A 57,671-nucleotide genomic window follows, 5' to 3' on the forward strand; every position below is an offset into this window, starting at 1 on the left:
CATCTGATGGTCACGATCCCTTTAACGGCTGGAGTAGCTAATGCCCACCAGAGGTTCAGCGTTCAGCTTGGCGATAGCCTCATCTCGTTTGAGATCGACTTTGTTTCGTATCTCGACACGCCTGCATGGTCGATGAACCTTGTGCGCGCCGGGGTCAGGCTCGCGGTAGGCGTCATGCTTGAGCCTGGCAGCGATGTTATCCAGAGCTACCGTACCGGCATAGGCCAACTGGTCTTCACCGGTAAAGACGTGACCCTGGACAACCTTGGCATCGACAACTTCCTCGTCTGGATACCTCCCGTGGTGGAAATATGAGATCGAGAGCATGGTCCGTTGACATCAACGACGAGCCTTACATCAGCCTGCAATCCGGCTCTACGCAGTTCCGCATCCAGTTCAACATTGACGTGTCGCCCGGAAGCTCTGTGTCCTATGCCGACATTCGCATCTACAACCTGAAAAAGGAATCGGGTATCGCGAACGGCGCAAGAATCATCCTGAGGGCCGGCTACACGGACAGCATTGATGCTATCTTCAACGGCACCGTAACCAACATCCTGCGTGAGCGTGAGCCTGGCGCCCCGGAAATCATCACTCGTCTGATTTGCAGATCCGGATCGGCGGCGGTTGATCGTGGCTCGGCGCAGACATGCCTAGGCCCCGGCGCAAGAGTCGAAGAGGTCATTCGGGATTTGGCCAGGCAATGGCCTATCCCTGTAGATATGGATGACACGCAGTTCACGAATGACCAGCCTATGACGCGCGGATGCACCATTGATGGTGACATTCCCAAGGCCATGGATAACCTGGCTGTCGACTACGGCTTCGTCTGGCTCCAGCACATGGGCCGCATGTACGTAACCAAGCCGGAAATGAAGCGGAACTCTACGGCGATTAAGATCAATCAGCTTACCGGCATGATCGGAATTCCAGAGATAGGTTTAGGCCCGAGCGGCCTTGGAATCTCCGTCGCTGCGCAACTAAATCCATCGATTATGGTAAGTGGCGTCATCGACCTGACAAGTGAGTTCGCCACATACAACACGGGGAACCTATACCTTCAGGAGGTCCAGCCAGAGGCTAAACCTGTGGGTGAGTACAACGTGTTTGCGCTGAGATATTCGGGCGACTCGCACAGCGACACGTGGAAGATGGACATCGACGGAATCCGCTGGGGAACGAAGCCCAACCTGACATCTGTATCCACTCCAGCGAATGGAAAGCTGATCTGGGGTTCCCGTGTTGACGAGGCTTTCAGGGCGAAGGTGATCGCTATCGCAAGAGGGCTGTCCGTTGACCCTAACTGGCTGATGGCGGTGATGGCCTTCGAGACGAAGGAAAGATTTGAGCCTGGCGTGCTAAACGGAGCTGGAAGCGGAGCTATAGGGTTGATCCAATTTGTCCCATCGACAGCTAGATACCTTGGCACGACCACGCAACGCCTGGCTCGCATGTCAGCAGTGGAGCAGCTTGATTGGGTGGAAAAGTACTACAAGCCTTTCTCGGGAAGAATGCGAAACCTTGGGGACGCATACATGGCTGTTTTCTGGAAGGCAGGTATCGGAAAGCCGGATTCGTATGTGTTATTTACGAGCGCGGACACCCCGTATGACAAGAACAAGAATCTTGATATCGGCAATAAAGGCTACATCACCCGAGGGGATTGTCTCGTATTTGTAAATGCGGCTTTCAAAAAAGGCGGTAATTTCGTCAAGTAAGACGGACAGCCCAAGGAGGATCGGGAATAGGTCAAGGATCAGAGTTCTGATACAGTCTTGGCTACGAAGATTTCTATGCACGGAGCTATAAATGAAACGAATTCTTGCTTTTGTAATTCTTTCTGTCGGCTCATTTGCGGCGAGCGCCAATAATTGGCTTGAGTATGCGCCAGGATTCAACATACTTTCGCCAGCTGAAAAAGTGAAAATTGCAGCGACCGCAGCCATCAAAGATGGAAGGTTGACAGTGGCACTAATGGACTTGACGGGTAGATTCTGCACGAATGGCTCAGATTACGGCCCCGAGTCTGCTGGCGCGTTTAGCGTAAATGGAAAAATGGTTAAGTTTACCGTGACTTGCATTGCAGGAATTCGCGCTCTCAAGCCCGAAACAGAAAATGGGAAAGAGTACTTTACTAGAGAGATAACGACGAAGCCTACGGTGGTTAAAATGAACTATGCGCAAGTTCTGAGCTTTAACAGCGAAAATTTCGAAGCTACCAAGAAGTCCATGATCGACGCCGAATCGGCAATGTAGATACTACGAACAACCCCTAAACCCGCCTCGGCGGGTTTTTTAATGCCCGAGTTTTACCGGTGGCGACTAGGAGGCATCCGAAATCGGTTTCCCTGAGCCGTTGTCGCCACCACCCAATTTCAGGACATCGTAGGGAATGACCATGAACAACGTGATTCCGTTTCACTACCAAGGAAGTGCAGTGCGCTTCAATAGCGATGGCTGGATCAATGCCACGGAGATCGCCAAGCATCACGGAAAGCGTCTCGATGTGTGGCTAAAAACAGCAGAAACTCAGGCCTATCTTGATTCACTGGGCCGTCATTTAAATACCACCAATCGGTGTGAATTAATTCAGACGGAGCGGGGAAGGAAGGGCGGAACGTGGCTGCATCCAAAAATGGCGGTTGTATTTGCCCGTTGGCTGGATGTTGATTTTGGCGTCTGGTGCGACCTGCACATTGACGCCTTGCTGCGTGGCGAGCTGAGCGAAAAGCAGTTGTTCGACCAGGCCTGCAAGCAGCTTGAGGATGGCCGCCAACTGGCCAGCCTACACGGCAAAGGGCTGGCCAACTGGAAGTGCAAGAAGCCCTCGCTGGAGCATCGCGTAGACGAGATGCGTGACCGCTTACAGATGGTCCTCGGTCTCGACGCCGCGTAACCGATCCTCCCCGACGAATAGCCCGCCTAGTGCGGGCTTCGTTGTTTCTGGAGCGCTGAAAATAGCGAGGCAATACTATGATCGAGACAGAAGGCCGGGCGCGCAACGAGAAGCTGATCCGAAATGCTTTTGGCGAGCTGATGAAAGACGTGTGCACCTCTATTCCCGGGCACGTGCTGACGTTCGATCCCTTGACCCAGCGAGCGCAGGTGCAGATTGGAATCCTCAGGGTTGATGTCAATGACGCCACCTTCACGATCCCGCCGATTGTCGAGGTTCCTGTCTACTTCCCTGGCGGTGACTTCGCAATCGAATACCAGATTGATTCGGGCTGCGAAGGTGACATCCTGTTCTCCCAGCGCTGCATTGATGGATGGGTGCAGAGCGGCGGGGTGGCCACCAACCCCAGGGGGCGCTTCCACAATATGCAGGACGCCATGTTCCTGCCTGGATTCCGCTCCCAGCCGAACGTGCTGCCGGCGTTCCAGAACAACGGCGTGAGGATGCGCAACCGTGCCGGCACCCAGTTCGTATGGCTGAAGAGCGATAACAGCATCTCCATGGATAACGGGGTTGCGAAGTTCGATGTTCGGGCCGACGGAACAACCCTGATGCAGAACGGCGCCGGCAGCTTCCAGTTGCAGGCTGACGGAACGTTCCTGATCAACGGGCTGAAGATCACACCAGACGGCAATGTCATCACCGCCATCGGCACAAACCTCAACACGCATCGCCATGGCGGTGTAACCCCGGGCTCCGGGACAAGCGGAGTTCCAGTTCCATGACCGTACGCAGACTGGACGAAGAAACAGGTGACATCGTGACGCGCGGGCAGCAGTTCATCACCGGGCAGTCCGAGGTGGCGCAAACCGTGCTCACCCGGCTGCGCCTGTTTCTGGGCGAGTACTTCCGGGACATCACCGATGGCACGCCGTGGTACGAGCAGATCCTGGGCAAGTTCACCAGCCTATCGACGGCCGAGGCTGCACTAAGGGCGCGAATCGCCAACACCCCCGGCGTGATCCGGCTTACCAGCTTCTCCGCTGACTTCAATATCGAAAACCGCAAATACAGCGTCACCGCTGGGATTCTCACCGAGTTCGGCCTGGAAGAGGTAACACTGAATGGCTAGCCTGACTTCTACCGGCTACGTGCTACAGACCCAAAACGACTGGTTCGCCCAGGAGCGGCAGTTCTACCTGAATATCGACCCGTTGTGGAATCTTGACCCGTCCACGCCCGACGGCCTGAAGATGGCGCACGACTCGGAGATCTTCTACGCGCTCGACGAGACGCTGCAGCAGGCCTACAACTCGAAAGATCCTAACAAAGCCAAGGGTAATGATCTGGATATCGTTTGCTCTCTCACTGGCACCATCCGCTCTGGTGGGTCGCGGTCTAATACCCCGCTAACATTCATCGCCACGCCAGGCACCGTTATTCTGGCTGGCAACCGATTTGAGTCGATCACCACCGGAAGCCGCTGGGCCACGGACCAGACTGTTACAGCTGATTCGCTTGGATCGGCGACCGTCAATGCGACTTGCACAGTCGTAGGCCCTACCCAGGCTGACGCCGGAACTATCACCCGCATCGTGGACGTGGTGGCAGGCCTGGCAAGCGCTACAAACGCTGCGCCGGCAACGCCAGGTACTGACGGCCAGCGCGATGAGCAGCTGCGCGTCACCCGCGCTACAGCAGTGGGCAAGCCTGGAAACAACCAGATCGACTCTACTTACGGTGAACTGTACGCAGTACCTGGCGTGCGCCGCGTCAAGATCTATGAGAACGACACCGGAAGCTCAGCAGTTTCGGCGGATAACCCTCACGGGATGCCAAAAAACTCCTATGCGGTTATCGTCGACGGCGGCACCAATGAAGATATCGCCATGGCGATCTATCTGAAGAAGAACCCAGGTCCTCCGCTGTACCAGGCCGGCACGCCGTTCGAGGTCGAGGTGACGTCGCCGAAATACCCAGCTAACAAGAAGGTGATCCGCGCCAGCCGCCCCATCTACATCGACATGCACCCAGTCATCCATGTCGTCAACGACGGATCACTTCCGCCGAACGCCGATCAGCTTATTAAGGAGGCGATGATGGAGTACGCCGCCGGAGACCTTATCCCAGCAGATGTCGGCTTCAAGATCAATGGCTTCGACATTGGCGAGACGGTGCCCTTCAGCACGATCTTCACGCCGGTCAACAAGGTCATCGGCTCCTACGGTGACAGCTACGTTGACTTACCTTCGTCCAGCCTCAATGGCGGCCAAGCCAACGTCGCCATTGCCTACAACCAGATGTCCAGGTGGACGGAGAGCAATATCACCGTAGTGATCACGTGATGAACATCCCGGACCGCATTTACGCGCAGTATCGCGACAAGCCAAAGGCCGTGGCCTGGTATGCAATCGCCAGGGCACTTGGCGGGAGCATTGAGGCGGCAGCTGAGGCTGTGCGCAAGAGCTACGACATCGACACGGCTGCCGGAGAACAGTTGAGCGTCATCGGCAGGATCGTCGTGGCGCCGCGGAGCTTTGTAGACTCGATGCCGATGAACCCTGGCCTGTTTGATCTAACAGACGGCGATGAGTTTGGCGACGACGAGGCTATGTTCAGTGCTCTAACTATTGATCAAGACGGCCAACTCTCAGACGACCTATATCGATTGGTCATCAAGGCCAAGATCGTCAAGAACAACGGGGACGCGACGATCGAGAACATCCTCGACGGGATGAATTTCCTCCTTCCAAAGGCGCAGGTTCTGCGCGTCACCGACGGCGAGGATATGTCGTTCAGCATCGAGTTCTATGGGCAGATCACCGACCTTGAGCGGTTCGCCCTGCTCAATGCCGGCCTCGTACCAAAGCCGCAAGCAGTGAAATTTAACGGATTCCTTGAAGGGTTCAAAATGGTCGAGTTCGGCGATTTAGAGGACCAATTCGGTGATGAACAATCAGAATTTGCAGGATATATAGGGGCGTAAAATGGCACTTAAACTTAATGAGCGATACCCGGGTCGGTTCAACAGCCCCTCCGCAGGCTACCCTGCAGGGTCGTTCAAGAACCGCACTACGCCAGATTCTAAAGACGGATCTTACTTGGAGCAGGACTGGGCTAACGATAAGGAAGGGTTTTTTCAATCCATCATCTCAGCCTCTGGGGTTGGCCCCAATGGCCTGGTGGACAAGGTAGGAGCATCGCAATTTTTCGACAGCTTGTTGCAACTGTCACAAAACCAGGTCGCGCAGGCATTCACAACCGGCGGCACGGCTACAGCGCTCACCCTGACGCCAGTGCCGGCTATTTCCGCATATGCCGCAAAACTGCGGTTCAATGTAACGTTTAACGTTGGTGGCGGCGCAAACCCAACGATAAACGTATCCGGGCGTGGCGCAATAAACCTCAAGCAATATAACTCGACAGGTGCAAAAGTAGCTGCTGTTTTTTCAGCTGGCCAAAACAGCGATATTCTATACGATGGTGTTGACTTTATTTTACTAAGTCAGTTGCCTACTATTTCGAATGGTCTGCAATACCGATCAATGTTTTACCTGAGTGGTGCGACAACAATTTCCGCAGCCACTCATGCCGGATCCATATTAATAGGCCTTAGCAACACGGCATTCAATGTGCAGCTACCATTGGTGTCGAGCGCACCAGAGTCTTCGACGTTCACATTTTTCAACTACTTCCCTGGAACAATGAAGATTGTTTGTGCTGGATCTGATGACATAGCAACCTCAGGCAATAGCCCGACAATGGATCTGGCGCAGGGGATGTCTGTAACTCTCGTTTCAAACAATGGCACGAGCTGGTTCGCGACTGGAGTGGTGCAGCAGGCCACAGAGCTGGTCCTAGGCGCTGCAAAGTTTGCAACTCAATCACAGACTGATACAGGCACCGATGACACAACGACAGTCACACCAAAGAAACTTAGGTCTGGATTTGTCGCCTCTTTCGGTACTAACGGTTACGTGAAATTTCCATCGTGGCTTGGCGGCCTGACCATTCAGTGGGGGTCAGTGAATGGATCCAACTCAACAAATAGCTTTCCGCTAGCTTTTGCAAACGCATGCACTTATTTGGGGGCTACAGCGCAGATCGATTCAAACAGTCCAGGTGCTGATGGAGAGCGTCAAGTATCTGCATTTGTCGTGTCTAATTCGCAGTACAGACTGCGTAACGGCACAGCCAATGGCCTCTCGATGAAATGGTTAGCCGTAGGCTACTGAGGATTTATCTATGTACTATTTCGACCCCAAGAACTTCGGGTTTTATCTTCAAGGCGGAAAGGGATTGATTAAGCTTTCATATGATGACTATTGTGTGCTGATCGATGGGCAGTCTGAAGGAAACGTGATTACTATCGGTGACGATGGCAAGCCGTGTCTGGTGCCGCTGGAAAAAACCCCCGCAGATATTCTCGCCGCAGCAAATGCCCAGCGCGATTCGCTGTTGGCGGTTGCCGGGCTTCGTATCGCACCTTTGCAGGATGCTGTTGACCTCGAAAGCGCAACCGGGGATGACAAGGATAGTCTCAAGCTTTGGAAACAGTATCGAGTTGCCGTAAACCGGGTGACTGATCAGCCTAAGTATCCCAACAGCATCACCTGGCCAGCGCCGCCAGGCGAATGATGTCGACATGACAGCCAGCCGCCATTGAGCGGTTTTTTTTCGCCTGGAGAAAAGCATGCGCACATCGCAAAAGGGCGTAAGCCTGATCAAATCGTTCGAGGGCCTGCGGCTCAAGTCCTACCAAGACTCCGTGGGGGTGTGGACCATCGGCTACGGCGCGACTCGCGGTGTTACTGCTGGGATGACCATCACCAACGAGCAGGCCGAGCGAATGCTGGTGAACGACATCAGCCGGTTCGAGCCCGAGATTGAGCGCTTGGTGAAGGTGCCGCTGAGCCAGCCTCAGTGGGATGCACTGATGAGCTTCACCTACAACCTGGGCGCGGCCAACCTGGGTTCGTCGACGCTGCTGAAACTGCTCAACGCCGGCGACTATGCTGGCGCTGCGGATCAGTTCCCGCGCTGGAACAAGGCGGGCGGCCAAGTATTGGCAGGACTGACCAAGCGTCGTGCTGCTGAGCGGGCGATGTTCTTGGGGGCAGTATGACGCCCGCGCAAAAGCTGGCGTGCTTGCTGCTGGTCGTGGTCATTGCTTGTTTTTCGACATGGAAGGTGCAGGACTGGCGCTACGGGAAGCAGCTCGCTGAGCAAGCCAGCCTGCACAAGGATGACCTTGCCGCGATTAGCAATGCTGCAGCAGCACAGGTTCTTGCTGAGCAAGATAGGCGCCTGGGCCTAGAGAGCCGTCTTCAATCTTTAGACGAAGCGCATTTCAAGGAATTTAGTGATGCACAGAAAAATACTGCACTCCTTCGCGATCGCCTTGCTACTGCTGATGTCCGGCTGTCAGTCCTCCTTGCCGAGGATCCAGCCATTGGCTGCAACGTGCCTGCCGCCCCCGACGCCGTCGGCGTGGTTCATGCAGCCCGTAGAGCCCAACTTGACCCAGCGCATGCTCAACGAATTATCGCCATCACCGACGACGGGGATAACGCCGTGATCGCACTGCGGGCGTGCCAGGCATACGCGAGAGGTGTTTCAACCTTGAAGTAGCGGCGAGGTCGACCTGATTGGGTCGACCTCCTGACACCATCATGCGACCTTGAATTCGCTTCAAGATTAATTGTATTTAATGTAATATTTGTGAAAAAGTCTAGGTTGTTTGGGGTTAGGGATAAATATGCCGTATAGCAAGCAACTGCCAAAGCACCTTTATTCGCTAGATATAATTCGCGGTTTGGCGGCGCTAATTGTTGTGCTTTGGCACTGGCAACACCTTCTTTATGTTGATGGTGTGACGTCGACATATCGAATTGAAGATCAGCCACTCTATAGTGTATTTTCGATTTTTTATAATTACGGATGGATGGCTGTAGATTTTTTCTTCTCTCTGTCTGGGTTTGTTTTCTATTGGCTTTATTCTGAGGCGGTCGCTAGAAAAAGCGTGAGCGGATGGACGTTTTTTGTTGCTCGTTTTTCCAGATTGTATCCGCTGCACTTTGTGACTTTTATATTTGTGTTGTTAGTGCAGTTTTTCTTATATGCTGATACTGGTAGTTATTTTGTATATCAAAATAATGACGTGTATCGCGCGATAATGAATTTGTTTTTAGCTAGCAGCTGGGGCGCTCTGCCGGGGTACTCATTTAACGGACCAGCATGGTCTGTATCTGTTGAGGTTTTTTTGTATCTCATGTTTTTTTTAGTTTGTCGTGCTTTTAGTAAGAGGTATATGGCTGCCGCCGCATGCGCAATCGCTGGGATGCTTATCAAGGAACTTGCACCAGAGCTAGGGCGTGGGGTGTTCTCTTTTTTCATTGGGGGGTTAACGTTCTGGATTTATTCCAATGTCGCAGTTTGTGTTCGTGCGAAAACATTTTCGGTAATCGTTGCAGTCTTTTCTATATTGCTATGGGTCGGATTTGCCATTGAGTATGAATATTCTTATTTTAGCGCCGGGCTAGATCAGTTGTTAAGAGTTGTAGTTCCTGAAGGATATTGGTTTGTCATTCCAGGGATTATTTATAGGCTTTCACATTTGTCAGTCTTTGGCCTGCTCTTTCCCTGTTCAATGCTGGCACTTGCGCTTGTTGATATGTGGAGCGGCGGTCTTGGTAAACGATTTTCATCAATCGGAAATTTGAGCTACTCATCGTATCTATTGCATTTTCCGCTACAGATTGTGTTCTTTGTGATATTTAAGGCGTTTGGCATTGATCGCGAGCTTTTTTATAGTGGCTATACAATGCTTTTATTTTTTGCGGTTCTTGTGCCGATGTGCCTGGTAAGTTATAACTTTTTTGAGTTGCCGATGCAGCGGATTATCAGAAAAAAATTTGCTGACAAAAGGTTTGCTGTGCCAGGTGCCGCAATCTAATTTCTGATACTTAAAGGAAGAACTCCGCGCGTTGGTGATTTCGCTGGGGCTTAGTTACGGGCTGCTGACTGGCTGGTCGCGGCTCGCCTCAAGTCGCAGCCGCCGACTCTCCCTGAGTAGGTGATCGCGCTGCGGGCGTGCCAGGCTTATGTCAGGGCTGTTGCGCGCTGATAGGCTGGATCAGTGCAGGCCCTTTGTTCCGAACATTTCCAACGGCTGAGTCGACCTTAAACCACTCAAACACCTCGGCAGGCTCGCCCTGTTGTAGCACCATCTGCTCAGCGCGCTCCTTGGGCGTTGCCGGGTCCAACCATTCCATTGCCAACTCCCGCATCAACACCACGGGCCGACGGTCGTGAATGTCCACCATGCCACCGGCGCTGTCGGCGGTGATGATCACAAAGCCATCATGCTCACCAGGGCCTTCGTCGGCGTCAGGCAGTTGGCCGATAGCAGCACACAGCACTGGCGCTCCGTCTCGCCTGCGGATCAGATAGGGTTGCTTCTTCGGGCCGCCTTCATCGACCCACTCAAACCAGCCGTCTACGGGAGTGATCGCCCTGTGTGGCCAGATCGCCCGGAAGAACGGCCCGTGGGCCACTTTTTCCACGCGGGCGTTGATTGGCGCTGCTCTATCCTTGGCCCAGTGCGGCCGCCATCCCCGACTGGGGAATGCGCCGGGAGATGATGAGTCAGAGCTATACGACCAGGCTGGATCAGCTTTGGTCGGTGGCATGCAAATAGGGGGATTGTGTTCGTCGGCAGGACGCCGGGGATGGGTTATGCAGTTTCAGCATGGGCTGAAATTTACCCGCTGGGACCAGTTTTGGAACCAGCGGATGCAATTCGGCGCTATATCACTGATTACTCATGATGACTCTGGCCAGTAAACACTGATCACCAGTAATCACCAGAATGCATTTTATACTGCATGGTGATGTTAGCTGTGGAGATCAATTACTTTACCTATCAATGGGTTGCGAGCGTGGCGGCAGGAGCCTTCAGGCATGCGTCAACAGCGACATCAAGGCGCGAAACCCGGTCGCTGAGCAGAAAATTTTGGATGTGTGTTGGAATTTGGCGCGCATTGTCGCATATGTCAGGCGACAGTTGTAATGCGCGCGAACGATGGTTTCGTCAATGTCTCCGGCATCGCCAGCCATAACAGCGCCAGGGCCGCCGCCGCGACGCCCGCCAGGGTCAGGAACGCCGCGTTGTAGCCCGCTTGCTGCACCACAAAACCAGCCAGGCTGCTGCTCAGTGCCGCGCCCAGGCCAAACACCGTGGACAGTGCGCCCAGGCTGACGTTGAAGCGGCCGGTGCCTTGGGTCAGGTCCTTGACGATCACCGGGAATAGCGCGCCGAAAATCCCCGCGCCGATGCCATCGAGCATCTGCACGGCGACCAGCCAATAAGGGTCGCTGGACAAGGTATACAACACGCCACGCAGCGGCAAAATCATGAACCCGGCCAGCAACAACGGCTTGCGCCCCCACACGTCAGCTTTGCTGCCCACCAGCCAGGCCATCGGCACCATCACCACTTGCGCGGCGACGATGCAGGCCGAGGTCAGCGGCGTGGCCATGTGCAGGTTGATCTGCGCCAGCTTCTGGCTGACCAGCGGCAGCATCGCGGCATTCGCCAGGTGGAACAGCGCGCAGCAGATCGCGAACAGTAGCAACGGGCGATTGGCCAGCAGCACCTTCACGCCGGAGGGCTGTTCGTGTTCGTGGGCGTGAGCGGGGTCAAAGCCCCGCGCGACCTCGTGGTCAATCGCCGACGCTGATACACAACTGACCGCCACGACACTGGCGATCGCCATAAATGCCATCAGGTAAAACACCACCACTGGGCCGAACAGATATGCCAGGCCGCCCGCCAGCAGCGCCGCTACGGCGTTGCCGGCGTGGTTGAAGGTTTCGTTGCGCCCGGTGCGGCGGGTGAAGGCGCGTGGCCCGGTAATTCCCAAGGAAATGGCCGAAATCGCCGGAGCAAACACTGAAGCGGCGATGGCACTGGCCGCCTGGGTCAACGCCACCCAACTGAATGAGCTGACAAACGGCAGTACCAGGCAACTGACGGTGACAAGAACGGCCGCCACCGCGATCACCGCGCGTTTGCTGCGCGTGCGGTCGATCAGCGCCCCCGCCGGGCCTTGGGTGAGCAAGGCGGCGATGCCCGCCAGAGTCATGACCACGCCGATGCTGGCCGGGTCCCATTGGTGCACGGCCAGCAGGTAAATCGCCAAGTAGGGGCCGAGGCCGTCGCGGACATCCGCCAGGAAGAAATTCAAGCTGTCCAAGGACAAGGTATTGCGCAGGTCGGAGTGATTGGCCATAGCGCTGCCTTCGACAAGGGTGCTCAGGGCGAACACTCAATGGGCTAGTGACCTACAGGCTTGGATAGAAGTTTCGCCGCCACAGAGGGTTTCTTCTGACAGGCAATTGGCTTATTTTCCGAAGCCCGCTGTACTGACTCTCTGGAGAAGCAATGGACATGCCCTCAGCCCAACAGGCCATCGCCAGCAACAAAGACGCCTGGGACGCCTCCGCCAAGCTGCACAAAGACACCGCCACCTGGAACGCGCTGCTCGAATCGGTCGCCCAGCCAGGCTTTTCATGCCTTGACCCGACCATCACCGCGTTGCTGCAAGACGTCGGCGTGGCCGGCAAAGACGTGATTCAGCTGTGCTGTAACAATGGGCGTGAAAGCCTATCGTTGTTCGGCCTGGGCGCACGCAGCGTGGTGGGTGTCGACCAATCCCGCGCTTTTCTGCAGCAAGCGCAGGAACTGGCCGAGGTGTCGCCGCATAACCCTGAATTTGTTGAAGCCGATATCCATCATCTGCCTGAACGCTTGCACGGTCGGTTTGATGTCGCGCTGGTGACCATTGGCGTACTGAACTGGATGCCGGATGTGGCGCTGTTTATGCGCCATGTGGCGAGTGTGCTCAAGCCCGGCGGCACGCTGGTGATCTACGAAACTCATCCGTTTTTGGAAGTGTTTGATCCCAAGGCGGCAAACCCATTGTTGCCCGTCAGCTCGTATTTCCAGCGCGACCCCTTCGTGCTGCAGCAGTCGATTGTCTACGAAGGGCAGGCAGATATTGCCGGGCCGACGTCCTATTGGTACGTGCATACCCTGGGCAGCGTGGTGAGCGGGGCGATTGCGGCGCACTTGCAGATTGAGCACCTGCAGGAGTACCCGCATTCCAATCGCGAGGAATTGTACGACCAGTACGAGCATCAGCCGGCGCAACTGCCACTGTGCTTTACCTTGACCGCCACCCAGCGCCGCACCTGAGCGGCTTTCCCGCGCGCAAAAAAAACGCCCGCCAAGAGAGGCGGGCCAAGTGATTCACTGGAGTAGGTAGGCTTTACCCTATAGGCCAAGAAGTGAAGGCCATGTGAAAACCTTGTCGCACGTTCGGAGGGGCGCGGATCAGCCTTTGCGCACAAAGCTGCGCATGGTTTGCCCTGGCCCGGTACTGAACACGGTCGGCCGGGGCATGCCTTCATCGGCGGCAATAAACACGAAATCATCCCCTTCCAGGCGATAGCTGGCGGGCAATTGCTTGCCGGCGTCTTCGCCGATTGAATCCACCCAGGTAATGCTTTTTGGCGTGGTGCTGCTGTCCAGGGAAAAGCGACCGGCCAGCAATACCTCGCCGTTCATCGTGCGCACTTCGAAACAGTCACCGGTGATGGTGGTCAGGGCGCCCGGCGCGCTGTGGGCGTCGATGGGGTTGAGCACGCCACTGTCTTCGAGTGCGGTTTGCTCCCAGGTGCCTTGCAGGGCTTGATGATCGGTGTGTAACAGAGCTGACATACAAATTCCATTTTGTTGAAGGTGGTTTCTTACAGTGCACCACGCAGGCGGCGGCGAGACAAGCGCGTGTGTTGATCCAGCACAATGACTGGACAGCTTTTCACAATTCTTAGTTAACCTTTGGTTACAAACTGTGGCTAAATAACTGCCAATAGTCATGAACCGGTGAGCGCTTTGCCGGTCGTGTCGCTTATCTGTGAATTGTGATTTCAGGTGCTGCTTATCCAATCCTCGGCCGTTGTGGGCACGCAGGAGCAGCCTGTTCTCTCTACTGACTTGTGACGAATCCCTTGAAACTCATCATTGTTGCTCTCTACGTCGCCTCCATTGCGTATGTTCACCTGCGTGGTCGGGTGCGACACAAACTGGGCCGCCAGCTTAGTGATCACTCGACGTTCCTGGCGCCGATCAATTGCTTCCTGTATTTGTTCTCCAAGCAGCCGAGCCGTCCATTCCTGTCGCCTGCCGACTTCCCGGACCTGAGCCCGCTGCAGGAACACTGGGAAGAAATCCGCCAGGAAGGCCAGAACCTGATGCGTATGGGCGAGATCAAGCGCTCGGACCAGTACAACGATGTGGGTTTCAATTCGTTCTTCAAGTCCGGCTGGAAGCGTTTCTACCTCAAGTGGTACGGCGACAGCCACCCGTCGGCGATGAAGCTGTGCCCGCGCACCACTGAACTGGTGCAGAGCGTCGGCTCTATCAAGGCGGCGATGTTCGCCGAATTGCCCCCGGGCTCCAAGCTGGTGCGCCACCGCGACCCTTACGCCGGTTCCTACCGCTATCACTTGGGGTTGGATACGCCTAACGGTCCTGGCTGCTACATCAACGTGGATGGCGAAAGCTATTACTGGCGCGACGGCGAACCGGTGATGTTTGATGAGACCTACATTCATTACGCGGAAAACACCACGCAGCAGAACCGCATCATCCTGTTCTGCGACATTGAGCGCCCGATGAAGTACCGCTGGGCGGCGGCGTTCAACCGCTGGTTCAGCCGCAACGTAATGGCGGCGGCTGGCTCGCCCAATAATGACGGTGACAAGACCGGCGGCCTGAACCGTGCGTTTACCCGCCTGTACAAGATTCGCCTGCGCGGCAAAGAGCTGAAGAAGCGCAATCGTGCACGCTACTACTTGGAAAAGTGGGCGATTTTTGCAGGCTTGGCACTGATCTTCATCCTCATCTGAAACGCTAGGGCGCGAATCACTGTGCTGGCTTGCCGACCCAAGCGTCGCTGAGCACGCTTTTGGGCTGCTCCTCAACGATGTCGTCGTCGCGCGGGCCGCGCTTGCGGGTCCTTTCCTTGATCAGTAACCATTGCTCCTTGTCGCCGCTGCCTTTGCGGCGGGTGCGCACCAAGGCCCAATCGCCGGCGAGTTTTTCGCCGACCAAGGTGAATTTGAGTTTGCCGGCGGCATAGGCCAAGTGCGGGTCGTCATGCGGTTGCCACACGCCACGGTCCCACACAATCACATCGCCTGCGCCGTATTGGCCTGCTGGGATGCTGCCCTCGAAATTGCCAGAGCTCAGCGGGTGTTCTTCCACGTGCACCGCCAGGCGTTTCTGGGTCGGGTCCAGGCTTGGGCCTTTAGGCACCGCCCAGTTTTTAAGCACGCCATCGGGTCCATGCTGCGTTTGTCCAGCCAATCAAAATCAACGCCTTGCTAGGAAGTGGCTGAGACCAGTGATACCGGGATATGGACCAAGCCGAAACGGATGGCGCCTTTCCAGATTGCCTTTGGCATGCCTGCGTTTCCTTGAGAAGAGACTGTGTTCGGGCGACTCGCGGGCGCCGAAAAAAGTTTCGGCGGGCAGATGCGCGGACAGATTGTGTTACACCTGATGAGAAACTATTTAGTGTCGAAAGCCGAACCCAAGGCGTAGCGTGTTATCGAAAGCACGTACCACTCGCCCTAGAGAGGCTTTGTCATGAACAGTTGTGTGCGTCATCTCGCAGTACTGGCGTTGGGCCTGGCGCTCACGCCATTGGCCCAGGCGCAAAGCCTGCCCGGCAGAAGCGATGCCAACAACAGCCCAATTCACCGGGCCAACCCCAACAGCATGCAGGGCACGCAGCCCAATGCGCCGGCGGTTCGCGGTATCCAGACCGGCCCGACCAGCCCCGCACCGACCGTGGAAAACGGCGGCATCGGCAACCGCTATCCAACGCGCAATGCCGCCCCCAGCCGTCCTACCACCGAAACCAAAGCCCCCACCTATGATGCCAACGGCAATCGCCGGTAAGGATTCCGTCTTATGTTTCTACGCAAAACCCTGCTAGCCGCTATTTGCGCAACCACGCTGCTGCCACTGGCGGCGGTTTACGCCGCCGACGCCCAGCAATTCCCCAGTGAGCAAGGCAGCATCACCGCGACCCCGATCGTCAAAGGCCTCGACCACCCCTGGGCCGTGGCGTTTCTGCCGGATAAACAAGGCTTTTTGGTGACTGAGCGCCCAGGCCATCTGCGCTTTGTGAGCGCGGACGGCAAGTTGTCCGCACCCTTGACCGGCGTGCCGCAGGTATGGGCCAAAGGGCAGGGCGGCTTGCTCGATGTGGTGCTCTCGCCGGGCTTCAAGGAAGACCGCATGGTCTACCTGTCGTACGCCGAAGGCGGCGGCGAGGGTGGCAAAGCCGGCACCGCCGTGGGGCGTGGGCGGTTGGCCGATGATTTGAGCGGCTTGAAGGATTTTAAGGTGATCCTGCGCCAGGAGCCCAAGCTGTCCACCGGTAACCACTTCGGTTCGCGCCTGGCGTTTGACCGTGATGGCTACCTGTTCGTGACCCTCGGCGAGAATAATGATCGGCCGACGGCCCAGGACCTGGACAAGCTGCAAGGCAAGGTGGTGCGCATCTTCCCGGATGGCCGCGTGCCGGATGACAACCCTTTTGTCGGCCAGCAGGGCGTACGCCCGGAAATCTGGTCGTATGGCCAGCGCAACCCGCAGGGGCTGGCACTGAACCCGTGGAGCGGTACGATCTGGGAAAACGAACATGGGCCACGCGGCGGCGATGAAATCAACATCATCGAACGCGGTAAGAACTACGGTTGGCCGCTGGCGACCCATGGCATCAATTATTCCCTGACACCGATTCCCGAAGCCAAAGGCAAGACGGTGGAAGGCACTGTGGCACCGCATCACGTCTGGGAGAAATCACCGGCCATCAGTGGTATGGCGTTTTATGACGCCGACCGGTTCAAGGCGTGGCAGCACAATTTGTTTATAGGTGCGCTGGCCAGTCAGGAGTTGATTCGTTTGCAGTTCGATGGCGATAAAGTGATCCATGAAGAACGCTTGCTCGGCGGTTTGAAAGCACGGATCCGCGATGTGCGGCAGGGGCCGGATGGGTTTTTGTATGTACTGACGGATGAGGATGACGGTGTGTTGTATCGGGTAGGTCTGAACCAGGACTGAATGTGGAAATGGGCTCGTGTGGGAGCTGGCTTGCCTGCGATACAGACGACTCAGTCTGTCAAGTTCACCGAGGCGATGCTATCGCAGGCAAGCCAGCTCCCACAGGGTGACCGGGCAGCGCTTAAAGCCCCAGCTCAGACAACCCAGGATGATCATCCGGGCGCCGACCCAGCGGCCAATGAAACGTGCGCTCGCTTTCCTTGATCGGCAGGTCATTGATGCAGGCAAAACGGTTAGCCATCAGGCCGTTCTCGTCGAATTCCCAGTTCTCATTGCCATAGGAGCGGAACCAGTTGCCGGAATCATCGTGCCACTCGTACGCATAACGCACAGCGATACGGTTACCGGTAAAGGCCCACAACTCCTTGATCAAGCGATAGTCCAGTTCCTTGGCCCATTTGCGGGTGAGGAAACCTTTGGCTTCTTCACGGTTATGGGCGAATTCCGCACGGTTACGCCACTGGGTGTCGAGGGTGTAGGCCAGGGACACCCGTTGCGGGTCGCGGGAGTTCCAGCCGTCTTCGGCCAGGCGAACTTTCTCAATAGCCGACTCACGGGTAAACGGCGGCAGCGGCGGGCGTACTTCTGCGTTAGATGACATGGGAACTGCTCCAGAGAACAATAAGGTTTTGGCCAACGTTGTGTGGCCTTTGCGTTCAAAGTGCCAATAACGTGCGCGCCATGCCTTGCGCATTATCAGCGGCGGTTGAATCGCCCATGACCAGGGCAACGGTAATGGCGCCATCGATCAGGATCAGCAGCTGCGCGGCCTGCCGTTCGGGGTCGGGGGTGCCATGTGCTTTGCACAGTTGGAGTGTGTACTCGAACAGTTTCTGTTTATGCGCCTTGGCCAGCAGGCGTACCGGGTTTTGCGGGTCGCCGGTTTCACCACTGGTGTTGATAAAGGCGCAACCGCGAAAGTCCGCCGAGCCAAACCAAGCCTTCAGGGCGCTGAACAGTGCCAGCAAACGCTCGCCACTGCCTTCGTTGCGCTCCACTTCGCCGCGCAACCACTGCATCCAGCGCTGGTCACGGCGTTGCAAGGCGGCAATCACCAACTCGTCTTTGTTGGCGAAGTAACGGTAAATACTTTTGCGCGAGACCCCGGCGGTTTTTACCAGCAGGTCCATGCCGGTGGCGGCGATGCCATGGCGATAGATCAACTTCTCGGTGACGTCGAGGATAATGTCGCGGGTTTCATTGAGGGGCATGTCATTCATGCTGCCTACAGTAGAATGATCGTTCTCCTTGGTCAATTAACTTTTCCGCTCTTCGCCGACAAGACCTGAGCTGCCCCATGGTGTAAGCTCTGGTCCTCTTCGGATTCGACCCATTGCGAGCCTTATGCCGTCGTTCTTCAAACGCTCCCTGTTGCCCAAACTGCGCGGTTTTCCACTGACTCCCGAGGCCATCGAGGTGCTGTCCGGCGCTGCTGCGTTTCGTCGTTGCCTGCTGGAAAAAATCCCCCAGGCCACCCGGCGCATCTACATCGTCGCGCTGTACCTGCAGCAGGACGAAGCCGGCCAGGAGATCTATGACGCCTTGCACGCCGCCAAGGCCGCACGGCCCGAACTCGACATTGTGGTGGTGGTTGACTCGCTGCGCGCACAGCGCGGGTTGATCGGCGCCGGTAAGCAGCCGGGTAACAGCGCCTGGTATCAGGCCATGACTCAATCCCATGCCAGTGAAGTGCCGGTGTACGGTGTGCCGGTGCAGACCCGCGAGCTGTTCGGCGTGTTGCACCTCAAGGGCTTTGTGATTGACGACAGCGTGCTGTACAGCGGTGCCAGCCTGAACAACGTGTACCTGCACAAGTTCGACAAGTACCGCTATGACCGTTATCACCTGATCCATAGCCAACCGCTGGCTGATTCCATGCAGCACCTGGTGGAGCACGGCCTGATCACCTCCAATGCGGTGCATCGCCTGGACCTGCCGAACCCGCCCACCACCCGCAGCCTGCGCAATGATATCGGCGACCTGCGCAGCCGCCTCAAGCATGCGGCCTACGACACCACTACCGGGCTGCTGCCCAACGGGCACATGTCGGTGAGCCCATTGCTGGGTGTCGGCAAGAACAACCCGCTGAACCGGGTGATCCTCGAACTGATCGCCAGTGCCCAGCACCAGTTGACCATCTGCACGCCGTACTTCAACTTGCCGCTGCCGGTGACCCGGGAAATCAACCGCGCCCTCGCGCGCGGCGTGAAGGTTGACATCGTCGTCGGCGACAAGACCGCCAACGACTTCTACATCCCGCCCAGCGAGCCGTTCAAGGTGATCGCGGCGCTGCCCTATTTGTATGAAATCAGCCTGCGCCGCTTCGCCAAACGCCACCAGCCGATGATCGAAAGCGGCCAGTTGAACCTGCACCTGTGGCGTGATGGCGACAACACTTATCACCTCAAGGGCCTGTGGGTCGACCAGCGCTACACCTTGCTCACTGGCAACAACCTCAACCCGCGGGCGTTCCGCCTCGACCTGGAAAACGCCTTGCTGATCGATGACCCGCAAGGCCAGTGGCTGGGGCCACGGCGTACTGAGCTGGCGCAGATTTTCCAGCACACCACGCGCATCGAGCGTTACCAGCAACTGCAGACGCTGGTGGATTATCCGCAAGCGGTCGGCAAGTTTCTGCGACGGGTCAGCCGGGTGCGGATCGAGCGGTTGCTTTACCGCATCTTGTAACTCCCTGGTTTCGCCGACCCTGTTCAGAATCCTCCTACGTCCTTGATTGGGGCGCCTTTGTAATCTGCCGGTGGACGGTTCTTAGGGACAAGAACTCTTGCGATCAATCGTGAAGAGAACTTGAAATGTCGACAAATATTACAAATCGCTTGACCACGGCTAATTACTTTTTGACTGGTCGCGATGGCGACACGGCAACCCTTAAACCCGTCATTGATCCAAGCCCTTCGGGTCGGGTCGGCGAAGCTGAAAATTCAACGGTTACAGGCTCGCCACGGCAGTGGGCAGGGCAGTTGGCGCAAGTCAGGCTTGACCAGCCCTTTACACGCGAAAGGCGCGCAATTGCTTCAGCCAGCTTTCACAGTCCGGCTAAAGCAGAGCTAAAAAGTCCGGGTTTTCCAGCGTCAGAAGCCGCGAAAAAAGCTGATGAGCGACTGCAAAAAAACCTCGTTCGATGGCTAATTACCAGCGTCCCCACTCAGCGCACAATTCCTAACAACTCCTCGATCAAACCCTTCATTGATGCCTTCAACGACGCAGTGCGCGCGCCACAGGTGATGGCCTGGTTCAGTTCCAAAGGTTTGGATTTATCGACAGTGCGTGTTTTCAGCGATGCGGTTGAAGGCACGGTGATTGAAAACGGTGAGAAAATCACGCGAAGGTTCACCTTTACCGACGGACTTGGTTGGGGGGCCGTCGGCGCAAAAGTAGCCGAAGCTGTGAGCAGGCTAAGCCCTGATAATTATGGGGTTCTGCTGCCGGATATGAACACGGGGGAGTTTCGCTCCATCGACGCGATTCTTGATTTTTACGCTGTGGCACCACCGAGCAACCCAGAAGAGCGCGCCGCGCTTGGCAAACAGCTTAGAAAGCAGGGCTGGCCGCCGATAAGCGAAGCCAAACGTAACCTATGGCGCGGGAAGTTCAACGAACTTGTGCGGGCCAACAGTGATATCAATGACCGCATTCACACGACGTCACAACTGCAGACGCTGGTTCAAGGCAAGGGAGAGGGTGAAACGCTCGACCTGGGTGGTCAGCTCGCAGTCGTTAGTACAGGGTCGACGCTGACGTCGCTCAGTCAGGATATACGTGAGTTCTTTGTCAATTGGCTGGCGAGGCCAGCGTTCAAGACGTTCATTGATAAGTCCGGGCTTGGCCGTGAAGACAGCGTTTACAGGGTATCCGATGGCAACCTTGAAATACGCGACAGCGCTAACAAATGGCGGCCTCTGCAACGCGCTCTTGAGGATGAGATCAGTAAGGTTCAGGTAGGCGGTAGTGCCGCTGATCAAACGGCTATCACGACCCTTAGTAACGATTTTCAGCGGCTCGTGGCGTTGAGCAAATCCACGGGTAACGCCCTATATTCGCGTCCCATGTACGATGTGCGTCAGGTCCTGGCGTATTCCGGGCTTGGGGCACCCAGTACGGTTGCGCAAGTGAAGTCGGCCATCGCCTCGCTTTCCGATACTGTGCCGCCCTCGTCGAACGCTGCAGAGCCTGTCTTTTTCGAGTCCTCTAAGGCCTCTTCAAACGCCGATCGATTACTCCAGTTATCGCTGGGTGGCTCAGCCTTGATGAGTGTGGCAGACAAGAACGTCCAGCTCCTGCCCGGCACCACTATTTTTCCCCTCTACGATGCCTACCGCGCGGCGTTTAATACGCTGGAACTCAAAGCTTGGTTCCTGAGCAAGGGCATGGCGTTGTCGTCGGTGGTTATCAAGCCTGACTCGGTCAGTGGCATGGTCACTTGTAACGGTGTAACGAGTATGAAAACCTTCACCACCAGTGATGGATCGGGCTGGTGGCAAGCCAGTACAACGTTGCGTATTGCTGCGCAGGGCCTTGACCCTCGGGGGAGGGGCATACCGTATGCCAGCGATGATAACGACGGCTTTTCCCGTGATGTGATTCTGCGGTGGTATGGCGTGCAGCCTCCGGCCAGCGATGGCAAATTGACGCGGGCCAAGCATGATCTATTGAAGGCCGATTGGTTCGCATTGCCACCGGCTAAAAAAGCTGAGCGTGAGCGTCGCGTGGAAACGAGTCTGAAGGCTATTGACTCGCTGGATCAGCGCGCCCAGATGACAACCATCCTTACAACGCTTATCGCAGACAAGCCCGATGGCGAAGCGGTTGCACTGCGAGGTATCAAGGTGCCAATCAACAGCGCCTCGGCGCAGGCTCGGATCGGCGCCACTGAGGTGCAAATCGAAGACCTCCTGCGAGCCCACGGGATGGCGCCGCCAAAGACCGTGGGGGCATTGCGTAATATCGTGCAATGGCTCACCGCGACATTAGCGCCGCCTCCGCCCCAGGGAAACTACTCCCAGCTACTATCGAGCGATTGGGCGCCAGGGTACTTGTCTGCCGCTGACAAAACGTATTTGGCCCATTTGAGCGATGAAGATTCGCCGCGTAGTCCGAACACGTCCAGCCTCCTGCGTGTGCTGGATGTGGGCGGGATTCTTGAGAAAAAACCACTCGATGTTTTGCGTAATCAGGCGGATCGCTTCTTGGATAAGCTACTCGGCAGTCGCGTGGCGAGGCAGTGGGGCGACGAGATCGCCGGCAAGCGGAATTTTCGCGGGGCTTCGGGAACAACCCAACTGACAGCCCAGGAAAGCGCGCAATGGGTCATTGCCGCGGTAAAGCTGCAGATAGATCCTGACAGCCCTGGGCGCCCAGGAACAGTCGCCGGGTTTGATATCTATCAGGCAGGCAACAGCGGAAAAAGCATGGCCCAGCTGCGGGCGGATATCGAAGCCCACCTCATGAAAAACAAGCGGCTCGACCCCAAGGCTGCGGCGCTGGTTGCCCATCTATTCCTGGCAAGCGCGGCGCCTGAGCTTCTCGTAAGGGACATCCCAGCCACCCTGCGCGTGGGCTCCATGGAATGGTCCGACCTGCGCCTGGGCGTTGCAATGGCAGAGCGCCTGGGTGGTGCAGGGAGTTCGCGGGCCATGAGTTATAAGGAAATCATGAGCTTCAGCCGCCTGTCGCCTCGAACGGAGCAGGAAGCGGCTGTGTTGGATAACTATGGGGTCGACATATTGATGGAGTGGGGCCTGATGCAGGGGCTTTACACCAAGGCGGCGGACGGTCGATACACACCGCAGCAGCATGAGCTGGCTGCTAAAGCCTTCGATGACCAACGCAAGCAACTTGTACACGCTCTGAAGATGTTTGTTGTACCGGTGCCGAATCGAAAAGACTTGGCGATGACGCATTTGCAAAAGGAGTTTGCGAACCTCAGCGTTGAACAGTTGTTAGCTCTGAGGGTAGGCGTTGCAAGCCAGAAAGAGCGTCGCAACATGAAGGGGTCTGAACCGACGACTCGCTCTTTGGTGGAAACGTACATGACCGGCGATCTTAAAAAGGGTCGCTGGATGCTGCTGGCTCCAGGCGAGGAGGTGCCTCAACCGCCCAAGCAAACAAGCCCGTTTGACTTTAACCGAGGCCTGAGCAAGGACGACCAAGCGGCTGTTGATAAAAATGTTGTGGTCTTGGACGCCAAGATTGCCAACTTACCCAATATAGAGGACCTATTGCCCGGCGAAGTTGACACCTACTTGAACAACCTGAAGGAAGGTTTGAGCACTGTCACGAAGCGTATGATTGCGGACCTGAGTTTGCCTGACCGCCAGGCCCTGGAGTTTGGTGAAGTCAAGCTGTTTACCTTGCGCGAGCAAGTCGATCTTGTGCCTACGTTGGATCAGACAGCTGAGCAACGCGAGGAACGGCGAGGGCGAAAAGGGACATTGATAAGCAGCAAGTACGAGGGAACGACCCGCTATTTTGAAGTGTTCCCGGATAAGATGCTGATCGTCAAACGCGGCGATCTTCCAGAACATTTGACCCTGGATGGTAGCCTGGAAGATGTTCCCAAGACTTATGGGCCGTGGGCGCCCACCATCACTCAATTGCAAAACGGGGCTGTGGAGTCGTTTGATTTCAAAGCCTACAGCTCCAGCGCGTCTCCTCGGCCTGGTGCGACGTCGCCCGGCATTATCATCGAACAACTGGGTGGCACGTTGCAGGCCCCACCTGAACACGCCGGCGCGCCAACCGTTGTGCCCGACAGTTTTGCATCAGCTCGAACCCAGTCGATTGTCGAACGGATAATGCAGGGCAATTTTGTTCATCACCGCGACACCGTATTGAAGGCTGCCAAGGGTGAGTTACCGCTGGAGGAACAGCGCACGCTGTTGAGCAACAACAAGAGCATTCTGTTGAGCATGATCCCCTTTGTAGGCGCGATGATGGATTTCTCTAATGGCAAATTTGTCGAAGGTACGAAAGGGCTGATTGTCGATACAGCAGGCGCCTTAATAGGTGGCGCAGCGTCCAGCTTGAAACCTTTAATAAAGTCCACAAAAGTCATTGCTCCCTTCGGAGCCAAGGCTTTTCAAGTACTGGAAAAGGGTGTGGTCACCGTCAGTGCTTTTTTAAACCCGCTGGATGGTTCGGCGGATCTGTTGGTAGCCGGTACAAAAGGCATCTTGGCGTTGCCTAAATTGTTGGCCAAGAGCCCGCAGTTGGATGCGTTGACCGCGCTGGGTGCCGTGGAGGAAAAGTTGCGCACCTACCTTGCGGTGAGTAGCGGCGTTAAAAAGGCGGGGAAGGCCTCAAAAACTGGCCTGCAGTCTGTCTCTTCCGAAGGAGAAAAAAAGAAGGGCGATGGTACGACGACGCAGGTCGATGGATTTTTGTACGTCATTAACCCGAGAACAGGTTTACCGATGGGCACGCCGCTGGATGTCTCTAATCCGCTGAGCATGATAAAGGCCTAAGGCAACGCCCCAAGTTCCCGGCCGCCTTAATGGCGGCACGGGAGCGGTTGGATCAGTTCAAGCCCAACTTACCGCGCAGTGTCGACAGGTCTTCAGCCAAGGTATTGACCGGGCCCACCAGCGCCTTGCGGTCGTTTTCCTTCACCTTGTCGTAGGTCTCAAAGCCACCCTCCTTGGTTTTGTACTTGGCCAGGATCTTATCCACGGCGGCAAAATTCTTGTCGACCTTGGCCAGGAAGGCCTTGTCTTGCTTCTCGATCTGGCCACGGAACAGGTCGACGATTTTCTTCGCGCCATCGATGTTGCCCTGGAAGTCATACAGGTCGGTGTGGCTGTAGCGGTCTTCTTCACCAGAGATCTTGGTGGCGGCGACTTCTTCCAGCAACGCTGCGGCACCGCCGACCACTTTTTCTGGCGGGAAGGTCAGGCCATCCACACGGGTTTTCAGGTCATTGACGTCGGTGTTGAGTTTGGCGGTCAGGGTTTCCAGACCTTTGGTGCTGTTCTGGGAGAACAGCGCGTATTCGATGCGGTGGAAACCGGTGAAGTCTTCGGCGGTCACGCCTTTTTCGTGATCGTCGACACGCGAGTCGATCGAGGCATCAAGGTCGCTGAACAGCTCGGCGATCGGCTCGATGGACTCATAATGCACGCGGGTTGGCGCGTAGAGCTTCTTGGCGGTGGCCAGGTCGCCTTTGTCGATGGCGTCGGTGAACGCTTTGGTCTGGGTGACCAGCTCACCGATTTCTTCGGTGACGTAGATCTTGTAATCCGATACCGGGCCTACCAGGTCCAGCGGGGCGGTAGCGGCGAGCGCTGCCAGCGGCGAAAGGGTCATTAACAACGACAACGCGATAGTCGACTTCTTCATGGGACGTTTTCCGCTCGGGTTTGTTTTAGGTGTTGGCAGTGGTTTGAGGGTGCGTTGCGGCGAGCAGCGTGCGCCCAATGAAATCCTTGGGGCCGGTGACCCCCGGCAAGGTGAAGAAGTACCCACCGCCGACCGGCTTGAGGTATTCCTCCAGGGGCTCGCCGTTGAGCCGGGTTTGCACACTGATAAAGCCTTTCTCCAGGTCAGCCTGGTAGCAGATAAACAACAGCCCCATGTCCAGCTGACCGTTTTTGTTGACGCCGTTGGAGTAGTTGAACGGCCGACGCAGGATCAGGTTGGCCTGAGTCTGCGGGGTGCGCGGGTTGGCCAGGCGGATGTGGGCATCGAGCTTGGTCAATTTGCCTTCGGGGTCCTTGCTGTAATCAGGCACCTGGGCTTCTGTGTGGCCATCCATCGGCGCGCCCGTTGGCTTGATACGGCCGATGATGCCTTCCTGTTCTTGCAGCGGGGTACGGTCCCAGCGCTCAACGAAGTTGCGGATGATGCGCACGGCCTGGTAGCTGCCATTGGCGGCCCAGGCGGGTTCGTCGCTGCTGGGTTGCACCCAGACAATCTGGTCCATGGCCTTGGCGTCGTTGGAGTCCGGGTTGGCCGAACCATCACGAAAGCCGAGGAAATTACGTGCGCTCTGGGCCGGCGTGCCAGGCTTGGCAGGCGCCTGGGGCGGCACGCTGCCTTCCTGCTTCCAGCGCACCAACAGCAGGTCCGGCAGGTTCTTCACGATGTCGCGCAAGGCGTGGATATTGGTGTCCGGCGTGTTCGAGCTGAATTGCAGGCTCAGGTCGCCGTGACACTGCGCAGGTTCGAGCGCGTCGTTAGGGAAACCGACCATGCGGCTCAGGCGCTTGGGTTTTGCCGCGGTAAGGCCGAAGCGCTCGTCGAACAGTGACTCGCCAACGGACACGGTAATGGTCAGGTTGTCGGGGCTGACCACCGGGCCGAGAATGCCGGAATCGGTGGGCGGCAGTTTCGGGTCGACTTGTGGCACGGTGCCGCCGGTCATCAGGAACGCGATGCGCTCGTTCAGGGTGCGGAACAAACGCTCCAAGTCTTCACGGTCGTTGGCCAGTACGTCGAACGCCACCAGCATGCCGCAGGCCGGGCGTGGGGTGACGATGCCGCTCTGGTGCTTGCCGAAAAAGTCGTGGTGGTCCTGGGTCTTGTCACTGCGCGGTGCGGTGGTGACTTGCTCGGCCGCAGCGGCCATGGCCGGGCAGCTCAGGGTGCTGCCGGCAATCGCGGCGCCGGTGGCCGCCATGCCCAGCAGGACTCGGCGGCGTTGCGCGCAAAACTGTTCTGAATCACTCATGTAGTAGGTCGTCTTCACTGCAGGCCGGAAAGGCCAAGGGCGGGGTCGATTCCATCGAGTGCAACGGCCAGAGCCTTGGCCTTGTCGGCGATCTGCTTGCGCTGATCGGCGGTGACGCTGTCGTAGCGGCTAAACTGGCCGTCGACTTTCAAACCATTAAGCTGTGCATCGAAGGCGGCGAGGGCGCTGTCGATCTTGGGCAGCACGTCAGCTGCAGACTTGGCCAACAACGGGCGCATCAACTCCACCACCTTGTGGGCGGCTTCCAGGTTGGCGGCAAAACCGTTCACGTCGATATGGCTGTAGCGTTCCTCTTCACCGCTGGCGGCGCGCACGTCCGCCAGGCTGTTGAGGTTGCGCACCACAATGCTCACCAGTTGCTCCGGTGGCAGCGATTGGGCCAGCAGTTGTTGCTTGAGCGTGGTGACGTCGGTGACCAAGCGCTGGGCAATCGGCGCCAAGCCATCGAGGCTGCGTTGCTGGAACAGGCTGTATTCCAGGCGGTGGAAGCCACTGAACGCCGGGTCGTGCTCGCGTTTTTCAAAGTAGTCGGCGCGTGCGTTGATCGCGTTGTCCAGTTCGGCCAGGCGTTGCGATGCCGGTGCCAGGCGCTGGTAGGCCTCACGGGCCGGCACATACAGAGCCTGCGCCTGGGCCAGGTCGCCGGTCGCAATAGCCTGCTGCAGGGCGGTCACGGCCTTGACCAGTGCACTGCCTTGGCCACTCAGGTACACGCGGAACTCCGACAGTGGGCCGATAAAGGCCACCATCGACGGCTTGGCCTTGGCCTGGGCGTCGGACTCAGCCGTCGCGGTGACGTGCAACGTGCCGCGCGGGTTGCTCAGCAGGCCGCACGTGATCGCGTAGTCACCGGGCAACAGGTTGGCGTTGATCACCTGGCTCAAGCCCGGGGCGATGTTTTCGCGTTCTTCAACCACCAGCACACCGTCGAGGATTTCCCATTCCACCGCCCGGTCGGAGCGGTTGATGATGCGGAAACTGGCGCGGCCGGCAGGCACGCTCAACTCGTTGGGTTCGCAGGCGTGGCCATGGATGGTCACGGCGATTTCATTGTGGTTGGTCTGGCGCTTGGCCGCGGCCAATTGCGAGGCGTAATAGAACAACGCACCGGCGGCGATCATGACGACCACCGAGCCGGCCACCGACCAGCGCAGGGCGCGGGAGGGCGGAGCCGTTTGAGGGGTTGGGTTGGACAAGAGGCGGTCCTTACTGACTGGAAACGGAAGAGGTTTTGACGAGGGGCTTGGGTGGGGCCGAGGGCAAAAAGAACATCACCAGGGCCACCACCAGGTAGATCAGATAGGCGCCCAGGGTGCTGACGGTCGGTGCATCCTGATAGCCGAACATCCCTGCCAGCACCGAGCCCAACGGGCCATCCATCGGCAGCGTCGCGCTGAAATCGAACAGCACGGTTTGCAGGTGGTTCCACACACCAGCCTCGTGCAGGGCCTGCACCGAGTTGGCCAGAATGCCGGCCGCCACCACCAGGATGAACAAGCCGGTCCAGCGAAAGAACGCGCCGAGGTTCAGGCGCATGCTGCCGGTGTAGATCAGGAAACCAACGATGATCGCCAGGATCAGGCCGAGCAGGGCGCCTATCGGCGCGCCTGGGCCTTCGCTCTGCTGGAACACGGCGAGCAGAAAGAACACCGTCTCCAGGCCTTCGCGGGCGACGGCGAAAAACACCATGGCGATCAGTGCGATCACCTGGTGCTTGGAGCCGGCCAACGCGTGGTCGAGGGACTCATGCAGGGAATGCTTGATCGAGCGTGCTACTTTGCGCATCCAGAACACCATGGAACTGAGGATGCCCACGGCCACCAGGCCCACCACACCTTCGAACAGTTCCTGTTGTTTTTGCGGGAATTCAGCGCTGACCAGTTCCAGGCCACCGCCTACCAGCAGGGCGAGGGCGGCGGCGAGAAACACGCCGATCCACACGGCCGGCATCCACTGGCCGCGGCCGGTCTGTTGCAGGTAGCTGGCGATGATGCCAACGATCAATGCTGCTTCAATGCCTTCGCGCAACATGATTAGAAAGGGAACGAGCATTCGGCACCGCATCAAGACGTGAGAGGATGCTAATTTGTAACATAATGATACTCATTACTAAACAGCCAATATTGACCTTTGCTGAACTGCGGCTGAACGGTGGTGGCGAATCGCAACCGCCCTTATGATGCACCCCATCTTTATGCATAGCCGAACAGCCTTCTCCCATGGCGGAAAAAGACACCATCTCCATCCATCTCGTCCGTGAGGCCTTGCTGCAAAGCTGCGCGCCCGGCGCGGCCACGGTCGAAGCCTTGAGTAAAGTCGGGATTGCCCCGGCCTTGCTCGAGCAGCCCGACGCCCGCGTACCCGCCACCGCGTACGCGCGGCTGTGGCGTTTGTTGGCGCGGCGCAGGGACGATGAATTTTTTGGCATGGACCCGCGTAAGCTCAAGTCCGGCAGCCTGGCGTTCCTGTGCCGCGCCGCGATGGCGCAACCCACTCTGGGCGCGAGCCTGGAAACCGGCCTGGGTTTTCTATCCTTGATGCTGGAGCAGATGCCCGCTCAACTGGTGCGCCAACAAAGCCTGGCGGAAATCGTATTGCTCGAACCCGAGCCTAAACGCGCGTTTACCTATTTCACCTACTGGATGATCGTGCACGGCGTCGCCTGTTGGCTGGCGGGCCGGCGTATCCCGATCCTGGCCATTGAGCTGCGTTGCTCGCAACCGGGCTTCTATGACGATTACCGGGTGATGTTCTCCGACAACCTGCGTTTCAACCGGCCGCGTACCCGCATGATCTTCTCCGCTGATTGCCTGGACCTGCCGATCAAGCGCAGCCCCGAAGAGCTCAAGCGTTTCCTCGCGCATGCGCCGGCCAACATATTGGTCAAGTATCGCGACCCCGACAGCCTCGCCAACCGCATCAAGCACGACCTGCGCCAACTGCCGCCAGACACGTGGCCGGAAACTGACGGCCTGGCGGCCAGCCTCTGCATTTCTGCCTCAACCCTGCGTCGTCGTTTGGCGGACGAGGGCCAGACTTATCAGGGGCTTAAAGACAGTGTCCGTAAAGAGCTGGCAATTGTCTGGCTGGCCGAGGCCGACATCAGTTTTGTTGAAATCGCTGCGCGATTGGGGTTTGCCGATGTCAGCTCATTCTACAAAGCCTTTCGCAAATGGTCCGGTTCCAACCCGGGGCACTACCGCAGTTTGATCCTGAGTGACGCGTTGCCGTCTGTGTGACACAAGGCTCAGGCGTGGTAATTCGTACATATACTTTGCTAAAGCAGCTTCGGAAGAAGCTGATCCTGTTGCGGCGAGCGGTTCTCAGACTATTAGGCTCCTTTCTCTGGAGTACTTTTAATGAGCCTATCCCGCATTGATTCAGGCAGCCTTGCGCTCTTGCCTCAATCAAATCCGCCAACTAATGAGCTGAACCTGGCGACGTCGATCGCTCAGTCGGACCTGCCGGCTGATGAGGTTAAGACAAACGCTGACGCAGAACTGGCCACATTGCTGGCTGACAAGCACCAGGACGATTGGCGGGGGCAAAAACTGTCGCCACAGACGTCGGTCGGCAAATGGCTGGACCTTTTTATTCAGTCGTGGAACACGCCGCCCGTGCAGGCTTGGGTAAAGGCGCACAATTTCGTGATGCCTAGGTTTCACATCGTCGGCTCCACCCTGACGGTTACATCGCTCGTAGGCGACAAAGAAAAAACCACCACGTTTACCCCTTCTGACGGAACCGGTTGGTGGCCGATAGGGCAGCAGGTCATTGCCAGTGCTGCCATGCTTGATCCGCAAGGGAAGGGCCTGAGCGGTAACCCTGGAACCCACCTTCAGCCCTCTGAGATCGCGGCGTTCTACGGCCTGAATTGGCCGATCAGCCAGGCCGATGCCGAACAACTCAACGCCAACGGTTTTCCAGTCAAGCGCGTGAGAGAAGATCCCATGCGCTCACCTGAAATACGCAAGCTGGCAGCGCGTGAGTTTATGGATGTAGAAAATGAAACCGCACTGATAAAGACGCTGCTCGGTAAAGTCCAAGACAAACCAGACGATGAGCAGATCGACCTGAGTACGATTTTGCAGGGCATAAAACCAGGGTCGTCACTCGCCATCGCCAATCGGGCGGGGCTCAAACTACTACAGCCCCTGATGCGTGACCCCATGATGGCGTCTATCTTGCGCGCTTACCGGACCGACTCGAATGCTCAAGTTCGGCTAGTGGATGGGCAGCTGTTTATAAACGCCTACGGCAAACTTGACGCGTGGCGTAACGTGACGGCAACCGTTCTGACCCATCCAAATCTGGCGGAAATACTCAACAGGGCCATCCAGCACTCGGAAAAAAGTGCAAAAATCATCAGCTCTCAATCAAGCACTGACGTATGGCAGCTGCTTCGGTTTGCAACCGAGAACGAATTGCCGGCCACCCTTTCTGTCAGCGAGTTGCGCAATGTTTTGAACTGGAAGCTCAACCCACTGGCGCCGCAACCGTCACTGGGCAGCCATGCCCGAAGTTATCTTGGGGATAAGCAATCACCTGATTCCCTGAGCGCCGAGCAACGCATCAGAGTACGCCGCACAGCGCCCGAAACCAGCATACCGCCGAAGTTGACGCTGCTCGATTGTTCACCCCAACCATGGGTAGGCAAGAGCCCGGCACACATACGCGAGAATGCCGATGAGCTGATTACCCAAGCATTGACTCAAGGCGCTGGATTGGGCCGTTGCGAACCCATTCTTACTGCGTTGAAAGACGATCCGTTATCTGCAACCGGCGATGCTTCGCCAAGCTATCGCAAACAGATGATCATCACCCGTGATCTGCTGGTGATTGATCCAACGCTGGGTACGCAACGTAATCATATTGCCGGCTACAATCTGTATTCAGCCTCGAACACAGGAAAAACGCTGGTGCAGGTGCGTACTGAGCTTGAACAGTACATCGCCAAAGAAAAGCAGTTGCCCCTCGAGCAAGCAATAGTCGTCACACATGCTTTATTAGCGACTGCTGCTCCCGAGTTCTTGGTAAAGGGGGCGGATACAGTACAGGTGGGGACGTTGTCACTGGTAAACCTGCGCGTTCAAACCGCGCTGGTGGAAATGGCATCCCAAGGCAGTTCACGCCTGATGAGCGCACAACAGCTTGGCTCACGCGCCTTGCTGACACCGCTATCGCCTGAGCACAAGCAATTGCAAGCAATGGAAAGTGCAGGGCCTATTTACGACTGGGCCTTGGCCCAAGGGGTGGTGACCGACAGGGATGACTACTCACCCTCGGCACTCAACACCGCGCTGACTGCTTACACTCAACGCCTGGCCGACAGCCGTTTAATGGCGACTGATTTTGACAGGGCCAAGTCAGCGCTTAAAACCCGTGTTGAAGCGGGCGAGCAGGAGTTGGCGAGGGTGTGCCCTGGCTTTAGTAAGTTTCTCAATAAGCCAACGGTTTTGTTTGACCCAGCGTCGTCAATTGTCAGCAGCCGGATAGTTGATTTTGTTGCCAGCACGGCCAGTAACGCATTGGGTGGGCCTCAAGGGACGGCATTCGAGCTTGCCGCCGGGCCTTGCTCCATCAGAGACCTCTATTTATCAGGCCAGTTGACGGCTGGAAATTTAAACTCAAAAAAATGGACATTTATTGATCCACTGGATAAAGCGGTATTTGAGATATTAAAAATCAAGCTCGCGCAGTTGAAGCCGGTGCACGAAGTGTTTCATCACCCCTTCATGCTCGCAACGTTCAGCCTTGCGAGCGCGAGCGTCACCGCGACGAAAATGCTGATGAGCGATATGCCTGTCGAAGATAGACGGCGGTTGGAATTTGGTGAGGTCACCGTCTATGGGGCTTCAATGTCTCAGCGGCCCGAGAAGGGTGAGCTTACTCAAGAGCAGGCCCAGCAAAAAATAGGACCTATTCTATTTGTCAAAGATGCATCGGGCGCCAAGTGTTATGAGTTGTTCCCGTTGACTAATCAATACGTAGAACGCCCAGCGTTGTGCGCGTCGATGAGCAGCCTGAGCGAGTTGTATAATAAAAACGCCTTAAAGGATTGGCCCATCCTGCGCAAAAGTGACCATCCTTCACTGCCGGTTGATATTCAAACCAGCTGGCACTTCGAACCTGCGCCACAGAGTCAGGGCCTACCCGGCGATTTACCTAATACTTATTCATCGAGTCGGACAAACGAAATCTTGAAGGTGCTGGCGGACGAGCATTTGCTTGTCAACCCCAGGTTCCTGCTGACGCAGGCCGCAGGCTTGACGTACAACGAGGCGTTTCAGCAGCGCTTGGATGCCATGGATACCTTTGTCATCAATACCTTGATTCCGTTCAAAGGCAATATTGAAGAGCTCGCGTCGGGCAACCGTCGGCGCATGATCATCGGTGGTTTCGGGCTGGGCGTGGAAATTATAGGCGCTCTGTTCGTGGTCTACGGTGCTTTCAATGGCATAGCAAAGGGCGCCTCGGTAGCGACCAAACTTGCAGCGCTTGGTAACGCAGCGCTATCGATGTTCAATCTTCCGGGGGCGGTTACGGGCACCGCGAAGTCTTTATTTCGACTCACCTCAGCCGGCGTCACTGGCGTGGGCGCGGTAGTGCCTAAAGCATTGGGTAAAGGGCTGGTTAATCTTAGAAAGTTGGCAGGTGGCGGTGGTAAAAATACCCAGAGTTTAATCAGGCTATCGCCAAACGGGGCAGTGCCCAAAGAGGCCATTGATCTACTCGGGAACACCGGCTTGATCAACACGACTTATGGCACGAACGATATTATCCAGCAATCACCGCCGACGGTGTCGTCGGGCAGTACTATTTCCCTGGCAACATAGATAATCACGACGATTGCTTCGAGCAGGGAGGCTCATCACTGGCCGGTATATTCAGAGACTGCGCGCAACACATAAGGCAAAAAATCGCCTGGATGCGCCCCACCAGAGGGTTGGGCAGCGAACTGAAATGTGTACACATGAATGCTTAGAAGCGTTCGGACAATTCCGATTTTGAGGGCGGAGGGCGGTTTTCAGAATGCGCTCACCTTCAAACTGGAGAATGTTCATGGGTTTAATTAACGTCGATGCAGGACAACGTTCGCACAGTGAATCGTTTTTCGGCACCCACGCCAACGTTTACGGGGACGAGCTCCCCAATCCGCAGGTGACCGTTCTGCCGGATTCATCCGCTCATAACCTCAATTTGCCGACGCAACCCTTTGGGTTGGATTCGTCGGTGAGTGTGCAAAAAAAAGCTGACGATGAACTGGCCAAATTTATGGCCGACGTGCACGCCGACAGCGGATTGTGGCGGCCGCTGTCGGCAGACACATCGGTCGGCAAGTGGCTGGGCCGTTTCAACCAGTCGTGGGGAACGCCTGCAATACGGGCCTGGATGAAGGCGCAACATTTCGTGCCTCGCTCGCTTCGTCTACACGGCAGCACGCTGACAGCACAATCGATCGTGGACGGCAAAGTCACCCATCGCACGTTTACGCCGTCAGACGGGTCTGGTTGGTGGCCGCTAGGGCGACAGGCCATTGCCAGCGCTGCCGTACTTGACCCGCAACAGTCAGGCTTGGTCGGCGGCTCCCGGGCTGTTCTCTGGCCGGAAAACGTCATGGCGTTCTACGGCGCAACCTGGCCTCTCAACAATGCGCAGGCGGGCCAACTCAGGATCAGCGGTTTCCCCGCAGTGGGGGTGACGGATGACCCCCTGCGCTCCCCAGACGTTCGGGAACTGGCATCGCGCGAGTTCATGGGCACAGAGCAAGAAGCCGCGCTGATAAAGCAATTGCTCGGCGTCATCAAGGACAAGCCTGGCGATGAGCAAATCGATTTAGGCATGATTGTTCAGGCCATTACGCCAGGGTCCTCATTCGCCTTTGCCAATAAGTCAAAACCCCAACTGTTGAAGAACCTGAGGGACCATCCCTACCTGCTGCCTATCTTGCGAACGTGCGAAGCGGATTGGAACGCTCAAGTTCGGCTGGTAGATGGGCAGTTGTTTATCAAGAGCCGTGGTCGCCTCGGGCAATGGAACAACGTGACCGCGCACGTAAGAGCCAAGGCGGATCTGGTCCCCCTTCTTGATAACGCTATCGAACAGGCGAAAACGACCGGTAATATCATCAATTCAGGCGCAAAAGCTGACGCGCAGCAGCTGCTGCGCTTTGCCGGGATGGACGAGTTGCCTGCCAAGGTCAGTGCCTTGGAGCTGCACAACGTGCTGAACTGGAAACTCAACCCGCTGCCGCCAGGGTCGGAATTGGGCAGCTATGCCCGAGACTTTCTGACGGACCCGCAATCCCCAGCGTCCCTGAGCGATGGGCAACGTATCAGAGTACGCCGGACAGCGCCCGACGCCAGCATACCGCCGAAGTTGACGGTGCTCGATTGTTCGCCCAAACCATGGGCAGGCAAGCGCTCGGAGTACATACGCGAGAATGCCGACGAGCTCATTACCCAGGCGCTGACTCAAGGCGCAGGACTGAGGCGTTGTGAACCCATTCTTACGGCATTAAAAGACGATCCATCCGATGCGACCGGGGAGGCTTCGCCAAGCTATCGCAAACAGATGATCATGACCCGTGATTTGCTCGTCATAGACCCCACGCTGGGTGCGCAACGCAATCATATTGCTGGCTACAACCTGTATTCAGCGTCCAATACCGGAAAAACACTCTTCGAGGTGCGTACTGAGCTTGAACAGCACCTGGTCAAAGAGAAGAAGCTGCCCCTTGAGCAAGCGATATTGGTCACACATGCGTTGTTGGCGACCGCGGCTCCCGAGTTTCTGGTAAAGGGGGCAGATAAAGTACGTGTGGGGACGTTGCCACTTGTCAGCCTTCGCGTTCAAACCGCACTGGTGGAAATGGCTTCCCAAGGCAGTTCGCGCCTGATGAGCGCTGAACAGCTCGGCTCACGCGCCCTCCTGACGCCTCTCTCAACTGAACACGAACAACTGCAAGCAATGGAAAATGCAGGGCCTATTTACGATTGGGCCCTGGCACAAGGGGTGGTGACCGACAGGGATGATTACTCGCCTGCGGCACTCAAGGCCGCGCTGACTGCTTACAGTGACCGCCTGGAAGACAGCAGCATAATGGCGACTAATATTGATACCGCCAAACCACTCCTTAAAACCCGTTTTGAAGCGGGCGAAAAAGAGCTGGAGAGGGTGGCGCCCGGCTTTAGTACGTTTCTGAATAAACCAACGGTTATAGTTGAGACGAGTTCGTTACTTTCTTCCGGGGGGATCGATTTGTTTGCGGACACGCTCAGTCAATGGTTAGGCGGGTCCGGAGGGACTGCACTCGCGCAAGCCGCAGGACCGGCTTCCCTCAAGGACTTATATCTGTCAGGCGCATTGACGGCTGAAAATATAAACACCAAAGCGTGGAAATTTGTTGATCCTCTGGATAAACAGCTATTTGAGACGTTAAAAACAAAACTCATGGGCCTGAAGCCGATCCACGATGTGTTTCATCATCCCTTCAGTCGTGGGATGGTCAACTTTGCAAGTGCAAACTTCATTGCAACCAAGATGCTGATTAGCGAAATGCCTGTAGAAGACAGAAGGCGGTTGGCGTTTGGTGAGGTCACCGTCTATGGCGCCTCGACTCAAGACGGTGATCTCACTCAAGAACAGGCCCAGGAAAAAATAGGGCCTATTTTATTCCTCAAGGACGCGGCGGGCGCCAACGTGTATGAGTTGCTCCTCAGGACGCAAGAGTACGTGGAGCGCCCGGATCTGATTGACGCCATGAAGCACATGAGCGATTCAGGTACCAACGCCTTTGGGTACATCATGCGCCAGCGCAGTAACCCGACGCTGCCGGTTGATATTGACGTCAAAGGGCACTTTCCAGCCGTAAAGAATCGGGCCCTCTCAGGGGACTTGCCGAATACCTATTCGTCGAAACGGACAACTGACCTTCTTAAGGTGTTGCGAGAGGAGGACGTGCTTGTCAACCAGCAGTTTATGCTGAATCAAGCATTAGGCGTGACGTATAACGAGGCCATTCAGCAGCGTTTGGATGCCATCGATAGCTTTATTATCAATACCCTAATCCCGTTCAAAGGCAATATTGAAGAGATTTCGTCAGGCGACCGCCGTCGCGTTGCCATGGGCGCTATCGGGCTAGGCGTGGAGACTGTAGGCGCTCTGTTCGTGGTGTCCGGTGCTGTCAGCGGCGTCGCCAAGGGCGCCGCAATAGCGTCCAAACTTTCAACTATTGGTAAGACAGTGCTATCGATGCTTAATCTTCCTGGGGCAGTTGTCGGCACAACGAAATCGATCATTCGCCTCAGTGCAATGGGCGTCAGAAGTGTGGGGGTGGGGACGCCTAAAATAGTGGCGAAAGGACTCGCCACGCTCAAAAACGTGATGGGTGGTAGCCGTAAAGGTACCCAGGGTTTAATCAGGACGTCACCAACGTTGAGCGCCCTTAAAGAGGGTAAAACGTTATTGGAGAACACCAGTTTACTCAATACCATTAATGGCACGGTTGATTTTTTCCAGCAGTCGCCGCCAACGGTGTCAGTCGCCAGTGTTGTTCCGCTGACAACTTAAACAGTAAGGTTTTTTTGTTCGAGCAGGGATGCTCACCCTTAACCCGTTTAAACGGGGCACGCTGCGCCACACCGACAATCGTCGAACGTCTGCAACACCGAACCCAAAGGGTTCATCTCATGACCTTCCAAGAAATCATCAGCAAAAAAAAGCCCCGCGACCGAATGGACCGCAGGGCTAAAGATTGGCTGGATGCGACCAACCAAAGGAGCTCTTTACATCACTTGCTGCTGGCGACGACCGTGTCCGGCTGCCAGCCGCCACCGAGGGCCTTGTAGATCGCGACAATCCCGCGATACAAGTCCACTTCGGCCTGGGCCTGGGAGTCTTCAGCGGCCAGACGCTCACGTTGCGCGTCGAGCAGCACCAGGAAGTCCACCGTGCCTTCGCGATAACGGATCGCCGCAAGGTCGGCAGCCGCGCGACTGGACTCACTTTGGCGGATCAGCGAGACCAGGCGCTGCTGGCGTTTGCCGTAATCACTGAAGGCATTTTCCGACTCTTCCAACGCCAGCAACACCTGCTGCTCATAGGTCGCCAGGGCGCCATCGGCTTCAGCGTTCGCGCCGCGCAAACGTGCGCGCACGCTGCCCAGGTCAAACGCCGCCCAGGTAATGCTCGGGCCCAGGGACCAGGCATTCGCTGCGGCCGAGCCGATCTGCGAACCGCGCCCGGCGGTAAAGCCGAGGAAACCGCTGAGGCTGACCCGTGGGAACAGGTCAGCCTTGGCCACGCCGATACGCGCGGTGGCGGCGGCCAGTTTGCGTTCAGCGCTGAGAATGTCCGGGCGCCGTTGCAGCAGTTGCCCCGGGTCACCGATCGGCAACGCCTTGGCAATCGCCGGCAGGTCTTTGGGGCTCAGGTCCACGGTGAGCTTGTCGGGGCGCTGGCCGAGGAGGGTGGCGATGCGGTTACGTTCGCGCACTTGCTCGGCCTGCAGTTGCGGCACGCTGGCTTCAACGGCGGCCAGACGCGCATCGGCGCGTTCCACATCGAGCTGATCACCGACGCCGGCATCACGCAGGCTGACGGTAATAGTGCGCGATTCCTGCTGGTTCTTCAGGTTGTCCAGGGCAATGCGTTCACGCAACTGCGCACCGCGCAGCTGGCCGTAGGCGTCCACCAGTTCGGCAATCATGGTGACTTGCAGTTGATACAGATCAGCTTCGGCCACCTGCTGGTCAGCATCGCTGGCTTCCAGGTTGCGGCGAATGCGGCCGAACAAATCCACTTCCCAGGCCATGTCCAGGCCCAGGTCGTAGCGCTCGCTGTTCACGCGTTTGGTGGTCTGGCCCGGAATCTGGCCTTTGCCCACGTCGCTGCTGGCACGGCTGGTGACCACCGGCATGATGTCGTTGGCTGCGTCATCGCGAATGGCGCGGGCCGCTCGCAGACGGGCAAACGCCACACGCAAGTCACGGTTACCGTTCAACGACTGGGTCACCAGTTGGTCGAGGGTCGGGTCGTCGAACTGCTGCCACCAGATGCCTTCGTACTTGGCGTGGTCATAACTTTTGGTGTCGGCGGCGGCCGTGATGTTGGCCGCCTCCAATTGCTCGGTTTTGTAGTCCGGGCCGACGGCACAGGCGCTCAGCGCCAGGACCAGCAAGCTAGGCAGAAAAACTTTCACACTCATTGCTGTGTCTCCAGCTTCAAGGCCTTGGCCGCTTTGCGCGCTTCGCCGCGCTCCACATAGCGACGGATCAATACGTAGAACACTGGCGTCAGCAGCAGACCGAAGAAGGTCACGCCGATCATCCCGGAGAACACCGCTACGCCCATGGCATGGCGCATCTCGGCACCGGCACCGCTGGACAACACCAGTGGCACCACACCCATGATGAAGGCGAACGAGGTCATCAAGATCGGCCGCAGACGCAGACGGCAGGCTTCCAGTACCGCAGCGAGCGGGTCGAGGCCTTCTTGCTGTTTGTCCTTGGCGAACTCGACGATCAGAATCGCGTTCTTACACGCCAGGCCTACCAGTACGATCAAGCCGATCTGCGTGAAGATGTTGTTGTCGCCGCCCGAGATAATCACCCCGGTAATGGCCGACAGCAGCGTCATCGGTACGATCAGGATCACCGCCAGTGGCAGGCTCCAGCTTTCGTATTGGGCGGCCAGTACCAGGAACGCCAGCAGTACGCAGAGCGGGAACACGAACAGCGCGGTGTTGCCCGAGAGGATTTGCTGATAGGTCAGGTCAGTCCACTCGTAGGTCATGCCGTTGGGCAGTTCCTCTTTCAACAGTTTTTCAATCGCAGCCTGGGCCTGGCCGGAGCTGTAGCCCGGTGCGGCGTTGCCGTTGATTTCAGCGGTGATAAAGCCGTTGTAGTGCATCACGCGGTCCGGCCCCGAGGTGTCGCTGACCTTGATAAAGGTCGCCAGCGGGATCATCTCGCCTTTGTTGTTACGCACTTTCAGCTGGCCGATCTGGTCTTCATCCTGGCGGAACTGTTGCTCAGCCTGCACGTTGACTTGATAGGTACGGCCGAAGCGGTTGAAGTCGTTGGCATACAACGAACCCAGGTAGATCTGCAGGGTGTCGAAGATGTCGCTGACCGCCACGCCGTGGGTCTTGGCTTTTTCGCGGTCGATGGCAGCATCGACCTGGGGCACGTTGACCGTGTAGCTGGTGAACAGGCCGAACAGCTCAGGTACGCCACGGCTCTTGGTGATGATGTTCTGCACTTCTTTGTACAGCTCGTCGTACCCCAGGTTGCCACGGTCTTCGACCTGCAGGCGGAAGCCGCCAATCGTTCCCAGGCCCTGTACCGGCGGCGGAGGGAAGATCGCCATGTAGGCTTCCTCGATACTGCTGTACTTGCCGTTCAGTGCACCGGCAATCGCGCCTGCCGACAGGCTCGGGTCTTTACGCTCATCGAACGGCTTTAAGGTCACGAACACGATGCCGTTGTTCGGGCTATTGGTAAAACCGTTGATCGACAAGCCGGGGAAGGCGATAGCGCTTTCCACGCCGGGCTGTTTCATGGCGATGTCGGACATGCGCTTGATCACATCTTCGGTACGGTCCAGGCTCGCGGCGTCCGGCAATTGCGCGAAGGCCACCAGGTACTGCTTGTCCTGGGCCGGTACGAAACCGGTCGGCGTGTGAGCAAAGCCCAGCCAGGTCAAAACCATCAGGCCAGCGTAAAGGAACAGTGCAATGCCACTGCCGCGAATCACCCGGCGCACAGTACCGACGTAACCATGGCTGGCTTTGTCGAAGAAGCGGTTGAACGGTTTGAACAACCAGCCACCCAGCATCTTGTCGAGGAACCTGGAGAAGCCGTCCTTCGGTGCGTTGTGACCTTTAAGCAGTACCGCAGCCAGTGCGGGCGACAAGGTCAGCGAGTTGAACGCCGAAATTACCGTCGAGATCGCAATCGTCAAGGCGAACTGCTTATAGAACTGCCCGGTCAAGCCACTGATAAAGGCCGCCGGAATGAACACCGCGCACAGTACCAACGCGGTCGCGATGATCGGGCCGGTCACTTCGCTAATGGCCTTTTCAGTGGCCGGGAACGGCTCCAGTCCCAATTCAATGTTGCGCTCGACGTTCTCCACCACCACGATGGCGTCGTCCACCACGATGCCGATGGCCAATACCAAGCCGAACAGCGACAGCGCATTGAGTGAGAAGCCGAACAGGTGCATCACCGCAAACGTACCGATCAACGATACCGGCACCGCCACCAATGGAATGATCGAGGCGCGCCAGGTTTGCAGGAACAGGATCACCACCAACACTACCAGGATCAGCGCTTCGAACAGGGTGTGAACCACGGCCTCGATGGAGCCGCGCACGAAGACGGTCGGGTCATAGGCGATGCGGTAATCCATGCCTTGCGGGAAGCTCTGTTTGAGCTCCGCCATCTTGGCGCGCACTTCATTGGAGATGTCGATGGCGTTGGAGCCAGGGCGCTGAAAGATCGGGATCGCCACGGCCGGCTGGTTATCGATCAACGAACGCAGGGCGTATTGGCTGGAACCCAACTCCACCCGCGCAATGTCCTTCAGGCGCGTGATTTCGCCGTTAGCGCCGGCACGAACCACGATATTTTCGAACTCTTCCTCAGTGACCAGGCGGCCCTGGGTATTGACCGACAGTTGGAAGCTGGTGTCACTGGGGGCAGGCTGCGCGCCCAATGCCCCAGCCGCCACCTGGCGGTTCTGTTCGCGAATGGCCGTCACCACATCGGTGGCGGTCAGGTTGCGCGAGGCCGTCTTGTTCGGGTCCAGCCACACACGCAGGGAGTAGTCGCCCATGCCGAACAACTGCACATCGCCCACACCGCCCAGGCGTGCCAACTCATCTTTGATATTGAGGATGGCGTAGTTGGACAGGTAGAGCATGTTGTAGCGCTGGTCGGGGGAGGTGATGTGCACCACCATGGTCAGGTCAGGGGAGGCCTTGTCCACGGTGATACCGATGCGGGTCACTTCCTCAGGCAGTTTCGGCTGAGTGCGCGTCACACGGTTCTGGACCTGCACCTGCGCGTTATCCAGGTCAGTGCCCAGGGCGAAGGTGATGGTCAGGGTCAGCTTGCCGTCGGCGGTCGACTGCGAGGACATGTACAGCATGTTCTCGACGCCGGTGATGGCTTGCTCCAACGGAGCGGCCACGGTTTCACCGATGACTTTAGGGTTGGCGCCCGGGAAGTTGGCACGTACCACGACCGTTGGCGGCACCACTTCCGGGTATTCGCTGATCGGCAGTTGGAACAGCGAGATTGCACCCGCGATCAGGATCAACAGCGACAGCACCGCTGCGAAGATCGGCCGCGAAATGAAGAACTTGGAAAAATTCATCTTGAGTTGTATCCCTTAACCGCGTGGAGTCGCGACGCTGGCAACTTTTGGCGCGGCTTTATCCGGCGCCACTTGCTCTAGGTTGCTGGCTTCAAGCGCTTGTCGTTGTTGTGCCAAGGCGGCGAGGGTTTCCTTGCTGGCCATCGGGATGGTTTCCGGTGTAACCGGCGACCCCGGACGAATGCGCTGCAGGCCCTTCACGACGATGGTGTCGTCCTTGTTCAAACCGCTGCGCACGATGCGCAAGCCTTCGATCTTCGGCCCCAGTTCCACCGAGCGGTACGCCGGCTTGTCGCCGTCCATCACCAGCACGAACTTCTTGCCAAGGTCAGTGCCGACGGCTTCGTCGTTGATCAGCACGGCGGAGTAGGTGCCGCTGCCGACCAGCTTCAAGCGCGCATACAGGCCTGGGGTGTATTCGCCTTTGCTGTTATCGAACACGGCGCGACCACGGATGGTGCCGGTGGCCGGGTTGACCTGGTTGTCGATGAAGTTCATCTGGCCCAAGTGCGGGTTGCCGGTTTCATTCGACAGGCCCAGGTACACGGGCGTGGTCGCGCCACGGCGGCCTTCGCGCGCCAGTTGGGTGTACTTGAGGTACACGCGCTCGTCGGCGTCGAAGTAGGCGTAGACCTTGTCGGTGGAGACCACGCTGGTCAGCGCGGTGACGTCGGCGGTGACCAAGTTGCCGGCGGTGATTTCGGCACGGCTGACGCGGCCACTGATCGGCGAGGTCACGCGGGTAAAGCTCAGGTTCAACTTGGCCAGGTCCAACTGCGCCTGAATCCCGGCGACAGCGGCGCGAGCTTCCTGGGCGGCGGTGGTGCGCGAGTCGGCCAGTTCGGCGGAAATCGCATTGCTCTGACGCAGGCGGTCGCCCCGTTGCGCTTCGTTATCGCTACGGGTGGCGGCGGCTTTGGTTTGGGCAAGCTGGGCTTCGAGGCGGCGCACTTCAGCCTGGAACGGACGCGGGTCGATCTGGAACAACACATCGCCTTTCTTCACCAAGGCGCCTTCGGTGAAGGCCACCTGGTCGATCTGGCCGGACACGCGCGGACGAATCTGCACGGTCTCCGGCGCTTCCAGGCGACCGGTGAATTCATCCCACTCGTTGACCGGTTGTTCGAGCACCTTGGCCACACTGATCTTCGCAGGGGGCATGGCGGCCGCTTGTTCCGGGCTCTTGCCGCACGCGCTCATCACCACTACGGCCAAGATCGCCAAGGGGAAGCGCAAATGTTTGAGTGACTGTTCCATGAGGTGCATCCGCCGATGTATTTGAGATGGGCGGATCATGCGCGGCGGGGTGCTATGTCACGAATCGAATGAAACAAAGGTAACTATCATTCGGAATGATATAAGCGTGGGATTAGCCCTCTAGAATGCGGGTTTCGTTAGGGTGCTATCAATGGGAGTGATGACAAAAGACTGTTGCGCAGGGTGCAAGAAGCTAGCCTTGATCTTGGGTAGGCGCTTTTAGTGCACAGAGAACGACGGGGCGTGGTGGGTAAACGCTCCGTTAATTCGCTTAGGCCGTCCTGTCACGCGACAGAGTTTTCGTGAGTGCTTCACTGCGCGTGCTGGCAGGGTATTGGTCAAGGGCATCAATCAGTAGCAGGTCTGGCCTGAATTCGCAGGGTTGCTATTCGAGTGCCTTCGCCTCGTGGACCGGTCTTTATTGAGTTGTTCAAGCAGCCTGCTCTTACCCATCCCAGCCTCGTCCAGCACCACGATCGGGCCATCTTTGGGTTCCAGACTTGAATACGGTCGTTCAGTCGCCTCGCCTGTGGTGGTCTGGAGCAGCATTCTCGGGATGAAGGGGCGTGTCACTACCAACTTTGCGCCGAAAGAAGTGATGTGAATGATCGAGCGGTTTTGGACGAACGAAGTCTGCCTGACTCAAGAGGTGAGTTTTTCCGTGTGCAGGGTAGGCCTGCACAGGTCTTGCTTCAAGCACTGGGCGTGCAGTCACCCCAGCAACGCCGCACGCATCCCCGCCAGTTTGATACAGGTTTCCTCGTATTCGCAGGCCGGGTCGGAATGCTCGACAATGCCGCACCCGGCGAACAGGCGGGCCTGGTTGCCGTGCAACAGGGCGCTGCGCAGGCCGACGATAAATTCACCATTGCCTTGGGCATCCAGCCACCCCAGTGGCGCGGCATACCAGCCGCGGTCAAAGCCCTCGAACTCGCGGATATGTTCCAGCGCCTGCTGGCGTTCATGGCCGCCGACGGCGGGTGTCGGGTGCAGGATCGACACCATTTTCAGCAAACTGCACTGCGGTCGCAGCGGGCCTTCGATCAGCGTGGCCAGGTGCTGCACGCGGCTGAGGCGCTTGATGTGCGGCGCGGCAGGCAGGTGCAACGGCTGCACCCAGGGCGCCAAGTCGCGTTGAATGATCTGCACCACCACCGCGTGTTCGTGCTGGTTCTTCTCGCAGTCGAGCAGCGCTTGCGCCAGGTGCGCATCCTGCTCGGGGTTGGGGTCGCGACGGGCGGTGCCCGCCAGCGCCAGGGTTTGTAAGTGGCCGTCGTGCAGTTTCACCAGGCGTTCGGGCGAGGCACCGATAAAGCACGCTTGCTTTCGCCGGAAGGCAAACAGGTAGGCGCTGGGGTCGTTGCTCGCCAAGGCGGCCAAGGTGCGCCCGGCACTGATCGGCTGGGAAAACTCGCTGAGCACTTCGCGCGCCAGCACCACTTTTTTCAACGGCGTGTCGCGTAGCACGTCCAGGGCCTGGGCGATTTTGCTTTCCCAGCAGGCGCGCGGCAGGCTGTGGTCGCGGGTGTGATGCAGCGCCGCCGTGGCGCGAGGGCCGGACACGTAGCGGTCCATCAGCACGTTCCATTCGTGCAACACGTGCTCGCAGCAGCGCTGCGCATCATCGTCGGGCTCGATCCGCTGTTGGCACAGCAGCCAGCAGGCATCGCCGTCGCGCACCAGCAGCAGGGTCATTAATAGCAGTGATGCATCGCCGAAGCCGTGCCAGGCACTGCTGGCCGAGACTTGATGATCAAAGCGAAAGCCGCCGCACACCGCCGGCGCCCGTGGGCCATGGCTCACCGCATGTTCCAGCCAGTGCCGCCATTGCGCGTCCACCGAGGCAAAACGCTGCTCGCCGCTGGCGCTGAGTTGCGCCGCCACGCCCCAGCCAAACAGGCTTTTGTCGTCTTCCGGTGCGCGCCAGAACAAGCATTGCGCGTCTGGCTGGTCGACGCTGGCGAACAGCTCCAGCAGGTCCAACGTCGGCACGTTCATCGAGTAACTGGCCAGCACCGCTTCGCCGTGTTCGATAGCTCGCTGGCGGGCGCACTCAAACACTTCGGTCAGCCCGGCGGCATGGCCCTCCAGCTGCGCAACGGCCTTCATGCTGGTGCTCTCGTTGCGCGCCAGTGCAACACTTGCTGGCCGATGTACCAATGGATGATTTGGGCGAACAGGGTTTCCATGAAGTGCGGGTCCAACCCGGCCTGTTCGGCCCATTCGCGGCGTTGCGCCAGCATCTGGGCCACGCGTTCGGGCGCGGCGATGCTGCTTTCGGTCGGTTTGAAGCGTGCAGCGGCTTTGACGTAAGCCATGCGTTGACGCATGAGTTCGATGATCTGGTGGTCCAGTGAATCGATGGCGTAACGGATGTCCGGCAGGCCATCACAGGCGTCGGGTGTTTTCATCAACAGGTTTCCTTCAGGGCGGGCGATAGGGTCAGCAGCGTCGCGGCGATGGCGTCGATGAGCGCCTGGCGCTGCTCGATCAGGTAAAAGTGTTCGCCGTGCCAGCGCTGCAGGTGCAGTGGCTGGCGGCTGGCGGCTTGCCAGGCCGTGGCTTCATCCAGTTCGATTTCCGTGTCTTGTTCGGGGTAGAACACCTCGATGCGGCTGTTAAGTGGCCGTGGTTGCGGGCAGTGGTAGGTTTCAACGATGCGGTAGTCATTGCGCAGGCCTGGCAGGAACAGTTCGCACAGGGCCGGGTCGTCGAGTAAAGGGTTAGGCTGCTCGGACAGGCGCCGTACATCGTCGAGCAACCCCGCGTCTGGCCCCAGGTGCAACTGCCCGCCGCGCTGGCGATGCGGCGCCGGGTGGGCGGACACGAACAGGTGGTCGACGGCGATTGCGCGTTGCTCCAGGCGCGCAGCCACTTCATACGCCACCACCGCGCCCAGGCTATGGCCGAACAACGCCAGCGGCCGGTCGGCGTAATCCTGTAATGCATGGGCGGCGCCGTCGGCCAGGCGTTGCATGTCGGCCAGGCAGGGCTCGCTGAAACGGTCTTCGCGGCCCGGGTACTGGATGGCCAACAGGTCGATATCGGCGGGCAGGGCGCTGACCCAGTCGCGAAAGAAACTCGCACTGCCGCCGGCATGCGCGAAACACACTAGGCGCCAGCGCGGCATCGGTGTAAGCCGGTAAGCCCGAACCCAGCGGTTCACGACGCGGCACTCTCTAGCCAGGCATCGCGCAGGCGTTCGCGCAGGTGCTTGCGGCTGATTTTGCCGACGCCGGTGTGCGGGAACTGCGCGACGAATTCAATCCGGTCCGGCACCTTGAACGCCGCCAGCCCCTGGCCGCGTAAATGTTGCTTGAGCGCGAAGGCCGACGGCGCCGGGTCGCGGGCGACAATAAAGGCGCAGGTGGATTCGCCGAGCACCGCATCGGGCATCGCCACCAACGCGGCGTCATGCACCAGGGGATGGCTGATCAGCAGGTTTTCCACTTCTTCGGCGGCGACTTTTTCACCGCCCCGGTTGATCTGGTCCTTGTCGCGACCTTCGACCACCAGGTACCCCTCGGCGGTGCGCCGCACCCGGTCACCGCTGCGATAGAAACCGTCGGCGGTGAACGCCTTGGCGTTGTGCTCGGGCAGGCGGTAGTAGCCGCGAATGGTGTACGGCCCGCGCACGTGCAACTCGCCGACTTCACCCTCAGGCACCGGTTGGCCCTGTTCATCAACAATGCGTATTTCATCGTCGGCACTCAGTGGGCGGCCTTGGGTATGCAGCAGGTGGTCGGGGTGGTCATCCAGGCGGGTAAAACACAGCAAGCCTTCAGCCATGCCCAGCACTTGTTGCAAGGTGCAGCCCAGCGTCGGTGTGACGCGTGCGGCGGCGGTGCTGAGCAGTTTCGCGCCGCCGACTTGCAGCAGGCGCAGGCTCGACAGGTCGGCCTGACGCTGGGCTTGGGCGTCGAGCCACAGCATCGCCAGCGGCGGCACCAGCGCGGTGACGGTGACGCGCTGTTCGCTGATCAGTGCGAAACAACTTTCAGGGTCACTACGACGCGTGCACACCACGCGCCCACCAGCCAGCAACGTACCGATCACGCCCGGGCAGCACAGGGTGAAGTTGTGCGCCATGGGCAGGGCGGTGAGGTACACCGTATGCGCATCCAGGCCGCAGACCGCGCTGCTGGCGCGCACGTTATAGAGGTATTCGGCGTGGCGGCGCGGGATCAACTTGGGCGTGCCGGTGGTGCCGCCTGACAGCTGAAAACACGCCACCGCGTCGGCGCGACCGGCGTCCAGTTCCAGCGGTTCACGGTTATACAACGCGCTCAACGCGGTAAATTCCTGCGCGTCGCCATCAATCACCACCTGGCGCAAATGTGGGTTGGCCGCGACTAATTGGCGCGCCATCTGGCGGCAATCAAAACCGTCGAGTTGAGCACAGCCGATATAGGTCGAGGCCTGGGCAAAGCTGCAAAAGCCGCCGATTTCGTGCTGGCGGTGGGCGGGCAGGGCGAGGATCGGCCGGGCGCCGAGGCGGAACAATGCAAAGCACACCTCGATAAACGCGCTGCCGTTGGGTAAGTGCACCACCACGTTGTCGCCCGCTTCAATACCCAGCCCACGCAAACCAGCGGCCAGCCGTCGGCAGCGCTCTACCAGGCTGCGGTAGTTGAGGTGCAAGGGGCCGTCGGTGATCGCGATGGCCGATGGGCTGCGTGCAGCCACGGCATCCAAGGCTTGGGCGAAGGTCTGGTCTTGCCAATAACCGGCCTGGCGGTAGCGTTCGGCGAATGCGGCGGGCCACTCGGGCGCGTCGCCAAAGGTGTCTGAATCGCGTGCGCAGGTGTGCAATGACATGGAATCCCCTATTTGTAGAAATAAATGGCTACAAATGCCTAAATGAGATCTATTATCATTGTCTTTTGCCGACAGCTTCTCAACGCCAAGGCTTTCGGCCCCGTGACTTTTTCATTAGATGAAATACACAGTGGCTTTAAACAGGGAGGTTTACGCTTTAAAAGCCTCCTCCTCATTCAGGTCAGGCCCGCGTAATGGCCTTAAGGATCAAGGGAAAACCCAATGACTATTACGATCATCGCCCCCAGCCACCAAGAGACGCCGGCCGAGCCCAAGGGCAACCAACCCGGCACGGTCTACCTGGAACCGCACATGACCTTGGTCACCGGCACGCTGTGGTCACAGAGCGAAAGCTGGGTTGAAGACCCGCTGGAACGCGGCCTCAAGCTGATCCTGGTGCAGAGTGGCGAGCTGTCGTGCCGCATCCCCGGGCACAGCGAGCAATCGATCAAGGGCCCCAGTTTGTGCACCATCGTCAATGACGGCGAGTTCACCTCGTCGCAGATCTACGGCACTTCCACGCCGTTGCGCTACACCATCGTGCAACTGGACCTGGAATCCCTCGACCGCCACCTGGGCATGGCCCCGCGCAAGCTATTGACCAGCAGCGGCGGCGACCCGTACATGATGGTGCGCCCTGCGCCGCGGGCGATGCAGGCACTGGCCACGCAGATTGCAACGTGCCCGATGCAGGGCCCGAGCCGCTCGTTGTACCTGGGCGGCAAGGCGTTGGAATTGACCGCGTTGAGCGCGCAATTCCTGCTCGGTGAACGCGGGCAGCCGGAACAAAAACTGCGTATCACCTCCTCGGACGTGGAGCGCGTGCATGCCGCACGCGACCGCTTGGTGCGCTCGCTGCTGGAACCGCCGAGCCTCAACGCCCTGGCCAGCCACGTGGGCATGAGCCCGCGCAAACTCACGGCAGGCTTTCGCAAAGTGTTCGGTACCAGTGTGTTCGGCTACCTGCACGAACATCGCCTCAGTGAAGCCCACCGGATGCTCAGTGACGAGGAGAGCAACGTTTCCACCGTCGCTTATGGCGTGGGCTTCAGCCCGGCACATTTTTCCATCGCCTTCCGTAAACGCTACGGCGTGTCGCCCAGCGAGATCCGTTAAACGCCGGCCGGTGTCTCTGAATCGAATGAAAAGGCCCGTGTATCTAAAGCCCTGAGCGCTTTCTGAAAACCCGCTTGCGATAGAGTTCCAATTGAGAATGGCTTCCATCTTGGAGGGCCAGGGATTTTATCTAGACGGGTCACAGGAAGCTTTTCATGAGCGAGCTGACAACAGCAGACACAAACTCATTGCGCGCATGGCTGATCGAACACCTCGCCCAGTTGCTGGGCGCCACGGTGGCAGAGATCGATAGCCTGGGCGATGAGGAAAACCTCCTGGGTTGCGGGTTGGATTCCATCCGCCTGATGTATTTGCAGGAGCGCCTGCGCAGCCACGGCGTGCACATCGACTTTGCCCAACTCAGCGCCGAACCCTGCCTGTCGGCCTGGCTCGGCTTGCTGCAGGGCCAGGTCCCGCAGGCCAGGGTAGCCGCCGCGGCGCCGCTGGCAGCGCCGGATGACAGCTTTGAACTCAGCGCCGTGCAACAGGCTTACTGGCTGGGGCGCGAGTCGGCCGAAGTGCTGGGTAATATCAGCTGCCATGCGTGGCTGGAGTTCGACTGCCAGGGCATCGACCCGCAACGCCTGCACACGGCGGTGCAGTGTGTGCAGGCGCGCCACCCGATGTTGCGCGCCAGCTTCAACGACGGTCGCCAGCGGATTCTCGCCGCGACCGAACTGCCGGTGTTCGACCACCAGAATTGGCGCCAGCTGTCAGAAGCCGCCGCACAACAGGCCTGGGGCGCATTGCGTGACTGGCGCTCGCATGAATGCCTGGCGGTGGAAGCAGGGCAGGTGATGCTGGTCGGCCTGGTGCAGTTTCCCGGTGGCCGTGACCGCGTTTGGTTGAGTGTCGACCTGCTGGCCGTCGATGTGGAAAGCCTGCGCCTGTTGATGGCGCAACTGGGCCAGGCCTATCAGGCACCGGCCACGCTGGCGCCGCCGCCCACGCTGCATTTTGCCGACTACCTGAGCCGTCGCCGCCAGCGCCGTGCCGACGCCTATGCGCGTGACCGTGAGCACTGGTGCCAGCGCCTGGGACAGTTGCCCGACGGCCCAGCATTGCCGTTGGCGTGCGCGCCGGAATCGGTCCGCGCGCCACGCTTCAGCCGCCAGGCCTTCGTGCTCAGCACGGCCGAAACCGAGCGCCTGCAACGCCAGGCGACCGCCCATGGGCTGACCTTGCCCTGCGTGTTCGCCACCGCCTTCAACGCCGTATTGGCGCGCTGGAGCGAACACCCGAACTTTTTGCTCAACGTGCCGCTGTTCGACCGTCATGATGACCAACACGCGATTGATCAGGTCATCGCGGACTTCACCACCTTGCTGCTGGTGGCCTGCGAAGACGCGCCGCACCTGCCGTTTGCCGACGGCGCCCGGCGTTTCCAGCGCGACCTGCACTCCACCATCGACCACGCGGCGTTTCCCGCGCTGGAGGTGCTGCGTGAAGCCCGTCGCCAAGGCCACCCACGTTCCGCGCCGGTGGTGTTTTCCTGCAACCTGAGCGATTCGGGCTTTGTACCGGCGAGCTTTCGCGAGGTGTTCGGCGACTTGCACGACATGCTCTCGCAAACCCCCCAGGTGTGGCTCGATCACCAGCTGTATCGGGTCGAAGACGGCGTGCTGCTGGCCTGGGACAGCATCGCCCAATTGTTCCCGCAAGGCGTGCTGGAAGCCATGTTCAACGCCTACATCGAACTGGTGCAGCGCCTTGCCGACAGTGACTGGAACCAGCCGCAACCGGTGCTGTTGCCACTGGCGCAGCAAGCACGGCGTGACCGCCAGAACAGCGTGCCGTCGCTGCAGCAGGGGCGTGGTTTGCTCGAAGACTTTTTCCGCCAAAGCGCCCAACAACCCGACGCGGTGGCGCTGATCTGTGGCACGCAACAATGGACGTATAAAGAACTGGCGGACCAATCCCTGCGCGTGGCAGCCGGTCTACTCGACGCTGGGATGCGCCAGGGCGAAGCCGTGGAAGTGTGCCTGCCGCGCGGGCCTGAGCAGATTGCTGCGGTGTTCGGCGTGCTGGCGGCCGGCGGCTGCTACGTACCGGTGGACACCGCACAACCCCCCGCGCGGCGCAGCCTGATCGAGTCGGCGGCGGGTATCACCCGTGTGATTGCCGAGCACCCGTCAACGGGCAGCGCGTTGCAGTGGCTCGACCCGGCTCAACTGGCGCAATGCGCGCCATTGGCGGCAGCGCAAAAAACTTCGCCGCAAGCCAGCGCCTACGTGATCTACACCTCCGGCTCCACCGGCATTCCCAAAGGTGTGGAAGTCAGCCACGCGGCGGCGATCAACACGATTGACGCACTGCAGGCCGAACTGCACGTCACGCCACAGGACTGCCTGCTGGCCGTTTCGGCGCTGGATTTCGACCTGTCGGTGTACGACCTGTTTGGCGTGCTGGGGCAGGGCGCACGCCTGGTGCTGCTGCAACCGGAGGAAACTCGCGATGCCATGCGCTGGTCGCAGTTGATCAGCCAGCACCGCGTAAGCCTGTGGAATTCGGCCCCGGCCTTGCTGGAAATGGCCCTGGGTATCGGCATTGAACACTGTCAGTACCAAAGCCTGCGGGCGGTGTTGCTGTCGGGTGACTGGATCGCCCTGGACCTCGCCGCCCGCCTGCGTCGCCAGGCCACGCCGCGCTGTCGGGTGTATGGCCTGGGCGGCGCTACCGAGGCCGGTATCTGGTCCAACCTGCAACCCATCGATGAAGTGCCCGAGCACTGGCCGTCGATACCTTATGGCAAGCCCTTGGCCGGCCAGGCGTATCGAGTGGTGGACGCCAACGGGCGGGATGTGCCGGACCAGGTGGTCGGGCAACTGCTGATTGGCGGCGTGAGCCTGGCCCGTGGGTATCGCAATGATCCGGTGCTCAGCGCCCAGCGGTTTCGCAGTGATGATCGCGGGCGCTGGTACCACACCGGCGATCGCGGGCGCTTCTGGAATGACGGCACAATTGAATTTCTCGGGCGCATGGACCAGCAGGTCAAGGTGGGTGGGCAACGTATCGAATTGGGCGAAATTGAAGCCGCGCTCACGGCTCATCCGCTGATCGATAGCGCTTGCGCCGCCGTATTGAACACCAGCCTTGGCGCCGCTGTGGTGATCAACCCAGGCTGTGTGCCTGTTCAAGCGCTACCCGCGCATTCGATGCTCGATGACAACCTGGCGGCAGAAAAACGAGTCACCGCTGAGCTGCTGCAACGACTGCTGCAAGATCCGCCACCCACGCCGTTGCTCGACACCTGGCGCGAGTGGCTCGGCCACTACGTCGAGTCCATCAGCCTGAGCGATGCATTGGCACAATTGGGGTGGCGCGACGCCGACCTGCACAGCATGGTCGGCGCATTGCAGGTGCTGCTGCGCACTGAAGGCGGTGCGGCGCAGGTGCTGTTCGATCCGCTGCTGGCGCCCCAGGCCATGGCCTTGAACCTGCCGGCAGGCCGCCAAGTGCTGGACGCCATGAGCCGCGCACTCCAACAACGCGGCACACCGTTGAAGGTGGCCGTGCTGGATGTACGTGGCGGGCAGTTGCTGGACCAATGGCTGAACCCTGCCAGTTCGCGCGACCTGCAATTGACCTTGTTCGAGACCAGCCCGGGGCTGCTGGCCGCCAGTGCCGGCAAGCGCCAGCGCGTGGCGAGCCAGCTGCTGGTAGACGGTGTGTTGCCTGCCGAGCACTGGTCGCAGTACGACGTGGTGATCAGCTTCGCGGCGTTGCACAGTTATGCCCAGCCGGCTGACGGCTTGAACCTGGCGCAGGCACTGCTCAAACCGCACGGCCAACTGTTGTTGGCCGACCTGCTGCGTGACTCGCCATTACGGCTGGTCAGTGCGGCATTGCTGGATGAGCGTGAGCCGCTATTGCCGGGCACCGAGGCACTGACGCGGCTGCTCGGCCAGAGCGGCTTCACCCACCTGCAGAGCCTGTGGCAAAACCCCGCGATGCTGCTGGTGAGCGCCCAGGCAGCCGAAGAATCCTTGACCTGCGAAAGCCTCAACCACTGGCTGCAACAACGCCTGCCCAAGGCGATGCGCCCCGAACACCTGTGGTGCGTGCCGCGTTTTGCCCTGAATGCCAACGGCAAAATAGACCGTACGCGCCTGCAAGCCAGCCTCGGCGACGCTTTGCAACGCAGGCAACCCATCAACAATGAAGGCGCCGCACTGAGCTGCGAATTGCTGCCGCTGGCGACCTGCTGGGAAGCCATCCTGGGGCGGCCGGTGCACAGCGCCCAAGCCAGTTTCTTCAGCCTCGGCGGCGACAGCCTGCTGGCCACGCGGTTGCTCGCCAGCGTGCGCGAACGGCTGGGCGTGAGCCTGCGCATGAGCGATTTCTATCTGCAACCGACGCTCGCGGGCATGGCCGCGCTGCTGGTGCGTAGCAATGACGTGGCCATCGAGGAGGGCGTGTTATGAGCCTGGATGATCTGCTGCACATCTGCCGCGAACGCCAGATCGAACTCTGGGCCACCGAAGGCAAACTGCATTTTCGCGCGCCTGAAGGTGCCTTGGATTCAGCCTTGGCCGAGCGTATTCGCGCCCAGCGTGAGGCGTTGATGGTGCACCTCTCGCCGCAAGACTGGCGAGCGCTGCCGGAACACGCGCTGCAACCCTTCGCCTTGAGCGCAGTGCAGGGCGCTTATGTGCTGGGGCGCAACCCGGCGTTCGACTACGGCGGCAACGCCTGCCACTTGTACGTCGAATACCCGTGGCCGGCGAATGTCGACACTGAACAACTGACGCAGGCCTGGAACGCTCTGGTGCAGCGCCACCCGATGCTGCGCGCGGTCGTCCACGACAACAGCCGCCAATGCGTGCAGGCCCAGGTGGCGTGGCAACAATTGCCGGTGCATGACCTGCGTCAGGCCAGCACTGAAGCCTTCGACGCCCACCTGCACGCGGTGCGTACACGCCTGGACCATGCCTGCCATGCCCTCGATCAATGGCCGATCCTGCTGCCCGAAGTGACCCTGGGGCGTGAGCAGGCCGTGCTGCATTGCTCGGTGGATTTCACCTTGCTCGACTATGCCAGCCTGCAACTGTTGCTGGTGGAACTGCACCAGCGCTATCTGGAACCAACGCGCCATTGGCCGGTGCTGGAGGCGACGTTTCGCGACTACCTCGAGCACGAACAGCAAGCCCGCAACAGCGCTGCCTGGCACGCCGATAAAGCCTGGTGGCTGGCACGCCTGGACAAGTTGCCCGGGCGCCCCGACCTGCCGCTGAGTGAGCACGCGGGCCTGAACTCCACGCGTTTCGATCATCACCATGGCGCACTGAGCATCGAGCATTGGAACGCACTGTGTTCCCTCGCCAGCGCCCAAGGCCTGAGTGCGGCGGGCGTGACCCTGGCCGCGTTCGCCGAGGTGATCGGGCGCTGGAGCCAAAGCGCGGACTTTTGCCTGAACCTCACCGTGCTTAATCGGCCCAATTTGCACCCACAACTGGGCCAGGTGATCGGCGACTTTACCGCCCTGAGCCTGCTCGCCGTGCACGGCGCCGATGGCGCAAGTTTTGTGCAGCGCGCGCGGCGTATCGGCGCGCAGCTGTTCGATGACCTTGATCACAGCCGCTTCACCGGCGTTGACGTGTTGCGCGAACTGGCCCGGGTACAAGGGCGTGGCGCCGACCTGATGCCAGTGGTGTTCACCAGTGGCATTGGCAGCGTCGAGCGCTTGCTCGGCGATGCCGGGCGCCTGTTGCAGCCGCCCACCTACATGATCAGCCAAACCCCGCAGGTGTGGATCGATTGCCAAGTCAGCGACCAATACGGCGGTTTGCAGATTGGCTGGGACGTGCGCGTCGGCGTGCTGCCGCAGGGCATGGCTGCGCAGATGTTCGACGCCTACGTCGACCTGCTGCGCCGCCTGGCCGTTGACCCGCACGTGTGGCAGGCTCGTGGCGACATTGTGCTGCCTGCGCAACGGGCCAATCCGCAGGTCCGGGCCAGTGCCCCGGCGCGCAACATCGCCACAGGCTTCGCCCAACAGGCACTGCGCACACCGGATGCCCCGGTGATCAGCGACCGCGACGGCCGCTACAGCTATCGCCAAGTCGCTCAACACGCCGCGGTTGTGCGCGGAGCGCTTGAACAGCTCGGCGTTGCACGCGGTGCGCGGGTGGCGGTGATGCTGCCTAAAAGCGCTTGGCAACTGATGGCGGTGTTGGGCATTACCCAGATGGGCGCCGCCTATGTGCCGGTGGACATTCGCCAGCCGGCCCTGCGCCGTGAAGCGATCTTGCGCGATGCTGGTATTGCAGCGGTGATCACCCTGCAAGCGCAGGCTCTGCCGGACACGCTGGCGCTGCCACGCATTGCCATCGACAGCCTCTACGCCGATCAGCACTGGCCAACCCGCGAACCGTTAGAGGTCGCTGCCGAGGAGCTGGCCTACATCATCTACACCTCCGGCTCCACCGGCACACCCAAGGGCGTGATGCTCAGCCACGGCGCGGTGGTCAACACCCTCGACGACATCAACCAGCGTTACGCGGTGACGGCCGACGATTGCGTGCTGGGCCTGGCGGAGTTGAGTTTCGACCTGTCGGTGTACGACTTCTTCGGTGCCACAGCCGTCGGCGCGCAGGTTGCACTGCCCGATCCTGCGCGCGGCGCCGACCCGTCGCATTGGGCGCAATTGATGCGCGAACACGCCATCACCTTGTGGAACTCGGTACCGGCCCAGGGGCAGATGCTGGTGGATTACCTGGAGACCGAGCCGGCGGCAATTCCCGGGCCGCGCTGTGTGATGTGGTCGGGCGACTGGATTCCTACCACGCTGCCCACGCGCTGGTGGCAACGCTGGCCCGACAGCCAACTGTTCAGCCTGGGCGGCGCCACCGAAGCAGCGATCTGGTCGGTGGAACATCCCATCCGCCCGGCGGACACGACCTTGCCGAGCATTCCCTACGGCCGCGCCCTCAAGCACCAGACCCTGGAGGTGCTCGACAGCCTCGGCCGCCAATGCCCGGTGGGCGTACGCGGCGAGATTCATATCGGTGGCCTCGGCCTGGCCTTAGGCTACGCCGAAGACCCGCAGCGCAGCGCCGAACGCTTTATCACCCACGCCAGCGGGCGCCGTCTGTACCGCACCGGCGACCAAGGGCGTTACCTGAGTGATGACGGCCTGATCGAGTTTCTAGGCCGCCAGGATGACCAGGTGAAGATTCGCGGCCACCGTATCGAACTGGCGGAAGTCGATGCGGCGTGGCTGGCCCACCCGCAGATTGGCGCGAGTACCACGGTATTGCTGGGCGAGCGTCATGAACGGTCGTTGTGCAGTTTCGTCACCTTGCAGGCCACTGCGCCTGCGGCCCATTTGCGCGATGAACTCAACGAGGTCATGCGCCAGCCGTGTCACACACTTGAACACGCCGATTTCGGCCCGCGTGCTGACATCGAGGCCGCACTGGCTGCTTTGGACCGGGCCGCAGACGCCTCGCTGCTGCAATGGCTGGCGAGCAGTGGTGTGCTGGTGCCCGGGCAACACGTGGCCTTTGCGTCGCTGTGTCAGGCGTTGAACATTACAGCTGCCCAGCAGCGCTTGTTGCGACACTGGCTGACGTTGCTGGTCGACAGCGGCTATCTGCACATCGATGGTGACGGCTGGCACTGCCAGTCAGTCGACCTGGATCAAGACGAGGCCTGGGCGCAGTTCGCCCGACTGGCGCCGCCCCACCTGTGGCCGGTGGAACTGGTGGACTATCTGCGCGGCAGCGCGACCCGCCTGGCCGAGCAACTCGACGGGCGCCTGAGCCCGGCGAGCCTGATGTTCCCGCAGGGCTCGGCGCACATTGCCCAGGCCATGTACAGCCGTGGCCAGCATGCCCAGGTGTTGCACCGCGCCATGGCTGAGGCGGTGAACGCGATTGTCGCGCGCCAGCAACAACGCCGCTGGCGCATCCTGGAGGTGGGCGCCGGCACTGGCGCGGCCAGCGCGCTGATTATCCCTGCGCTGGCGCCCTTGGTAGCGACCGGGGTGCAGATCGACTATGTGTTTTCCGACGTGTCGAGCTACTTCCTTAACGCGGCGCGCGAGCGTTTTGCTGCGTATCCATGGGTGCGCTTCATGCCGTTCGACATGAACAAGCCCACCTGCGAACAGGGCTTGCCCGCCGGTTCCGTGGACCTGCTGCTGAGCTCGGGCGCACTCAACAATGCCTTGGACACACACCGCCTGCTGGCCGGGCTACGCCAACTGTTGCAGGCCGACGCGTGGCTGGTGATCCAGGAGCTGACGCGCGAACACCGCGAAATCAGCATCAGCCAAAGCCTGATGATGGAGA

The 57,671-nt window shown here is 58.9% G+C and carries 41 protein-coding genes and 4 pseudogenes (2 of these 45 cut by a window edge); 27 read left to right on the top strand and 18 right to left on the bottom strand.

The features are described from left to right. The 14 genes from ACI77I_RS11760 to ACI77I_RS11825 all read left to right on the top strand — a co-directional run. Positions 1 to 7 carry the 3' portion of a phage baseplate protein gene (locus ACI77I_RS11760; RefSeq protein WP_406997584.1) on the top strand. It extends 650 nt beyond the left edge of the window, so only the last 7 of its 657 coding nucleotides appear in the window; its start codon lies beyond the left edge, outside the window; it ends in the stop codon at positions 5 to 7. Then, positions 7 to 315: a phage baseplate plug protein gene (locus tag ACI77I_RS11765; protein ID WP_406997585.1), complete on the top strand. Its 309-nt coding sequence runs from the start codon at positions 7 to 9 to the stop codon at positions 313 to 315. The genes ACI77I_RS11760 and ACI77I_RS11765 overlap by 1 nt, the downstream gene beginning before the upstream one ends. Further along, a complete protein-coding gene (locus tag ACI77I_RS11770) occupies positions 312 to 1,718 on the top strand; it encodes a baseplate hub protein (protein ID WP_406997586.1) in 1,407 nt (468 codons plus the stop codon). Before ACI77I_RS11765 ends, ACI77I_RS11770 begins: the two co-directional genes overlap by 4 nt. A gap of 91 nt (positions 1,719 to 1,809) precedes the next feature. Continuing rightward, positions 1,810 to 2,256: a hypothetical protein gene (locus tag ACI77I_RS11775; RefSeq protein ID WP_406997587.1), complete on the top strand. Its 447-nt coding sequence runs from the start codon at positions 1,810 to 1,812 to the stop codon at positions 2,254 to 2,256. A 142-nt stretch (positions 2,257 to 2,398) separates the two neighbouring features. Continuing rightward, positions 2,399 to 2,896 (top strand): KilA-N domain-containing protein, encoded by a 498-nt coding sequence (locus ACI77I_RS11780; protein ID WP_406997588.1) that lies wholly within the window; start codon positions 2,399 to 2,401, stop codon positions 2,894 to 2,896. A 77-nt stretch (positions 2,897 to 2,973) separates the two neighbouring features. Next, positions 2,974 to 3,681, top strand: coding sequence for a Gp138 family membrane-puncturing spike protein (locus ACI77I_RS11785; protein WP_406997589.1), 708 nt, complete (start codon positions 2,974 to 2,976; stop codon positions 3,679 to 3,681). Further along, entirely contained in the window at positions 3,678 to 4,028 is a 351-nt protein-coding gene (locus ACI77I_RS11790; RefSeq protein ID WP_106804530.1) for a hypothetical protein, read from the top strand. The genes ACI77I_RS11785 and ACI77I_RS11790 overlap by 4 nt, the downstream gene beginning before the upstream one ends. After that, entirely contained in the window at positions 4,021 to 5,241 is a 1,221-nt protein-coding gene (locus ACI77I_RS11795) for a baseplate J/gp47 family protein (RefSeq protein WP_406997590.1), read from the top strand. Before ACI77I_RS11790 ends, ACI77I_RS11795 begins: the two co-directional genes overlap by 8 nt. After that, positions 5,241 to 5,882, top strand: a complete 642-nt coding sequence (locus ACI77I_RS11800; RefSeq protein WP_406997591.1) for a DUF2612 domain-containing protein — start codon at positions 5,241 to 5,243, stop codon at positions 5,880 to 5,882. The genes ACI77I_RS11795 and ACI77I_RS11800 overlap by 1 nt, the downstream gene beginning before the upstream one ends. Before the next feature lies 1 nt (position 5,883). Next, positions 5,884 to 7,131 carry a gp53-like domain-containing protein gene (locus ACI77I_RS11805; RefSeq protein WP_406997592.1) on the top strand — a complete coding sequence of 416 codons (1,248 nt, stop codon included), beginning with the start codon at positions 5,884 to 5,886 and terminating at the stop codon, positions 7,129 to 7,131. Positions 7,132 to 7,141: 10 nt separating this feature from the next. Further along, complete coding sequence (locus ACI77I_RS11810) at positions 7,142 to 7,534, top strand: tail fiber assembly protein (protein ID WP_406997593.1); 393 nt, start codon at positions 7,142 to 7,144, stop codon at positions 7,532 to 7,534. A gap of 55 nt (positions 7,535 to 7,589) precedes the next feature. Further along, positions 7,590 to 8,021 carry a lysozyme gene (locus ACI77I_RS11815; protein WP_406997594.1) on the top strand — a complete coding sequence of 144 codons (432 nt, stop codon included), beginning with the start codon at positions 7,590 to 7,592 and terminating at the stop codon, positions 8,019 to 8,021. Then, positions 8,018 to 8,527, top strand: coding sequence for a lysis protein (locus tag ACI77I_RS11820; RefSeq protein ID WP_406997595.1), 510 nt, complete (start codon positions 8,018 to 8,020; stop codon positions 8,525 to 8,527). Before ACI77I_RS11815 ends, ACI77I_RS11820 begins: the two co-directional genes overlap by 4 nt. Positions 8,528 to 8,654: 127 nt before the next feature. After that, complete coding sequence (locus ACI77I_RS11825; protein ID WP_406997596.1) at positions 8,655 to 9,851, top strand: acyltransferase family protein; 1,197 nt, start codon at positions 8,655 to 8,657, stop codon at positions 9,849 to 9,851. A gap of 151 nt (positions 9,852 to 10,002) precedes the next feature. On the opposite strand, the pseudogene ACI77I_RS11830 reads toward ACI77I_RS11825, so the two are convergent. After that, positions 10,003 to 10,512: pseudogene (locus tag ACI77I_RS11830) on the bottom strand (SOS response-associated peptidase); the annotation flags it as partial. On the opposite strand from ACI77I_RS11830, the pseudogene ACI77I_RS11835 reads away from it, so the two are divergent. Beyond that, positions 10,497 to 10,595 (top strand): annotated as a pseudogene (locus ACI77I_RS11835) (DUF4113 domain-containing protein); the annotation flags it as partial. The pseudogenes ACI77I_RS11830 and ACI77I_RS11835 overlap by 16 nt on opposite strands. Before the next feature lie 355 nt (positions 10,596 to 10,950). On the opposite strand, the gene ACI77I_RS11840 reads toward ACI77I_RS11835, so the two are convergent. Further along, complete coding sequence (locus ACI77I_RS11840) at positions 10,951 to 12,189, bottom strand: MFS transporter (protein WP_242156050.1); 1,239 nt, start codon at positions 12,187 to 12,189, stop codon at positions 10,951 to 10,953. 152 nt (positions 12,190 to 12,341) lie between these two features. Between ACI77I_RS11840 and ACI77I_RS11845 the strand changes: the two genes are divergently transcribed. Continuing rightward, entirely contained in the window at positions 12,342 to 13,154 is an 813-nt protein-coding gene (locus ACI77I_RS11845) for a bifunctional 2-polyprenyl-6-hydroxyphenol methylase/3-demethylubiquinol 3-O-methyltransferase UbiG (RefSeq protein ID WP_242155935.1), read from the top strand. A gap of 138 nt (positions 13,155 to 13,292) precedes the next feature. On the opposite strand, the gene ACI77I_RS11850 is transcribed toward ACI77I_RS11845, so the two are convergent. Next, a complete protein-coding gene (locus tag ACI77I_RS11850; protein ID WP_094952463.1) occupies positions 13,293 to 13,679 on the bottom strand; it encodes a TIGR03067 domain-containing protein in 387 nt (128 codons plus the stop codon). A gap of 290 nt (positions 13,680 to 13,969) precedes the next feature. Between ACI77I_RS11850 and lpxO the strand changes: the two genes are divergently transcribed. Beyond that, entirely contained in the window at positions 13,970 to 14,869 is a 900-nt protein-coding gene (gene lpxO / locus ACI77I_RS11855; protein WP_094952483.1) for a lipid A hydroxylase LpxO, read from the top strand. 25 nt (positions 14,870 to 14,894) lie between these two features. On the opposite strand, the pseudogene ACI77I_RS11860 reads toward lpxO, so the two are convergent. Continuing rightward, positions 14,895 to 15,302, bottom strand: a pseudogene (locus ACI77I_RS11860) (DNA polymerase ligase N-terminal domain-containing protein); the annotation flags it as partial. A gap of 47 nt (positions 15,303 to 15,349) precedes the next feature. Then, positions 15,350 to 15,427: pseudogene (locus tag ACI77I_RS11865) on the bottom strand (hypothetical protein); the annotation flags it as partial. A 184-nt stretch (positions 15,428 to 15,611) separates the two neighbouring features. On the opposite strand from ACI77I_RS11865, the gene ACI77I_RS11870 reads away from it, so the two are divergent. Together ACI77I_RS11870 and ACI77I_RS11875 are read left to right on the top strand one after the other, a co-directional pair. Beyond that, on the top strand, positions 15,612 to 15,926 hold the full coding sequence (locus ACI77I_RS11870) for a hypothetical protein (protein ID WP_263275044.1): 315 nt from the start codon (positions 15,612 to 15,614) through the stop codon (positions 15,924 to 15,926). A 12-nt stretch (positions 15,927 to 15,938) separates the two neighbouring features. Further along, entirely contained in the window at positions 15,939 to 17,096 is a 1,158-nt protein-coding gene (locus ACI77I_RS11875) for a PQQ-dependent sugar dehydrogenase (protein WP_094952461.1), read from the top strand. Between the two features lie 121 nt (positions 17,097 to 17,217). On the opposite strand, the gene ACI77I_RS11880 is transcribed toward ACI77I_RS11875, so the two are convergent. Together ACI77I_RS11880 and ACI77I_RS11885 are read right to left on the bottom strand one after the other, a co-directional pair. After that, entirely contained in the window at positions 17,218 to 17,697 is a 480-nt protein-coding gene (locus tag ACI77I_RS11880) for a nuclear transport factor 2 family protein (RefSeq protein WP_094951126.1), read from the bottom strand. Between the two features lie 55 nt (positions 17,698 to 17,752). Then, entirely contained in the window at positions 17,753 to 18,316 is a 564-nt protein-coding gene (locus ACI77I_RS11885; protein ID WP_406997597.1) for a TetR/AcrR family transcriptional regulator, read from the bottom strand. A gap of 124 nt (positions 18,317 to 18,440) precedes the next feature. On the opposite strand from ACI77I_RS11885, the gene pssA reads away from it, so the two are divergent. Together pssA and ACI77I_RS11895 are read left to right on the top strand one after the other, a co-directional pair. Continuing rightward, the gene (gene pssA / locus ACI77I_RS11890; RefSeq protein WP_094951128.1) at positions 18,441 to 19,784 is read left to right on the top strand and encodes a CDP-diacylglycerol--serine O-phosphatidyltransferase; all 1,344 of its coding nucleotides are present in this window, start codon (positions 18,441 to 18,443) and stop codon (positions 19,782 to 19,784) included. Between the two features lie 125 nt (positions 19,785 to 19,909). Next, on the top strand, positions 19,910 to 24,580 hold the full coding sequence (locus ACI77I_RS11895; RefSeq protein ID WP_406997598.1) for a hypothetical protein: 4,671 nt from the start codon (positions 19,910 to 19,912) through the stop codon (positions 24,578 to 24,580). Positions 24,581 to 24,632: 52 nt separating this feature from the next. Here ACI77I_RS11895 and efeO (ACI77I_RS11900) read toward each other — a convergent pair whose 3' ends face one another. Genes efeO (ACI77I_RS11900) through efeU form a run of 4 tightly spaced genes read right to left on the bottom strand, consistent with a single transcriptional unit; the run spans position 24,633 to position 28,854 of the window. Continuing rightward, the gene (efeO, locus tag ACI77I_RS11900; protein ID WP_094951130.1) at positions 24,633 to 25,451 is read right to left on the bottom strand and encodes an iron uptake system protein EfeO; all 819 of its coding nucleotides are present in this window, start codon (positions 25,449 to 25,451) and stop codon (positions 24,633 to 24,635) included. 25 nt (positions 25,452 to 25,476) lie between these two features. Continuing rightward, entirely contained in the window at positions 25,477 to 26,781 is a 1,305-nt protein-coding gene (efeB, locus tag ACI77I_RS11905; RefSeq protein ID WP_406997599.1) for an iron uptake transporter deferrochelatase/peroxidase subunit, read from the bottom strand. Between the two features lie 14 nt (positions 26,782 to 26,795). Next, the gene (gene efeO / locus ACI77I_RS11910) at positions 26,796 to 27,998 is read right to left on the bottom strand and encodes an iron uptake system protein EfeO (protein ID WP_406997600.1); all 1,203 of its coding nucleotides are present in this window, start codon (positions 27,996 to 27,998) and stop codon (positions 26,796 to 26,798) included. A 10-nt stretch (positions 27,999 to 28,008) separates the two neighbouring features. Beyond that, on the bottom strand, positions 28,009 to 28,854 hold the full coding sequence (gene efeU, locus ACI77I_RS11915) for an iron uptake transporter permease EfeU (RefSeq protein WP_094951132.1): 846 nt from the start codon (positions 28,852 to 28,854) through the stop codon (positions 28,009 to 28,011). Between the two features lie 167 nt (positions 28,855 to 29,021). On the opposite strand from efeU, the gene ACI77I_RS11920 reads away from it, so the two are divergent. The 3 genes from ACI77I_RS11920 to ACI77I_RS11930 all read left to right on the top strand — a co-directional run bounded on the left by ACI77I_RS11920 (position 29,022) and on the right by ACI77I_RS11930 (position 37,374). After that, positions 29,022 to 30,041, top strand: coding sequence for an AraC family transcriptional regulator (locus tag ACI77I_RS11920; RefSeq protein ID WP_094951133.1), 1,020 nt, complete (start codon positions 29,022 to 29,024; stop codon positions 30,039 to 30,041). Positions 30,042 to 30,161: 120 nt separating this feature from the next. After that, positions 30,162 to 33,638: a hypothetical protein gene (locus ACI77I_RS11925; RefSeq protein ID WP_406997601.1), complete on the top strand. Its 3,477-nt coding sequence runs from the start codon at positions 30,162 to 30,164 to the stop codon at positions 33,636 to 33,638. A 226-nt stretch (positions 33,639 to 33,864) separates the two neighbouring features. Further along, positions 33,865 to 37,374, top strand: coding sequence for a hypothetical protein (locus tag ACI77I_RS11930; RefSeq protein ID WP_406997602.1), 3,510 nt, complete (start codon positions 33,865 to 33,867; stop codon positions 37,372 to 37,374). Positions 37,375 to 37,594: 220 nt separating this feature from the next. Here the strand turns inward: ACI77I_RS11930 and ACI77I_RS11935 are convergent, their stop codons facing one another. The 7 genes from ACI77I_RS11935 to ACI77I_RS11965 all read right to left on the bottom strand — a co-directional run bounded on the left by ACI77I_RS11935 (position 37,595) and on the right by ACI77I_RS11965 (position 48,261). Then, positions 37,595 to 39,010, bottom strand: a complete 1,416-nt coding sequence (locus ACI77I_RS11935) for an efflux transporter outer membrane subunit (protein ID WP_406997603.1) — start codon at positions 39,008 to 39,010, stop codon at positions 37,595 to 37,597. Beyond that, a complete protein-coding gene (locus tag ACI77I_RS11940) occupies positions 39,007 to 42,186 on the bottom strand; it encodes an efflux RND transporter permease subunit (protein ID WP_406997604.1) in 3,180 nt (1,059 codons plus the stop codon). Before ACI77I_RS11940 ends, ACI77I_RS11935 begins: the two co-directional genes overlap by 4 nt. 15 nt (positions 42,187 to 42,201) lie before the next feature. Beyond that, on the bottom strand, positions 42,202 to 43,443 hold the full coding sequence (gene mexE, locus ACI77I_RS11945) for a multidrug efflux RND transporter periplasmic adaptor subunit MexE (RefSeq protein WP_094951153.1): 1,242 nt from the start codon (positions 43,441 to 43,443) through the stop codon (positions 42,202 to 42,204). 711 nt (positions 43,444 to 44,154) lie between these two features. Then, positions 44,155 to 45,552 carry an isochorismate synthase gene (locus ACI77I_RS11950; protein WP_094951138.1) on the bottom strand — a complete coding sequence of 466 codons (1,398 nt, stop codon included), beginning with the start codon at positions 45,550 to 45,552 and terminating at the stop codon, positions 44,155 to 44,157. Beyond that, on the bottom strand, positions 45,549 to 45,854 hold the full coding sequence (locus ACI77I_RS11955) for an isochorismate lyase (RefSeq protein ID WP_094951139.1): 306 nt from the start codon (positions 45,852 to 45,854) through the stop codon (positions 45,549 to 45,551). Before ACI77I_RS11955 ends, ACI77I_RS11950 begins: the two co-directional genes overlap by 4 nt. Then, positions 45,854 to 46,609, bottom strand: a complete 756-nt coding sequence (locus ACI77I_RS11960) for a thioesterase II family protein (RefSeq protein ID WP_406997605.1) — start codon at positions 46,607 to 46,609, stop codon at positions 45,854 to 45,856. The genes ACI77I_RS11955 and ACI77I_RS11960 overlap by 1 nt, the downstream gene beginning before the upstream one ends. Next, the gene (locus ACI77I_RS11965; RefSeq protein ID WP_406997606.1) at positions 46,606 to 48,261 is read right to left on the bottom strand and encodes a (2,3-dihydroxybenzoyl)adenylate synthase; all 1,656 of its coding nucleotides are present in this window, start codon (positions 48,259 to 48,261) and stop codon (positions 46,606 to 46,608) included. The genes ACI77I_RS11960 and ACI77I_RS11965 overlap by 4 nt, the downstream gene beginning before the upstream one ends. 222 nt (positions 48,262 to 48,483) lie before the next feature. Here ACI77I_RS11965 and ACI77I_RS11970 point away from each other — a divergent pair, with 222 nt between their 5' ends. The 3 genes from ACI77I_RS11970 to ACI77I_RS11980 form a co-directional block, all read left to right on the top strand. After that, complete coding sequence (locus tag ACI77I_RS11970) at positions 48,484 to 49,377, top strand: helix-turn-helix transcriptional regulator (protein WP_406997607.1); 894 nt, start codon at positions 48,484 to 48,486, stop codon at positions 49,375 to 49,377. Positions 49,378 to 49,532: 155 nt separating this feature from the next. After that, positions 49,533 to 53,801, top strand: a complete 4,269-nt coding sequence (locus tag ACI77I_RS11975) for an amino acid adenylation domain-containing protein (protein WP_406997608.1) — start codon at positions 49,533 to 49,535, stop codon at positions 53,799 to 53,801. After that, a protein-coding gene (locus ACI77I_RS11980) for an amino acid adenylation domain-containing protein (protein WP_406997609.1) crosses the window boundary here: on the top strand, positions 53,798 to 57,671 show its 5' portion. It continues 1,448 nt past the right edge of the window; only the first 3,874 of its 5,322 coding nucleotides appear in the window; its start codon is at positions 53,798 to 53,800; its stop codon lies off the right edge, out of view. The genes ACI77I_RS11975 and ACI77I_RS11980 overlap by 4 nt, the downstream gene beginning before the upstream one ends.

The organism is Pseudomonas sp. D47, assembly GCF_045447305.1.
Lineage (GTDB): Bacteria > Pseudomonadota > Gammaproteobacteria > Pseudomonadales > Pseudomonadaceae > Aquipseudomonas.

Excerpts from the sequence above, each read along its gene's own strand:
- ACI77I_RS11885 (WP_406997597.1), bottom strand. The coding sequence starts at position 18,316 with ATGAATGACATGCCCCTCAATGAAACCCGCGACATTATCCTCGACGTC.
- ACI77I_RS11930 (WP_406997602.1), top strand. The coding sequence starts at position 33,865 with ATGGGTTTAATTAACGTCGATGCAGGACAACGTTCGCACAGTGAATCG.
- ACI77I_RS11895 (WP_406997598.1), top strand. The coding sequence starts at position 19,910 with ATGTCGACAAATATTACAAATCGCTTGACCACGGCTAATTACTTTTTG.
- ACI77I_RS11935 (WP_406997603.1), bottom strand. The coding sequence starts at position 39,010 with ATGAGTGTGAAAGTTTTTCTGCCTAGCTTGCTGGTCCTGGCGCTGAGC.
- ACI77I_RS11920 (WP_094951133.1), top strand. The coding sequence starts at position 29,022 with ATGGCGGAAAAAGACACCATCTCCATCCATCTCGTCCGTGAGGCCTTG.
- ACI77I_RS11925 (WP_406997601.1), top strand. The coding sequence starts at position 30,162 with ATGAGCCTATCCCGCATTGATTCAGGCAGCCTTGCGCTCTTGCCTCAA.
- efeU (WP_094951132.1), bottom strand. The coding sequence starts at position 28,854 with ATGCTCGTTCCCTTTCTAATCATGTTGCGCGAAGGCATTGAAGCAGCA.
- ACI77I_RS11805 (WP_406997592.1), top strand. The coding sequence starts at position 5,884 with ATGGCACTTAAACTTAATGAGCGATACCCGGGTCGGTTCAACAGCCCC.
- ACI77I_RS11820 (WP_406997595.1), top strand. The coding sequence starts at position 8,018 with ATGACGCCCGCGCAAAAGCTGGCGTGCTTGCTGCTGGTCGTGGTCATT.
- ACI77I_RS11950 (WP_094951138.1), bottom strand. The coding sequence starts at position 45,552 with ATGAAGGCCGTTGCGCAGCTGGAGGGCCATGCCGCCGGGCTGACCGAA.
- ACI77I_RS11955 (WP_094951139.1), bottom strand. The coding sequence starts at position 45,854 with ATGAAAACACCCGACGCCTGTGATGGCCTGCCGGACATCCGTTACGCC.
- ACI77I_RS11970 (WP_406997607.1), top strand. The coding sequence starts at position 48,484 with ATGACTATTACGATCATCGCCCCCAGCCACCAAGAGACGCCGGCCGAG.
- ACI77I_RS11780 (WP_406997588.1), top strand. The coding sequence starts at position 2,399 with ATGAACAACGTGATTCCGTTTCACTACCAAGGAAGTGCAGTGCGCTTC.
- ACI77I_RS11810 (WP_406997593.1), top strand. The coding sequence starts at position 7,142 with ATGTACTATTTCGACCCCAAGAACTTCGGGTTTTATCTTCAAGGCGGA.
- ACI77I_RS11940 (WP_406997604.1), bottom strand. The coding sequence starts at position 42,186 with ATGAATTTTTCCAAGTTCTTCATTTCGCGGCCGATCTTCGCAGCGGTG.
- ACI77I_RS11815 (WP_406997594.1), top strand. The coding sequence starts at position 7,590 with ATGCGCACATCGCAAAAGGGCGTAAGCCTGATCAAATCGTTCGAGGGC.
- ACI77I_RS11775 (WP_406997587.1), top strand. The coding sequence starts at position 1,810 with ATGAAACGAATTCTTGCTTTTGTAATTCTTTCTGTCGGCTCATTTGCG.
- mexE (WP_094951153.1), bottom strand. The coding sequence starts at position 43,443 with ATGGAACAGTCACTCAAACATTTGCGCTTCCCCTTGGCGATCTTGGCC.
- ACI77I_RS11790 (WP_106804530.1), top strand. The coding sequence starts at position 3,678 with ATGACCGTACGCAGACTGGACGAAGAAACAGGTGACATCGTGACGCGC.
- ACI77I_RS11965 (WP_406997606.1), bottom strand. The coding sequence starts at position 48,261 with ATGTCATTGCACACCTGCGCACGCGATTCAGACACCTTTGGCGACGCG.
- ACI77I_RS11795 (WP_406997590.1), top strand. The coding sequence starts at position 4,021 with ATGGCTAGCCTGACTTCTACCGGCTACGTGCTACAGACCCAAAACGAC.
- ACI77I_RS11765 (WP_406997585.1), top strand. The coding sequence starts at position 7 with ATGGTCACGATCCCTTTAACGGCTGGAGTAGCTAATGCCCACCAGAGG.
- ACI77I_RS11825 (WP_406997596.1), top strand. The coding sequence starts at position 8,655 with ATGCCGTATAGCAAGCAACTGCCAAAGCACCTTTATTCGCTAGATATA.
- ACI77I_RS11800 (WP_406997591.1), top strand. The coding sequence starts at position 5,241 with ATGAACATCCCGGACCGCATTTACGCGCAGTATCGCGACAAGCCAAAG.
- pssA (WP_094951128.1), top strand. The coding sequence starts at position 18,441 with ATGCCGTCGTTCTTCAAACGCTCCCTGTTGCCCAAACTGCGCGGTTTT.
- efeO (WP_094951130.1), bottom strand. The coding sequence starts at position 25,451 with ATGAAGAAGTCGACTATCGCGTTGTCGTTGTTAATGACCCTTTCGCCG.
- ACI77I_RS11880 (WP_094951126.1), bottom strand. The coding sequence starts at position 17,697 with ATGTCATCTAACGCAGAAGTACGCCCGCCGCTGCCGCCGTTTACCCGT.
- ACI77I_RS11785 (WP_406997589.1), top strand. The coding sequence starts at position 2,974 with ATGATCGAGACAGAAGGCCGGGCGCGCAACGAGAAGCTGATCCGAAAT.
- ACI77I_RS11870 (WP_263275044.1), top strand. The coding sequence starts at position 15,612 with ATGAACAGTTGTGTGCGTCATCTCGCAGTACTGGCGTTGGGCCTGGCG.
- ACI77I_RS11975 (WP_406997608.1), top strand. The coding sequence starts at position 49,533 with ATGAGCGAGCTGACAACAGCAGACACAAACTCATTGCGCGCATGGCTG.
- ACI77I_RS11875 (WP_094952461.1), top strand. The coding sequence starts at position 15,939 with ATGTTTCTACGCAAAACCCTGCTAGCCGCTATTTGCGCAACCACGCTG.
- ACI77I_RS11845 (WP_242155935.1), top strand. The coding sequence starts at position 12,342 with ATGGACATGCCCTCAGCCCAACAGGCCATCGCCAGCAACAAAGACGCC.
- ACI77I_RS11840 (WP_242156050.1), bottom strand. The coding sequence starts at position 12,189 with ATGGCCAATCACTCCGACCTGCGCAATACCTTGTCCTTGGACAGCTTG.
- ACI77I_RS11770 (WP_406997586.1), top strand. The coding sequence starts at position 312 with ATGAGATCGAGAGCATGGTCCGTTGACATCAACGACGAGCCTTACATC.
- ACI77I_RS11850 (WP_094952463.1), bottom strand. The coding sequence starts at position 13,679 with ATGTCAGCTCTGTTACACACCGATCATCAAGCCCTGCAAGGCACCTGG.
- efeB (WP_406997599.1), bottom strand. The coding sequence starts at position 26,781 with ATGAGTGATTCAGAACAGTTTTGCGCGCAACGCCGCCGAGTCCTGCTG.